General features: G+C 69.0%; 36 protein-coding genes and 1 pseudogene. 15 read left to right on the top strand and 22 right to left on the bottom strand.

Translation table 11 applies throughout. The annotated features are described in order from the left end of the window. Positions 1-215 precede the first annotated feature (215 nt). Together BW39_RS22295 and BW39_RS22290 are read right to left on the bottom strand one after the other, a co-directional pair. On the bottom strand, positions 216-1,079 hold the full coding sequence (locus tag BW39_RS22295) for a creatininase family protein (protein WP_043824341.1): 864 nt from the start codon (positions 1,077-1,079) through the stop codon (positions 216-218). 41 nt (positions 1,080-1,120) lie between these two features. Next, a complete protein-coding gene (locus BW39_RS22290) occupies positions 1,121-2,098 on the bottom strand; it encodes a Bug family tripartite tricarboxylate transporter substrate binding protein (protein ID WP_034398003.1) in 978 nt (325 codons plus the stop codon). A gap of 214 nt (positions 2,099-2,312) precedes the next feature. On the opposite strand from BW39_RS22290, the gene BW39_RS22285 reads away from it, so the two are divergent. The 4 genes from BW39_RS22285 to BW39_RS22270 all read left to right on the top strand — a co-directional run bounded on the left by BW39_RS22285 (position 2,313) and on the right by BW39_RS22270 (position 7,322). After that, entirely contained in the window at positions 2,313-4,592 is a 2,280-nt protein-coding gene (locus BW39_RS22285) for a protein-disulfide reductase DsbD family protein (RefSeq protein WP_043824340.1), read from the top strand. 193 nt (positions 4,593-4,785) lie between these two features. Then, positions 4,786-5,319 carry a hypothetical protein gene (locus BW39_RS22280; RefSeq protein ID WP_043824338.1) on the top strand — a complete coding sequence of 178 codons (534 nt, stop codon included), beginning with the start codon at positions 4,786-4,788 and terminating at the stop codon, positions 5,317-5,319. Between the two features lie 235 nt (positions 5,320-5,554). After that, positions 5,555-6,826, top strand: coding sequence for a Na+/H+ antiporter NhaA (nhaA, locus tag BW39_RS22275; RefSeq protein ID WP_043824337.1), 1,272 nt, complete (start codon positions 5,555-5,557; stop codon positions 6,824-6,826). A 28-nt stretch (positions 6,827-6,854) separates the two neighbouring features. Continuing rightward, positions 6,855-7,322, top strand: coding sequence for a CoA-binding protein (locus BW39_RS22270; protein ID WP_043824346.1), 468 nt, complete (start codon positions 6,855-6,857; stop codon positions 7,320-7,322). A gap of 255 nt (positions 7,323-7,577) precedes the next feature. Here the strand turns inward: BW39_RS22270 and BW39_RS22265 are convergent, their stop codons facing one another. After that, entirely contained in the window at positions 7,578-8,411 is an 834-nt protein-coding gene (locus BW39_RS22265; RefSeq protein WP_043824345.1) for a GNAT family N-acetyltransferase, read from the bottom strand. A gap of 307 nt (positions 8,412-8,718) precedes the next feature. Between BW39_RS22265 and BW39_RS22260 the strand changes: the two genes are divergently transcribed. Beyond that, positions 8,719-10,551: a methyl-accepting chemotaxis protein gene (locus BW39_RS22260; protein ID WP_034397996.1), complete on the top strand. Its 1,833-nt coding sequence runs from the start codon at positions 8,719-8,721 to the stop codon at positions 10,549-10,551. 19 nt (positions 10,552-10,570) lie between these two features. Here BW39_RS22260 and BW39_RS22255 read toward each other — a convergent pair whose 3' ends face one another. Beyond that, entirely contained in the window at positions 10,571-11,389 is an 819-nt protein-coding gene (locus BW39_RS22255) for an IclR family transcriptional regulator (protein WP_185070681.1), read from the bottom strand. A gap of 149 nt (positions 11,390-11,538) precedes the next feature. On the opposite strand from BW39_RS22255, the gene BW39_RS22250 reads away from it, so the two are divergent. The 4 genes from BW39_RS22250 (at position 11,539) to BW39_RS22235 (ending at position 15,702) form a co-directional block, all read left to right on the top strand. Beyond that, complete coding sequence (locus BW39_RS22250; RefSeq protein ID WP_013800328.1) at positions 11,539-12,504, top strand: MBL fold metallo-hydrolase; 966 nt, start codon at positions 11,539-11,541, stop codon at positions 12,502-12,504. A gap of 132 nt (positions 12,505-12,636) precedes the next feature. Further along, positions 12,637-14,328, top strand: coding sequence for an FAD-dependent oxidoreductase (locus BW39_RS22245; protein WP_043824333.1), 1,692 nt, complete (start codon positions 12,637-12,639; stop codon positions 14,326-14,328). A 31-nt stretch (positions 14,329-14,359) separates the two neighbouring features. Then, positions 14,360-14,626: a DUF2783 domain-containing protein gene (locus BW39_RS22240; protein WP_013800326.1), complete on the top strand. Its 267-nt coding sequence runs from the start codon at positions 14,360-14,362 to the stop codon at positions 14,624-14,626. Between the two features lie 104 nt (positions 14,627-14,730). Next, positions 14,731-15,702, top strand: coding sequence for a Bug family tripartite tricarboxylate transporter substrate binding protein (locus BW39_RS22235; protein WP_013800325.1), 972 nt, complete (start codon positions 14,731-14,733; stop codon positions 15,700-15,702). A gap of 69 nt (positions 15,703-15,771) precedes the next feature. On the opposite strand, the gene BW39_RS22230 is transcribed toward BW39_RS22235, so the two are convergent. The 9 genes from BW39_RS22230 to BW39_RS22190 form a co-directional block, all read right to left on the bottom strand. Next, positions 15,772-16,521, bottom strand: a complete 750-nt coding sequence (locus BW39_RS22230) for an ABC transporter ATP-binding protein (protein ID WP_043824332.1) — start codon at positions 16,519-16,521, stop codon at positions 15,772-15,774. Then, on the bottom strand, positions 16,518-18,410 hold the full coding sequence (locus BW39_RS22225) for a branched-chain amino acid ABC transporter ATP-binding protein/permease (RefSeq protein ID WP_043824331.1): 1,893 nt from the start codon (positions 18,408-18,410) through the stop codon (positions 16,518-16,520). The genes BW39_RS22230 and BW39_RS22225 overlap by 4 nt, the downstream gene beginning before the upstream one ends. Beyond that, the gene (locus tag BW39_RS22220) at positions 18,407-19,435 is read right to left on the bottom strand and encodes a branched-chain amino acid ABC transporter permease (protein WP_012202505.1); all 1,029 of its coding nucleotides are present in this window, start codon (positions 19,433-19,435) and stop codon (positions 18,407-18,409) included. Before BW39_RS22220 ends, BW39_RS22225 begins: the two co-directional genes overlap by 4 nt. Before the next feature lie 83 nt (positions 19,436-19,518). Further along, on the bottom strand, positions 19,519-20,670 hold the full coding sequence (locus BW39_RS22215; protein WP_013800322.1) for an ABC transporter substrate-binding protein: 1,152 nt from the start codon (positions 20,668-20,670) through the stop codon (positions 19,519-19,521). A 35-nt stretch (positions 20,671-20,705) separates the two neighbouring features. Next, positions 20,706-21,365, bottom strand: coding sequence for a TetR/AcrR family transcriptional regulator (locus BW39_RS22210; protein ID WP_043824329.1), 660 nt, complete (start codon positions 21,363-21,365; stop codon positions 20,706-20,708). A 17-nt stretch (positions 21,366-21,382) separates the two neighbouring features. After that, positions 21,383-22,687, bottom strand: coding sequence for a phenylacetate--CoA ligase PaaK (paaK, locus tag BW39_RS22205; RefSeq protein WP_043824327.1), 1,305 nt, complete (start codon positions 22,685-22,687; stop codon positions 21,383-21,385). Positions 22,688-22,698: 11 nt separating this feature from the next. Further along, positions 22,699-23,166, bottom strand: a complete 468-nt coding sequence (gene paaI / locus BW39_RS22200; protein WP_034397981.1) for a hydroxyphenylacetyl-CoA thioesterase PaaI — start codon at positions 23,164-23,166, stop codon at positions 22,699-22,701. An 11-nt stretch (positions 23,167-23,177) separates the two neighbouring features. After that, a complete protein-coding gene (locus BW39_RS22195; RefSeq protein ID WP_043824325.1) occupies positions 23,178-23,960 on the bottom strand; it encodes an enoyl-CoA hydratase-related protein in 783 nt (260 codons plus the stop codon). A gap of 231 nt (positions 23,961-24,191) precedes the next feature. After that, positions 24,192-25,181, bottom strand: coding sequence for a tripartite tricarboxylate transporter substrate-binding protein (locus tag BW39_RS22190; protein WP_043824324.1), 990 nt, complete (start codon positions 25,179-25,181; stop codon positions 24,192-24,194). A 177-nt stretch (positions 25,182-25,358) separates the two neighbouring features. Between BW39_RS22190 and hemE the strand changes: the two genes are divergently transcribed. The 3 genes from hemE (at position 25,359) to BW39_RS22175 (ending at position 30,569) form a co-directional block, all read left to right on the top strand. Beyond that, positions 25,359-26,471 carry a uroporphyrinogen decarboxylase gene (gene hemE, locus BW39_RS22185; protein WP_043824322.1) on the top strand — a complete coding sequence of 371 codons (1,113 nt, stop codon included), beginning with the start codon at positions 25,359-25,361 and terminating at the stop codon, positions 26,469-26,471. A 524-nt stretch (positions 26,472-26,995) separates the two neighbouring features. Next, positions 26,996-29,209: a replication restart helicase PriA gene (gene priA / locus BW39_RS22180; protein ID WP_043824321.1), complete on the top strand. Its 2,214-nt coding sequence runs from the start codon at positions 26,996-26,998 to the stop codon at positions 29,207-29,209. Positions 29,210-29,432: 223 nt separating this feature from the next. Beyond that, positions 29,433-30,569 carry an asparaginase gene (locus tag BW39_RS22175; RefSeq protein WP_043824343.1) on the top strand — a complete coding sequence of 379 codons (1,137 nt, stop codon included), beginning with the start codon at positions 29,433-29,435 and terminating at the stop codon, positions 30,567-30,569. A 184-nt stretch (positions 30,570-30,753) separates the two neighbouring features. On the opposite strand, the gene BW39_RS22170 is transcribed toward BW39_RS22175, so the two are convergent. From BW39_RS22170 to BW39_RS22130, 9 genes are all read right to left on the bottom strand, one after another. Then, positions 30,754-31,620 (bottom strand): ChbG/HpnK family deacetylase, encoded by an 867-nt coding sequence (locus BW39_RS22170; RefSeq protein ID WP_043824320.1) that lies wholly within the window; start codon positions 31,618-31,620, stop codon positions 30,754-30,756. Then, on the bottom strand, positions 31,617-32,039 hold the full coding sequence (locus tag BW39_RS22165; RefSeq protein ID WP_012202494.1) for a GtrA family protein: 423 nt from the start codon (positions 32,037-32,039) through the stop codon (positions 31,617-31,619). The genes BW39_RS22170 and BW39_RS22165 overlap by 4 nt, the downstream gene beginning before the upstream one ends. A gap of 2 nt (positions 32,040-32,041) precedes the next feature. Beyond that, positions 32,042-33,046, bottom strand: coding sequence for a glycosyltransferase family 2 protein (locus BW39_RS22160; RefSeq protein WP_012202493.1), 1,005 nt, complete (start codon positions 33,044-33,046; stop codon positions 32,042-32,044). After that, entirely contained in the window at positions 33,043-34,662 is a 1,620-nt protein-coding gene (locus tag BW39_RS22155; RefSeq protein WP_043824318.1) for a glycosyltransferase family 39 protein, read from the bottom strand. Before BW39_RS22155 ends, BW39_RS22160 begins: the two co-directional genes overlap by 4 nt. A gap of 101 nt (positions 34,663-34,763) precedes the next feature. Further along, positions 34,764-35,714: an AEC family transporter gene (locus BW39_RS22150; protein WP_043824316.1), complete on the bottom strand. Its 951-nt coding sequence runs from the start codon at positions 35,712-35,714 to the stop codon at positions 34,764-34,766. Between the two features lie 128 nt (positions 35,715-35,842). Next, entirely contained in the window at positions 35,843-36,202 is a 360-nt protein-coding gene (locus BW39_RS22145; protein ID WP_012202490.1) for a hypothetical protein, read from the bottom strand. Positions 36,203-36,300: 98 nt separating this feature from the next. Then, positions 36,301-36,702, bottom strand: a complete 402-nt coding sequence (locus BW39_RS22140) for a roadblock/LC7 domain-containing protein (protein ID WP_012202489.1) — start codon at positions 36,700-36,702, stop codon at positions 36,301-36,303. Next, positions 36,699-37,262 (bottom strand): GTP-binding protein, encoded by a 564-nt coding sequence (locus BW39_RS22135; RefSeq protein ID WP_043824315.1) that lies wholly within the window; start codon positions 37,260-37,262, stop codon positions 36,699-36,701. Before BW39_RS22135 ends, BW39_RS22140 begins: the two co-directional genes overlap by 4 nt. Then, positions 37,259-38,005, bottom strand: a complete 747-nt coding sequence (locus BW39_RS22130) for a hypothetical protein (RefSeq protein ID WP_043824313.1) — start codon at positions 38,003-38,005, stop codon at positions 37,259-37,261. The genes BW39_RS22135 and BW39_RS22130 overlap by 4 nt, the downstream gene beginning before the upstream one ends. Positions 38,006-38,286: 281 nt before the next feature. Between BW39_RS22130 and BW39_RS22125 the strand changes: the two genes are divergently transcribed. The 3 genes and pseudogenes from BW39_RS22125 to BW39_RS22115 all read left to right on the top strand — a co-directional run. Next, complete coding sequence (locus tag BW39_RS22125) at positions 38,287-40,356, top strand: ATP-dependent helicase (protein ID WP_043824311.1); 2,070 nt, start codon at positions 38,287-38,289, stop codon at positions 40,354-40,356. A 17-nt stretch (positions 40,357-40,373) separates the two neighbouring features. After that, positions 40,374-40,862: a hypothetical protein gene (locus BW39_RS22120; RefSeq protein WP_043824310.1), complete on the top strand. Its 489-nt coding sequence runs from the start codon at positions 40,374-40,376 to the stop codon at positions 40,860-40,862. A gap of 88 nt (positions 40,863-40,950) precedes the next feature. Continuing rightward, a pseudogene (locus tag BW39_RS22115) lies at positions 40,951-41,252 on the top strand (phospholipase A); the annotation flags it as partial.

The following is a 41,252-nucleotide window of genomic DNA, read 5'->3' as shown; positions in this document are numbered from 1 at the left end:
ACGTAGCGCGCAGCGCGAAGTGAGTTTCACGGCGAACCCCGCAACCGCCACGGCGCAGGTGGCCCCGCAGCGCAGCGAAGGGGTCGCGGACATTCGGGCGCATTTCTTTGCCTACTTTCTTGCTGCGCGGCAAGAAAGTAGGTCGGCCGCCGGGCCGACTCCCGGCCTCGAAAAACCACCACCCGGCAGGGTCCAAAAACGACCCCGCAACAAACCTACAGCGGCTCCGGCGCCCGCCCCACAGTATCCGCAGGCAGCGCAACCATCTCGGACAACAACCGCACCAGCCCCCGAGCCGAAGCCTCCACCATCAAAGCCCCCCGCTCAGCCGTGGCCCCCGCAGCATTCCCCACCGCCCCGCAAACGTTGTAGTCCTCGATGGCCCAGCCCATCTTGGCGCTTCGCCCATTGCCCAGCAAGGCATGCCGCTGCGCCCTATCCTCCGAAGTGGAATGAAAGTCCCGCGCATGCTCCATGCGCACGGTCTCCGGCGCCAGGTGCAGCATCATCGACGTCTCCACCTCGCCGCCATGGATGCCGAAGCGGTGCTCATGCGCGCTGAACTGCGCATTGGCCGCATCGTCCACCAGTCCGAACCAGCTGCTGCTGTAGACCAGCAGGCCATGGCGCATGCGCAGCTCGCGCGCCACGATGTCCATCACGCTGACCTGGCCGCCATGGCCGTTGAGCAGCAGCAGCCGGCGCACGCCGGCCCGCGCCACGCAGGCGCCCAGCTCGGTCCACAGCGCGATCACCGTGGCGGGCGACAGCGTCAGCGTGCCGGCAAAGGATTGGTGCTCCACGCTGAAGCCGATGTTCTGCGGGGGAAGGAACAGCGCGGGCAGCTCGGCCGGCAGCAGCGGCAGGGCCGCATCGATCACGCCCTGCAGCAGGCGGGCGTCGACGGACATCGGCAGGTGCGGGCCGTGCTGCTCCACGGCGGCCACGGGCAGCACCGCCACGGTGCGGGCGGCCAGGCCGCTGGCCTGGGCCTGCGCAAAGTCGCGTGCAGAGGCCTCGGCCCACCAGCGGGAAGGCCAGGCGCCGGGGGATATCTTTTCGGGCGGGGAGTCTTGCATGGCCCGATATTAGGGCCATCCATGGGCTGCCGGAGCCCTCCTCACTCGGCCTTGAAGTTGGATTCCTTGACGATGCGTTTCCAGCGCTCGTTGTCCGACTCGATCAGCCGCGCGAACTCCTCGGGCGTTCCCCGGCGCGGCACATAGCTGTAGCTGCGCAGCTTGGCCAGCACGTCGGGCATCTGCATGACCTTGTCCATCTGCTGCGCGAGCTGGGCCACGATGTCGCGGGGCGTGCCCTTGGGCGCCAGCAGGCCCGACCAGGAGCTGAAGCCCATGCCGTCCACGCCGGCCTCCTTGATGGTGGGCACCTGGGGGAAGACTTCGGCGCGCTGGGGCAGCAGCACGGCCAGGGCCTTGACCTTGCCCGTGCGGATCATCTCCACCGAGGTGAAGGAGTCGAACGAGAAATCCACCTCGCCCGCCACCACGGCCTGCATCTGCGGCGCCGTGCCCTTGTACTGGGCGTTGACGATGCCCGGCGCGCCAATCACCTTCTTGAACTGCTCGGTGATCAGCGAAATCATGCTGCTGCCCGAGGACACGCTCAACGGCTTGCCCTGTTTGGCCATGGCGACCAGCTCCTGCAGGCTGTTCACGGGCAGGTCCTTGCGTGCGATGAGGACGAAGCCCACGTCGCACAGATGGCTGATGGGCTCGAAGCTGGACAGCGCCTCGTAGCTGGTCTTGTAGAGCACGGGGCTCAGGGTCTGCGCGCCGGCCGTGTTCATCAGCAGGGTGTAGCCGTCAGGCGTGGCGCGCGCGGCCAGTTCCGTGCCGATGACGCCGTTGGCGCCGCCCTTGTTGTCCACCACGAAGGACTGGCCGGTCAGCTCCCCGAGCTTTTGCATGGCCAGCCGCGCCACCACGTCGGTGGTGCCACCGGCGGGAAAGGGCACGATCACGCGCACGGACTTGTCGGGATAGGCGGCTGCCGCGCGCGCGTGCTGCGGCAGTCCCCAGGCTGCGGCCGCTGCCGCGCCAGCGGCCAGGAAGTGGCGGCGAGATGTCTCCTGCATGGCTTGTCTCCTTGTGTTGCTCTATCCCGGATGGGTGGCCGGTCCATGATGGGCAACGGACATATCGCCTGTCCAATACCAAGCGCCTATGCAACGATATCTTTTGCCAATCGTCCTGCGGCCGGCCACAGGCGATCTCTCTGGACAGCCCGCTACCATCGCAGCCTGCAGCCGGGGGAACCAAAGACCATGCCCCTGGCTCCCACAGTCCGCCATGCCGCACCAACCACCTCTTCGCCACACTGCCCCCCAGCACCTCGCCTTCTGGCTCCTCGCCTTTTTCCTTGCCGCCGCCAGCCTGCTTGCCACCCCTGCCGGCGCGCAGCTGCGCCTGAAGACCGGCAGCGGGGCGGCCGCGGCCGTGGACACGCCACGCGTGCGGGCCGAGCTCGTGGCCCAGGCACCCGAAGGCGTTCAACCCGGCAAGACGCTGTGGCTGGGCCTGCTGATCACCCACCAGCCCGAATGGCATACCTATTGGAAGAACGCCGGTGATTCCGGCTTGGCCACCGAGCTGAACTGGCAGCTGCCTGCAGGCCTGACGGCGGGCGAGATCCAGTGGCCCGTGCCCGAGGCGCTGCGCGTGGGCCCGCTGCTCAACTACGGCTATGAGGGCCAGGTGCTGCTGCCCGTGCCCGTGCAGGTGGCCGCCGACTTCAAGCCGCCCGCGTCCGGCATGCTGGACCTGCGCCTGCATGCGAATTGGCTGGTCTGCCGCGTGGAGTGCATTCCCGAGGAAGGCGATTTCCAGCTGCAGCTGCCCGTGCAGGGCAGCACGGCAGGCCAGGGTCAGGCCTTCACCCAGGCCTGGGCGCTCAAGCCCCAGGCACTGTCTGCGCCAGCCCAGGCCAAGGTGGTGCCGGCCAGCCAGCCTGCCGCACAAGGCAGGACGCCCGACGAGCGCGTGCAACTGCGCATCGAGGGCCTGCCGGAATCCCTGCAGGGCCGCACGCTGGACTTCTATCCCGAATCTTCCGACACCTTCCACCACGCGGCAGAACTGGGCAAGGACTGGCAGCAGCATTGGGACGGCGCGGCCTGGGTGGCCGAGCTGCCCCTGTCCGACATGCGTGGCGACACTCCGGCCAAGCTGCCCGTGGTTCTGGCCCTGCCACCTGCCGAGCGCGCCGCAGCGCTGGAGCAGGGCCAGCCCGTGGCCTGGCGCGCCGAGGCTCCGGTCGAGGGCCGCTGGACGGCCGCCGCCATGGCCAGCGTTTCCCCCGCACTGGCCGCCGCCCTGGCGGCCAACCAGGCCGCTGCGCCTGCTGCCAGCGCCACCAGCGCCACCAGCCTGTGGATGGCCTTGCTCGGTGGCCTGGTGGGTGGACTGATCCTCAACCTCATGCCCTGCGTCTTCCCGGTGCTGGCCATCAAGATCCTGGGCTTTGCACGCCATGGACAGGACCGCCGCGCCCAGCGCCTGGGCGGGCTGGCCTATACGGCGGGCGTGGTGCTGTCCTTCCTGGCCCTGGGTGGCCTGTTGCTGGCGCTGCGCGCGGCGGGCGAGCAGCTGGGCTGGGGCTTTCAGCTGCAGTCCCCGGCCATCGTGGCCCTGCTGGCAGCCCTGTTCACGCTGCTGGGGCTGAACCTGGCAGGCCTGTTCGAGTTCGGCTCCATGCTCCCCGGCCGCTGGGCTGCGGCCCATGCGCGCCATCCGGTGGCCGATGCCTTTCTGTCCGGCGTGCTGGCTGTGGCCATTGCCTCGCCCTGCACGGCGCCGTTCATGGGCGCCTCGCTGGGCTTTGCCATCGACATGCCGGCCCTGCAGGCGCTGACGGTGTTCGCCGCCCTGGGCCTGGGCATGGCCCTGCCCTATCTGCTGGCCAGCTTCGTCCCCGCCGTGGTGCGCTGGCTACCGCGCCCGGGCGCTTGGATGGATACCTTCCGCCGCGCCATGGCCTTCCCCATGTTCGCCACCGTGGTCTGGCTGGTCTGGGTGCTGGGGCACCAAAGCGGCATCGACGCCGCCACCGCGCTGCTGGCCCTGCTGCTGGCCTTCAGCGCCCTGGTCTGGACGCTGACGCTCAAGGGCCGCACACGGGCCGTGCTGGCCACACTGGCCGTGGTGCTGGCAGGCGCGCTGCTGGCCACCACCGCGCCCCTGATCACCACGCCTGCCCAGGCGGAGGGCACGGGCACGGCGTCCGCTGCAGGCGAGCGCTGGCAGCCCTGGTCGGCCGCCCGCGTGGCCGAGCTGCAGGCGGCGGGCAAGCCCGTGTTCGTGGACTACACGGCCGCCTGGTGCGTGACCTGCCAGGTCAACAAGCGCACCACGCTCAACCATGAGGAGGTGCTGGCCGCCTTCGAACAGCACGGCGTCGCCCTGCTGCGCGCCGACTGGACGCGGCGCGACCCGGCCATCACCGCTGCGCTGCAGCAACTGGGCCGCAGCGGCGTGCCCGTCTATGTGCTGCATGCGCCGGGCAAGCCCCCGGTGGTGCTCAGCGAGCTGCTATCGAAGAACGAGGTACTGGGGGCGTTGGCCGCGCTTTGACGGCACGACCTCCTGGGACAAACCCCGATTTTGGGTAGGTCCCAGGCCTACATTTGTTGCAGCGCACGCCGACCTAGACTGGATGCATCCGGGGAATACCGCAATCCGAACGCTAGGCGCCGCGGCTGCCGCCCGACTCCGGAGACCCGCCCGCGCGGCAACTGCTCGCCCTGCACGACACAGGAGGTGGGCCATGCATGCACTGATCACCCATTCGCACCCTTCGGGGGTGCAACATCGTTCACGCGGCAAGGGTTTGCTGCTGGCGCTGGGGCTTGCCAGCCTGGCCGTGGCGGGGATCGTCCTGCCCTTTGTCTGGGACCTGCTGGGCTTCATCAACGGATTGCCCAAGATGGGATGGCTGCAGTCCATCCTGGCGGTCTCGCCGGTGTTCAGCTGGCTGATGATGTTCGCTTGGGGCCTGGCCGTTCCCGTGGCGCTGATCTATGCGCTCTACCATCCGCAGACCCATCCCTGGGGCAATGCCGCCATGGTGGCGGGCGCCATGTTCATCGCCGTCACCTGGTACGTGCACATGCCCGCCGCATCGCAATGCACGGCGATGTATCCGCAGACCGGCATGGCCTGCTCGGTGCTGCAATGGGGCTTCAGCATGAGCCTGGGCGTGGCAACGGCGGCCTATGTGTTCCTGGTCTTCATGATTGCGCTGTCCTCGCTGGGGCTGCTGGCCGAATGCGTTGCGCGCAATGAGCCGCCCAGACCCTGAATCCGCAGGTCTTGGGCAAGGGTCCCGGCCGCCGATTTTTTGCCGCCGGGCCGCCCCAAGGCAAAAAACGGCCCCCTCGGGGGGCAGCGGACCTTGCGCAGCAAAGGGAGCGTGGGGGCTTCTTTTATAATGGCGGCTGGGTGTCCAGACCGCATGGGGCGGCAGGACAGGTGTTGATAGCGCAGGTCGGGCCGCCTGCGCACCGGGGCCGCAAGGCCCCTTTGCTGCTTTGCACATGAACACCTACACGACCCCGCGGCCGTCCGGCCCGCGCACGCCCCTTTTCCTGTCTTTCGCCGATCGCGTCGGCGCCTTCCTGTCCCGCTGGTCCCATGCCGAGGCCGCGGGCGGCATCGTGCTGCTGCTGGCTGCGGCCGCCGCCCTGGTCTGGGCGAACTCCGGCTGGGCCGGCTCCTATGAGGCGCTGTGGCACACGCCGCTGAGCGTGGGCCTGGGCCCGTGGCAGCTGTCGCAATCCCTGCATTTCTGGGTCAACGATGCGCTGATGAGCGTGTTCTTTCTCGTGGTCGGCATGGAGATACGCCGCGAGATGCATTCCGGCGCACTGGCCCAGCCGCGCCAGGCGCTGCTGCCCGTGATGGCCGCGCTGGGCGGCGTGGTGGCGCCGGCCCTGATCTTCCTGGCCTTCAATGCCGCGCCGCCGCTGCGCAATGGCTGGGCCGTGCCCACGGCCACCGACATCGCCTTTGCCATGGGCGTGCTGGCCCTGCTGGGCCGGGGCCTGCCGCCCGCGCTGCGCGTGTTCCTGCTGGCGCTGGCCATCATCGACGACCTGGTGGCCGTGCTCATCATTGCGCTGTTCTATTCGGGCGGGCTGCAGTGGGACCAACTGCTGGTGGCCGCCGCCGGCCTGGCCGGCGTGTTCCTGCTGCAGTCGCTGGGTGTTCGCCGCGCCTGGGCCTATGTGCTGCCGGGCGCCGTGCTCTGGTGGGGCATCTGGCAGACCGGCGCCCATCCGACGCTGGCCGGCGTGGTGCTGGGCTTGGTGACGCCCGTGCACGCACTGGCAGGCCGCGAAAGCGCAGCGCCCGTGGAGCGCGTGCAGGCGGACCTGCATCCCTGGGTGGCCTTTGGCGTGATGCCGCTGTTTGCGCTGGCCAATGCCGGCGTGCCGCTGCAGGGCGCGGGCACCGCTGGCATTGATGTGGCGGGCACGTCGGCCGTGATGTGGGGCGTGGCCCTGGCCCTGGTACTGGGCAAGCCGCTGGGCGTGCTGCTCAGCTGCTGGCTGGCCGTGCGCCTGCGGATGTGCGCACTGCCGCCAGGCATGGGCTGGAGCGACACGCTGCTGGCCGGCCTGCTGGCAGGCATTGGCTTCACCATGGCCATCTTCATCGCCACGCTGGCCTTTGACAGCGAGGCCCTGCTCAATGCCGCCAAGCTGGGGGTGCTGATGGCCTCGGCCACGGCCGCCGTGCTGGGCCTGGCCTGGGGCCTGGTGCTGCGCCGCCGCCATGCTGCGGCCGCGACAGCGCAGCCGGCCTGATCCGCATGCGCTGCGTACACTGCGGCGCATGAGTGATACAGCCACAGACTCCCGCCTGCGTGACATCCTCGTGCAGTGCCGCACCCTGGCCGTGGTCGGCCTGTCGCCGCAGCCCGACCGGCCCAGCCACCAAGCCTCGCAGTACATGCAGCGCCACGGCTACCGCATCGTTCCCGTGAACCCCGTGGTGGCACGCGAAGGCGGACGCATCCTGGGCGAACCCGTCCATGCCAGCCTGGCCGACGCTGCGGCCGCGCTGGCCGCACAGGGCCTGCGCATCGACATGGTCGATTGCTTCCGAAAGAGCGAGGACATCCCGCCGCTGGCCGCCGAGGCCGTTGCCATCGGCGCGCGCTGCCTGTGGCTGCAATTGGGCGTGGTCAACGACAAAGCCCTGGAACTGGCCCGCGCTGCGGGCCAGTGGACCGTGCAGGACCGCTGCGTGAAGATCGAGCACCAGCGCCTTCTGGCCGATGCCCCGCCCACTGCCCGGTAGCTCAGGAATTGCCCATGAAAAAGGCCGCAGCCCCTGAAAGGCTGCGGCCTGCAATTGGCGTGGACCAAGGCCCGGTCAGTCCGGTGCAGGTTACCTGCCTCCGTCCGGGTGTCTGCTTCAGCCCACATCCAGCATCATGCACGGTCTTTGTGACAGCCCTGTGATGCACATCACGGTCCGGCTCACTGCACAAGAAGCCGGATCCGCCCTCTCTTTCCGAAAATCCCCCGATTCCCCCCAAGCGCCGGGACGGCCTCAGCCGCGCCGCGTGAACAGGCGCATGTAGCGCGAAGGCAGGTCCTGCATGCGCATCATGATGGGCAGGTCGGCCGTGTTGAAGTCGCTGTCCCAGGCCGGCGCGCCCAGCACCTTGGCGCCCGTGCGCAGATAGCCCTGGATCAGCGCGGGCGGCTCCACGCTCATGCCGCTGGTGCTGACCGAGGCCAACTCCTCGGGCAGGGCCACGCGGGGACGCACCTGCAGCTCGGGCTCGGCCAGATGGGTCTGGCGCAGTTGCTGCCAGACGCGCGCCGGGCCCTCGCCGTGGGCCAGGCCCGGGTACTGCATGGGAATGCTGGCGCAGCCGACCATGGCGTCCAGCCGGTTGCGCTGCATGAATTCGGCCAGGGCGCCCCACAGCGCCAGGATCACGCCGCCCTGGCGGTGCGATGCGTGCACGCAGCTGCGGCCCAGCTCCACCATGCGCGGGCGCCAGGCGTGCAGCGGGGCGAGGTCGAATTCCTGGTCGGAGTACAGGCCGCCCGCGCGCAGCGCCTGGGTGGGCGTGAGCAGGCGGTAGGTGCCGATGACCACGCCCCGGTCGGCATCGCAGACCATGAGGTGCTCGCAGAAGTCGTCGAAGGCATCGATGTCGTGCCCGGCCAGCGGCGTCTGCAGCACGGCGCCCATCTCGGCGGCGAACACCGCGTGGCGCAGGCGCTGCACCTGTCGCACTTCGTCAAGGTGCCGGGCCCAGCGCACGTCCAGCCGCAGCGGTTTGTCTGCGGCCTGGGGTGGCTGGAGAAGCGCGGAAAGCGGGGGCTTGGCGACGTCGATCGCCGCGTTGCGAAGGGTGTCAAGAACGTCCATATGCCCGCCTTCCTCGTCATGTTGGACGCAGTCGGTGACCTGCCTGTGCCACTCGGTTTGCCTGCGTGCCGCCATTGTGGAAAGCGGCCATGAAAGTCCCGCGACGGTTGCGTTACAGCAACATGTCACACCGCACTGCAATGGTGCGCTGCAGCAAATGCCTCTATGACAGGTGTTGCGCGCAAGTTGGTGCACGCCATCCCAGGGTTGGCATGTCGTCAAGAATGAAACAAATTGTGCGTTAATGACAGGGCCGCATGCCCGGCCATCGCGGCTTGCGGAGTCCTCAGTCTTCCCTTGCCGCGCCATGCTCCAGACCCTTCGCTCCAAGATCCTTGCCATCAGCACAGCCACCGTGGTCGGCGCCCTTGCCATCACGGGGGCCGCCACGTACCACATCGTCCGCGGCAGCACGTTCCAGACCATCGAACAGGATCTGGATGCCATCACCGCAGGCAACACCATGGCCATCGACCAGTGGGTGGCCTCCAAGGCACGCGCCGTCAGCGCCGCCGCCGCCGTGATCGAGCATGGCGACCCGCAGGGCTTTGCCGCCCACATGGGCCAGGCCAGCGGCTTTCCCATCACCACGGTGGGCTGGCAGGACAAGACCTTCAAGTCCACCACCAGCACCCCGCCCGACTACGACCCCACGGCCCGCCCCTGGTACAAGAGCGCTGTGCAGGCCGGCAAGCTGACGCTGACCAAGCCCTATGGCGACTCCACCACGGGCGTGCCCTATGTGGCCTTCGTGGCGCCCATGCTGCGCGGCGGCGCGCTGCAGGGCGTGATCAGCGGCGCCGTGCCGCTGGAGGGCGTGCGCGAGGTGGTCTCCGCCATCCGCCCCACGCCCGGCAGCCTGGGCTTTGTGGTCAGCCGTGACGGCCAGGTGCTGGCGCATGCCGATGCCAAGCTGCTGCTCAAGCCCACCTCCGACCTCTCCGAGCTGCTGACGCCTGCCGCGCTGACTGCGCTGGCCAGCGCCACGGCGCCGCTGGAAGTGAACCTGGGCGGCAGCGCCAAGCTGCTCAAGGCCCGCCCCGTGCAGGGCACGGACTGGCTGCTGGTGGTGGCATTGGACAAGGCCGAGGCCACGACCGGACTGCAAAGCGTGCTCAAGACGCTGGCCATTGCCATCGTGCTGCTGGCCTGCCTGGCCACGGCCGTGGCGGCGGCGCTGACGGCCCAGTCCTTCCGGCGCCTGTCGCAGGTGCGCGACGCCATGGACAAGATCGGCTCGGGCGGCGGCGACCTGACGCAGCGCCTGCCGGTGTCGGGCAATGACGAAGTGGCGCAGATCGCCTCGTCCTTCAACGGCTTCGTCGAGCAGATCGGCACCGTGCTCAAGGATGTGCGCAACGGCGTGGAGTCCATGAAGACCGCCACCGACGAGATCAAGCTGGGCAACCTGGACCTGTCCAACCGCACCGAGTCCTCGGCCAGCAGCCTGCAGGAGACCTCGGCCTCGCTGTCGCAGCTGACGGCCAATGTGCGCCAGTCGGCCGAGGCGGCCGCCATGGCCACGCGCCTGGCCCAATCGGCCAGCAGCTCGGCCACCAAGGGCGGCGACGTGGTGGGCAGCGCCGTGAGCACCATGGACGACATCTCCAAGGCCTCGTCCAAGATCGGCGAGATCATCGGCGTCATCGACGCCATCGCCTTCCAGACCAACATCCTGGCGCTCAATGCCGCCGTCGAGGCAGCCCGCGCGGGTGAGCAGGGCCGGGGCTTTGCCGTGGTGGCGGCAGAAGTGCGCAGCCTGGCCCACCGCAGCGCGGCGGCCGCCAAGGAGATCAAGACCCTGATCGACGCCTCCGGCGCCAGCGTGGCCATGGGCACGGACCGCGTGCGCGCGGCCGGCCAGACCATGGGCGAGATCGTGGAGGGCATCCAGCGCGTCTCCCAGATCATTGTCGAGATCAACGGCGCCATGACCGAGCAGAGCGTGGGCATCGGCCAGATCAACCAGGCCGTGGCCGACATGGACCGCGCCACGCAGCAGAACGCCGCGCTGGTGGAGGAGTCCACCGCCGCATCGTCCGTGCTCAACGAGCAGGCCCACCACCTGTCGCGCACGGTGGCCGGCTTCACGCTGGAAGGGCGTGCGCCTGCCCGGGATCAGCTGCTGCTGACCAACTGAGCCGCAGCAAGCGACGGGCTCAGGCCTGGGCCGGCGCTCCCAGGCGCTGGGACAGGCTGCGCGCCTGGGCCTGCAGCAGCAGGGCCGGCCGGCCTTGCAGGTCCAGGTCCAGCGTGGCCGAAGGGCCGATGGCGGCAATGGCCAGCACCAGCTGGCCAAAGCCGTCGAACACCGGCACGGCCAGCGCGCTCACGCCTGACAGCAGCTGGTTCTCGACCCGGCTCAGGCGGCTGGCGCGGATGGCGGCCAGCTCCTGAGCGAAGGCCGGCTCCTCCAGGCTGTGGCCTTCCGCGTCCAGCAGGGGCGCAATGCGCCCGGGCTCGCCAAAGGCCGCAAAGATCTTGCCCGTGGCCGTGTGGCGCAGCGATGCCGGCGTGCCGTGGCGCATGGCCACATAGACATGGGTGGGCCCCTCTTCCACGCGGATGATGGTCGGCCCCTGGCCGCTCCACATGGCAATCGACACCGTGCTGCCCACCTCCTGCGCCAGCGCGGGCAGCTCGGCAATCGCCAGGCGCACGGGATCGGCCTGCTGCAGGCTGATCAGCCCCATCTGTATGGCCAGCGGCCCCAGGCCGTAGTGGCCGCTGGCGCGGTCCTGCTCCATCAGGCCCAGCTTGCAGAAGCTCACCAGGTAGGGATGGGCCTTGGCCGCCGTCATGCCGGCCTCGCGCGCCAGATCCTTCAGCGCCATGCGCCGGCCGGTGCGCGCCAGCGCCTTGAGCAGCTGGCCGCCGACCTCCACGCTCTGGATGCCACGCGGGCCGCGCGCGGGCTCGTCATCGGCGCTGTCGGAGGGGAAGACGGGGTCGTTCGGGGAGGAGGCGGCATCGGACATGGCAGGCATTGTGAAGGCTGGAACCCGAGGTTTGCGGCTCCGAGGGTTTTTCACTATGTCAAATGAATTGTTCAATGTTGAATTTTTCCCTAGCATTCAGACATTCGATAAAAACAAATGCATTTGTCCATCTCAAAAGCAGGATGCCCATGACCACCAAGACCTTTGCCTCCGCCGCCGACCTCGAAATCAAGCAGGTCAGCTTCGACAAGCTCTCCGAGCACGCCTATGCCTACACGGCCGAAGGCGACCCCAACACCGGCATCATCATTGGCGACGACGCGGTGATGGTGATCGACACCCAGGCCACGCCCGTCATGGCCCAGGACGTGATCCGCCGCATCCGCGAGGTCACCGACAAGCCCATCAAGTACGTCACGCTGTCGCACTACCACGCGGTGCGCGTGCTGGGCGCCTCGGCCTTCTTCGCGGAAGGCGCCGAGCACATCATTGCCAGCCAGGACACCTACGACCTCATCGTGGAGCGCGGCGAGCAGGACAAGGCCAGCGAGATCGGCCGCTTCCCGCGCCTGTTCCAGAACGTGGAAAGCGTGCCCGACGGCATGACCTGGCCCACCCTGACCTTCACCGGCAAGATGACGCTGTGGCTGGGCAAGCTCGAGGTGCAGATCCTGCAGCTGGGCCGCGGCCACACCAAGGGCGACACCGTGGTCTGGCTGCCCCAGGACAAGGTGCTGTTCAGCGGCGACCTGGTGGAATTCGGCGCCACGCCCTATGCGGGCGATGCCTACTTCCAGGACTGGCCGCACACGCTGGACGCCATCGCCGCCCTGCAGCCCGAAAAGCTCGTGCCCGGCCGGGGCGCCGCGCTGCAGACGCCGGCCGAGGTGCAGGCCGGCCTGGCCGGCACGCGCGACTTCATCAGCGACCTGTGGACCGAGGTCAAGGCCGGCGCCGACGCCCAGCAGGACCTGCGCAAGGTCTACGAGGCCGCCTTCGCCAAGCTGCAGCCCAAGTACGGCCAGTGGGTGATCTTCAACCACTGCATGCCCTTCGATGTGACCCGCGCCTATGACGAGGCATCGGGCCACGCCGACCCGCGCATCTGGACCGCCGAGCGCGACCGCCAGATGTGGCTGGCGCTCGAAGGCTGATGCACGGCGGCGTCCGGGCCTGAACACCGGCACGCCCGCCCATCGCACCCGTCCGTGAACCGGCGCCCTGGCGCGCCGGCGGGGATGGCTGCGCCCTTTTTTCCACACTGCCCACGCCAGAGGACGAACACCATGTCCCACCCCGCCATCTCCCTGCAAGCGCTGCGCGGCAGCGGCGCAGACATACAGTCCATCCATATTCCCTACGAGCGCCATGCCGACCAGGACGCCGGTGCGGACACGCCCGCCCGGCATCCCGTGGTCATCGTCGGCGCCGGCCCCGTGGGCCTGTCGCTGGCCATCGACCTGGCCCAGCGCGGCCAGCGCGTGGTGCTGCTGGACAACGACTGCCGGCTGTCCACGGGCTCGCGCGCCATCTGCTTTTCCAAGCGCACGCTGGAGATCTGGGACCGCCTGGGCGTGGGCCAGCCCATGGTGGACAAGGGCGTGTCCTGGAACCTGGGCAAGGTCTTCTTCAAGGACCAGCCGCTGTACCGCTTCGACCTGCTGCCCGAGGACGGCCATGAGCGCCCGGCCTTCATCAACCTGCAGCAGTACTACGCCGAGGCCTATCTGGTCGAGCGCGCACTGCAGCTGCCGCTGATCGACCTGCGCTGGCACAGCAAGGTCACGGCACTGGAGCCGCAGGCCGAGGGCGCCCTGCTGACCGTGGAGACGCCCGATGGCAGCTACCGCATCGATGCGCAATGGGTCCTGGCCTGCGACGGCTCGCGCTCGCCGCTGCGCGGCCTGCTGGGCCAGGAAAGCCATGGCCGCATCTTCCGCGACCGCTTCCTGATCGCCGACGTGAAGATGCATGCCGAATTCCCCACCGAGCGCTGGTTCTGGTTCGACCCGCCCTTCCACCCGGGCCAGAGCGTGCTGCTGCACCGCCAGCCCGACGATGTCTGGCGCATCGACTTCCAGCTGGGCTGGGACGCGGACCCCGAGGAAGAGAAAAAGCCCGAGAACATCGTGCCGCGCATCCGCGCCCTGCTGGGCAAGGACGCGCCCTTCGAGCTGGAATGGGCCAGCGTCTACACCTTCGCCTGCCTGCGCATGGACCGCTTCGTCCATGGCCGCGTGGTCTTCGCGGGCGACAGCGCCCACGGCGTCTCGCCGTTTGGCGCACGCGGCGCCAACAGCGGCGTGCAGGATGCCGAGAACCTGGCCTGGAAGCTGGACCGCGTGCTGCGCGGCCAGGCCGATGCCTCGCTGATCGCCACCTACGGCGCCGAGCGCGAATACGCGGCCGACGAGAACATCCGCAACTCCACGCGCGCCACCGACTTCATCACGCCCAAGAGCGAGATCAGCCGCCTGTTCCGCGACGCCGTGCTGGACCTGGCGCGCGACCATGAATTCGCGCGCCGCATCGTCAACAGCGGGCGGCTGTCCGTGCCGGCCACGCTGCACGGCTCCGTGCTCAACACGCCTGACACCGACACCTTCGACGGAACGCAGATGCCCGGCGCCGTGCTGGCCGATGCGCCCATGCGCCGGCCCGGCGCAGACGGCACGGCCTGGCTGCTGCGCGCACTGGGACCGGACTTCACGCTGCTGCACTTCGGCCCCACGCCCGCCTGGGCACAGGCGCTGCCCGGCGTGCTCAACCTGTCCATTGCGGCCGAGGGCGAGGCCCATGCGCCAGACGCCGACCTCATCGATGCGCGCGGCCTGGCGGCCAAACGCCTGGATGCACGCCCCGGCACCAGCTACCTGCTGCGGCCTGACCAGCATGTCTGCGCGCGCTGGCGCCGCCCCGACGAGGCCGGCGTGCGCGCCGCTCTCCAAAGAGCCTGCGGCGCCGCCGCCACGGCCTGAACCTCTTACGCCCCATCCACAGGAGACCGCCATGCTGCTGTCCACCCACCCCAACCTGCAGGCCTGCGACGATTTCTACGAAGCCCTGATCGCCACCCACCAGGGGCTCGATACCGCGCAAAGCCATGCCCTCAATGCCCGCCTCGTGCTGCTGCTGGCCAATCACATCGGCCACCAGGGCACCTTGCTGCATGCGCTCGAACTGGCCCGCGCCAGCGCAGGACTTGCCCCTGCCGGCGCGGACCCGGCCGAGCGCGGCGCCGTGACGCCGGTCGCCCCGGTGCACGCGGCCGCCTGAAGCCGCGCGCCGCCGCCCGTGCGGCGGCCTGCCATCCCCACAAAGGCGCCCGCCTCACAACTCGGACATCTCACAAGGGCGCCGCATACAACATGGAGACAAGGATGCAACGCAAGCAGTTTCTAGCCGCACTGGCCTGCTCGGGCCTGGCCCTGGCCGCAGGGCCTGCCGCCCTGGCACAGGACAAGCCCCTGGAATGGGTCGTGGGCTATGCGGCCGGCGGCGGCTCGGACGTGGTCGCCCGCGTCATCGCCGAAGCCATGGGCCGCAACATGGAGCGGGTCATCGTCATCAACAACAAGCCCGGCGCGGGCACCAACATCGCGGCCGAGTACAGCGCCCGCTCGCGCGACTACGGCAACCTCATGTTCACGGCCGACTTCGCCACGCTGGCGGCCAACCCCTTCCTGTTCAGCAAGCTCAACTACAACGCCGAGCGCGACTTCAAGCCCGTGGGCATGCTGGTGCGCTTTCCCATGCTGCTGGTGGTCAACAACGAGGTGCCCGCCACCAACCTCGCCGAATTCCTGGCCTGGGCCAAACAGCAAAAGACCGGCGTGAGCTGGGGCTCAGCCGGCCTGGGCAGCCCCCACCACCTGGTGGGCGAACTGTTCCGCGAACAGGCGGGCATCAGCAACATGACCCATGTGCCCTACCGTGGCGCCGCTCCGGCCGTGCAGGACGTGGTCGGCGGCCAGATCCCTGCCATGTGGGCCGACAGCGCCACCATCATTCCCTTCCTGAGCGAGAAAAAGCTCAAGGCCATCGGCGTGGCCAGCCCCGCGCGCGTGGACGTCCTGCCCCAGGTCGCCACGCTGCAGGAGCAGGGCCTCAAGGGTTTCGAGGGCTATGCCTGGCAGGGCATCGTCGTGCCCACGGGCAGCTCGGCCGAGGTGGTCAAGAAGTTCAGCCAGTCGCTGCAGCAGGCCCTGGCCGACACCCGCACCAAGGCACGCCTGGCCGCCATGGGCGTGGAGCCCATGCCCGGCAGCGCCGACCAGATGGGCCAGTTCGTGCGCGCCGAGCGCAGCAAGTGGGGGCGGGTGATCTCGGCCAACAATATCAAGCTGGATTGAGCGCCCCGCTGCAGATGCAAAAAGGCTGCCGGTCCGGCAGCCTTTTTCGTTGTGGCGGGAGGTTGCGTCTCAGGCCACCGCCACCGCCTCCGCACTGCGCCCCATCCCCAGATAGGTATCGATGATGCGCCGGTCATGCAGCAGCTCCCTGGCCGCGCCGCTGAGGGCCACGGCGCCCATCTCCAGCACGTAGGCACGGTCGGCCACCTTGAGGGCGGCGCGCGCGTTCTGCTCGACCAGCAGCACCGAGACGCCGTGGTCGCGCAGGCCGGCCACGACCTGCAGCACCTCGCGCACGATCAGCGGCGCCAGGCCCAGCGAGGGCTCGTCCAGCAGCAGCAGGCGCGGGCGTGCCATCAGCGCGCGGCCGATGGCCAGCATCTGGCGCTCGCCGCCCGACAGGGTGGAGGCCATCTGCGGGCGCCGCTCCCTCAGGCGCGGGAAGATGGCAAAGACCTCGTCCATGCGCTGCGCCTGGTCGCGCAGGCCCCGGCGCCAGCGCGAGAAGCCGCCCAGCAGCAGGTTGTCCTCCACCGACATCTCGCCGAACAGCTCGCGCTTTTCGGGCACCAGGGCCACGCCGTTGGCCACCATGACCTCGACGCCGGGGCGTGCGATGCGCTTGCCGTCCAGATGGATCTCGCCGCGCGAGGGCAGCAGGCCCATGGCGGCCGACAGCAGCGTGGTCTTGCCCGCGCCGTTGGGGCCGATGACGGTGACGATCTCGCCGCTGCGCACATCCAGATCCACCTGGTGCACGGCCTCCACGGGACCGTAGGACACGCTAAGGCCCTTGAGCTGCAAAAGGGTGTCGCTCATGCCGTCTCTCCGGTTGCCTCGTCGTCGTCGCCGCCGCCCAGGTAGGCATCCAGCACGCGCTGGTTGACCTGGATCTGGGCCGGCGTGCCTTCGGCGATCACGGTGCCGAACTCCAGCACCGTGATGCGGTCCGCAAGATTCATGACGAACTCCATGTCGTGCTCCACGACGAGAATGCCCAGCCCCTCGGCGCGCAGCTGGCGCAGCAGGTCGGCCAGGGCCTGTTTTTCCAAGTGGCGCAGGCCGGCGGCCGGCTCGTCCAGCAGCAGGGCCGCAGGCTGGCCGGCCAGGGCGCGTGCGATCTCCACGATGCGCTGCTGGCCCAAGGCGAGCGAGGCGGCCGGCACGTCGGCGAAGGCGCCCAGGCCGCAGCGCTCGATCTGGCGGCGCGCCTCGGCCAGCACCGAGGCCTCCTCGGCCCGGTCCAGGCGCAGCATGGAGGCCAGCCAGCCCCGGTGCGCACGCCGGTGCGCGCCCACGGCCACGTTCTCCAGCACGCTGCGCTGGCCCAGCAGGCGCACATGCTGGAAGGTGCGGCCCAGGCCCAGGGCGGCAAAGCGGCGCGAGGGCGCATCGTTCATGGCCTGGTCCATGAAGCGCACCTGGCCCTCGGTGGGCGAGTCCACGCCCGAGATCATGTTGAAGAAAGTGCTCTTGCCCGCGCCGTTGGGGCCGATCAGCGCATGCACCTCGCCGGCCTTGAGCGTCATGGCCACATCGTTGTTGGCCACCAGGCCGCCGAAGCGCTTGGTCACATGCTCGGCCGCCAGCAGCACCTGGCCCGTAGCGGGCAGCGCGCGCTGCGCCAGCGGCGCCGCGTCCGCCAGCTTCAGATCGGAAACGGGCCGGCGCACCCAGCGTGCCGTGAGCGCCTGCAGCGTGGGCCACAGGCCTTCTGCAAAGCGCTGCAGCACCAGCACCATCAGCAGGCCGAAGACGATGACCTCGAAGTTGCCGCTGGTGCCCAGCAGGGCCGGCAATATGTCCTGCAGCTTTTGCTTGACCAGGGTGATCAGCGTGGCGCCCAGCACCGCGCCCCACAGGTGGCCGGCGCCGCCCACCACGGCCATGAACAGGTACTCGATGCCCACGTTGAGGTTGAAGGGCGCCGGGCTCACGAAGCGCTGCATGTGGGCGTAGAGCCAGCCCGACAGCGTGGCCAGCAGGGCCGCCAGCACGAAGAGCTTGACGCGGTAGTGCGCCGTGTCGATGCCCATGGATTCGGCCATGACGCGGCCGCCGCGCAGCGCGCGGATGGCCCGGCCCTCGCGCGAGTCCAGCAGGTTGTGCAGCAGCCACAGCGCCACCAGCAGCACGGCCCAGATCACCACGCCCATGGCGCGCGGCGAGGCCAGCGAGACGCCGCCGATCACCAGCGGCGCAATGCCCGTGATGCCGGTCTGCCCGCCCAGGAACTCCATGTTGCCGAACAGGTAGTACAGGCTCAGCCCCCAGGCGATGGTGCACAGCGGCAGGTAGTGGCCCTGCAGCTTGACCGTGACCGCGCCCAGCAGCCAGGCCACGACGAAGGTGATGAGCAGGCCCAGCGCCAGGCCCACCCAGGGCAGGCCCGCCGCGCCCACCAGCCCGCCCAGCGCGGCCACCGAGGCAGGCGCCGTGCAGACCCAGGCCGTGGCATAGGCGCCGATGCCCACGAAGGCCGCCTGGCCGAACGAGGTCATGCCGCCCACGCCGGTCAGCATCACCAGGCCTGCGGCCACCATGGCGAACAGGCCGATGTAGCTGAGGATGACGACGGTGAAATCAGGCAGAAAGCCCCAGGACGCGGCCAGCAGCGCAATGGCGGCCACCGTGAGCACGCGCGTGCTGATGCCGCCCGAGGCGGCCTTGGCAGGCGCCGTGGCCTGCGAGGAAACGGGGGCGCTCATTCTTCTTCCTCCACATGGTGGCTATTGCGCGATCGCCACCACAGCACCGGGATGATCAGCGTGAACACCAGCACCTCCTTGTAGGCACTGGCCCAGAACGACGAGAAGGCCTCCAGCAGCCCGACCAGCAGCGCGCCGGCCAGGGCCAGCGGGTAGCTGGCCAGCCCGCCCACGATGGCGGCCACGAAGCCCTTGAGGCCGATCAGAAAGCCGGTGTCGTAGTACACCGTGGTCAGCGGCGCGATCAGCAGGCCGGAGATGGCGCCGATCAGCGCGGCCAGCGCAAAGCTCACGTCGCCGGCCATGGCCGTGGGAATGCCCATGAGGCGTGCACCCACGCGGTTGATGGCCGTGGCGCGCAGCGCCTTGCCGATCATGGAGCGCTCGAAGAACACGAACAGCAGGGCCACCAGCACCAGGGTCACGCCCACCACCACCAGGGACTGGCCCGAGATCGTGATGTCGCCCAGGCGCAGCTGCGCCTCGGAAAACGCGGGGGTGCGCGAGCCTTCGGCACCGAAGAACAGCAGCCCCAGGCCGACCAGCACGCCGTGCATGGCCACCGAGACGATAAGCAGCATCAGCACCGAGGCATGGGCCAGCGGCCGGTAGGCCAGGCGGTACAGCAGCGGCCCCATGGGCGTGATCAGCACCAGGGTGGCCAGCGCCTGCAGCATCAGCGAGGACGGGCGCAGCCCCCAGGCCAGGGCCACGGCAATGGCCGGCAGCGCCAGGCACCACAGGAAGGTGGCAGGCCAGCTCACCTGGCTGCCCGCACGCCAGCGCAGCAGGTCCACCACCAGCACGGCGGCGGCCAGGGCCAGCAGCAGCCACAGCGTGGTGGGCACGCGGCCGGCCTGCATCATGGCCAGGGTGAGCGCGCCGAAGGCGACGAACTCGCCCTGCGGAATGAAGATGATGCGGGTGACCGAGAACACCAGCACCAGGGCCAGCGCCATCAGGCCGTAGACGGCGCCGTTGACGATGCCGTCCTGCCCCAGCAGCAGGGCGATTTGCAGATCCATGATCGACTTTCGAGCAGGCGCGGCCGAGCGCCACAGCGGCCGCCGCCAGGTGCGGCAGCCGCTGCGGCCTCAGGCCCGCAGGTTCAGGGCTGGTACTTCCAGGTGCCGTTCTCGATCTTGACCATGACGGCCGCGCGCTGGTCCAGGCCCAGGTGGTCGGTGGGCGTCATGTTGAAGATGCCGTGGGCGCCGGCCACGTCCTTGGTCTGCTCCAGCGCATCGCGCAGGGCGGCGCGGAACTCGGCCGTGCCGGGCTGGGCCTTCTTGAGCGCGGCAGGAATCGCTGCTTCGAGCACGCGGCCCGCATCCCAGGAATGCGCGCCAAAGGTCGATGCCGTGCCCTTGCCGTTGGCGGCCTCGTAGGCTTCCACATAGGAGACGGCAGACTTCTTGACCGGGTTGCTGTCGGGCAGCTGGTGGGCCACCAGCACGGGGCCGGCGGGCAGCAGCGTGCCTTCCACATCCTTGCCGCCCACGCGCAGGAAGTCGGCATTGGCCACGCCGTGGGTCTGGTAGATCTTGCCCTGGTAGCCGCGCTCCTTGAGCGATTTCTGCGGCAGCGCGGCCGGCGTGCCCGAGCCTGCGATCAGCACCGCATCGGGCTTGGCGGACATGAGCTTGAGCGTCTGGCCCGTGACCGAGGTATCGCTGCGCGAATAGGCCTCGGTGGCGGTGAGCTTGATGCCCTTGGCCTCGGCCACCTTGCGGAACTCCTGCAGCCAGCTTTCACCGTAGGCGTCGTTGAAGCCGATGTAGCCCACGGTCTTGATGCCGGCCTTGGCCATGTGCTCGCCGATGGCGGCGGCCATCATGGCGTCGTGCTGGGGCGTCTTGAAGACCCAGAACTTCTTGGCATCCATGGGCTCGACGATCTTGGCCGAGGCGGCCAGCGTGATCATGGGCGTCTTGGCCTCGGAGACCACGTCCACCATGGCCAGCGAGTTGGGCGTGATGCTGGAGCCCAGGATGACATCGACCTTGCTCTCACTGATCAGCTTGCGCGTGTTGGCCACGGCCGCCGTGGTGTCGGAGGCGTCGTCCAGGATGATGTAGTTGACCTTCTGGCCCGCCACCGTGCGCGGCATCAGCGCCACGGTGTTCTTTTCGGGAATGCCCAGGGAGGCCGCCGGTCCGGTGGCCGAGACCACCACGCCCACATTGATGTCGGCCAGGGCCGAGCCCCAGACCGTGGCCAGGGTCGCGGCCAGCAGGCCCAGTTTCGTCAAACGCTTCATGTCTGTCTCCTTGTGTTGGATGGGGCGTGGCACCTTCAGGCGCCACAATTTACCGTGGTAACTATTTTTTTGCCAGCGGTTTGATGCCCGGGTTTGCCTGGGGTCTGCACGGCCGGCAGGCCTCCGAGGAACAGGTCGGCCACCACGGGGGCCATGGCCTCGTGGTCCAGCGAGCCGTCGGGCCGCAGCCAGGTGAACATCCAGTTCATCATCCCGAACAGCAGCATGGCCAGCGCCTTGGACAGGCCCGCGCCATCGGCGTCCGGCCGCAGCTGGGCCACCGCCTGGGCAAAGGTTTCGACCACGGCGCGCTCCTTGCCCAGCACGCGCTGGCGGTCGTTGTCCTGCAGGAAGCGCACGTCCTCGGTCAGCACGCGGTGGGCATGGCGGGCATGGGCGTACTCCTGCACGAAGCGCTCGATCAGCATGCGCAGCCGCGGCTCGGGCGGCAGGCCCATGGCCTGTACTTCGTCCACCAGGGACTGCAGCCGCGTCATGTGGCCGTCGGTGATGTCCACCAGCAGCGCGTACTTGTCGCGGAAGTAGTGGTAGATGGTGGGCTTGGACAGGCCGCAGGCCTGGGCCACCTCGTTCATCGAAGTGCCGGGGTAGCCGCTGCGCGCGAACAGCGCGGCGGCATGGCCCAGGATCAGTTCGCGCTGGTCGTCGTATCCGGAAGATCGGCCTCGGGCCATGGGACTCCTGTGCGCGCTCAGCGGCTGCGGTGGTCGATCACGCGGCGGGCCTTGCCCACCAGGGTGCGCTCTATGGAATCGGGTCGCAGCACCTCGACCTCGGCGCTCACGCCGACCAGGGTCTTGATGCGCTGCTGCACCCACAGTGCCAGCGCCTCGGTGTCGCCCTGCGTGCCCGGCTGCATCTCGCAGCGCACGGCCAGCCGGTCCAGGTTGCCGTCGCGCGTGACCACCAGCTGGTACTGGCCCGACAGCTGGGCGTTCTGCAGCACGATCTCCTCGATCTGCGTGGGAAACAGGTTCACGCCGCGAATGATGAGCATGTCGTCGCTGCGCCCAACGATCTTGCCCATGCGCCGGAAGCTGCGCGAGGTCGGCGCCAGCAGCCGTGTCAGGTCCCGCGTGCGGTAGCGCACGATGGGCATGGCCTCCTTGGACAGCGACGTGAAGACCAGCTCGCCCTCGCTTCCGTCGGGCAGCACCTCGCCCGTGTCGGGGTCGATGATCTCGGGGTAGAAATGGTCTTCCCAGATCACCGGCCCGTCCTTGCTCTCCACGCATTCGCTGGCCACGCCCGGGCCCATGACTTCGGACAGGCCGTAGATGTCCACGGCATCCAGCCCCGCCTTGCCCTCGATCTCGCGGCGCATGGCCTCGGTCCAGGGCTCGGCGCCGAAGATGCCGATCTTGAGCGAGCTCTCGCGCGGGTCCAGGCCCTGGCGCTGCATCTCCTCCACGATCACCTGCATGTAGCTGGGCGTGACCATGATGATGTCGGGCCGAAAGTCCTGGATCAGCTGCACCTGCTTTTCGGTCTGCCCGCCCGACATGGGCACCACGGTGCAGCCCGCGCGCTCGGCTCCGTAGTGCGCGCCCAGGCCGCCCGTGAACAGGCCATAGCCGTAGGCCACATGCACCATGTCGCCAGGCCGCCCGCCCGCCGCGCGGATGGAGCGCGCCACCAGATTCGCCCAGTTGTCGATGTCATTCAACGTGTAGCCCACGACCGTGGGCTTGCCCGTGGTGCCCGAGGAGGCATGCACGCGCGCCACCTTCTGGCGCGGCACGGCGAACATGCCGAACGGGTAGTTCTCGCGCAGGTCCTTCTTGGTGGTGAAGGGAAAGCGGGCCAGGTCGGACAGCGTGCGCAGGTCGGACGGATGCACGCCCTTCTCATCGAACGCGCGGCGGTAGTGCGGCACGTCGTCGTAGGCATGCTGCAGCGACCAGCGCAGGCGCAGCAGCTGCAGCGAGGCGATCTCGTCGCGGCTGGCGGTTTCGATGGGGTCGAGGTCGCCGGGGGCGGGGCGCTGCAGGGACATGGCGGACCTCTTCAGGCGGGCTCTGTCAGGCCGGGCACGGTGGGCCGGCCCTTGAAGCTGTGCGAGCGGCCACGGAACAGCGCGATCACTTCCTGGCGCTGGTTGGTGACCTGCACGTCATAGACGCCGGTGCGGCCTGCGCGCGAGACTTCGCGGGCCTGGGCCGTGAGCACGTCGCCGGGCCGGCCGGGCGCGACGAAGTCCACGCTCAGGCCCGAGGCCACCGTCATCTCGTTGCGCGCATTGCAGGCATAGGCAAAGGCCGTGTCGGCCAGCGCCGTGATGAAGCCGCCGTGGCAGATGTCGAAGCCGTTGAGCATGTCGTCGCGCACAGCCATCTCCATGCGCGCCGCGCCGGGGGCGATGTCCGTGATGCGCAGGCCCAGGCCTTGCGCGGCGCGGTCGCGCGCCAGCATGCCGTCGCGCACCTGTTCGGCCAGGCGCTGTGCGGCTTCGTCCGGGGTGTGGGTGTCTTGCATGGCGCCGCTCCTCAACGGTCCGAGAACACGGCAGCCCGCTTGCCCAGGAAGGCGGCCACGCCCTCCTGGTAGTCGTGGGCCGCGCCCAGCTGGCCCTGCTGGCGCGCCTCGCGCGTGAGCGCATGCTCGTAGTCCAGCAGTTGGGCCGAGTCCATGGCCTCCCGCGTGCGCGCCAGGGCCCGCACGGGCATGGAGGCCAGGCGCTGGGCCAGGGCCTGGGCTTCGTTGCGCAAATCGGCATCTTCCACGCAGCGCCAGATCAGGCCGATGCGTTCGGCCTCGGCCGCAGGCAGCTTGTCGCCCAGCAGCGCAAGGCCCAGGGCGCGCGCACGGCCCACCAGGCGCGGCAGCAGCCAGGTGCCGCCGCAGTCGGGCACCAGGCCGATCTTGGCAAAGGCCTGGATGAAGCTGGCCGAGCGCGCGGCCAGCACCAGGTCGCAGGCCAGCGCGATATTGGCGCCCGCGCCTGCGGCCACGCCGTTGACGGCGGCCACCACGGGCACGGGCATGGACTTGAGCCGCAGGCACAGCGGCTGGTAGCGGCGCTCGATCAGGTCGCCCAGGTTCTGGTCGGGCGCCGCCTCGGGGTCGGACAGGTCCTGGCCCGCGCAAAAGCCGCGCCCCGCGCCCGTGAGCACCACGCAGCGCACCGTGGCATCGCCGGCGGCCTGCTCCAGGGCCGAAAGCAGCTGCTCGTGCAGTTGCGCATTGAAGCTGTTGAGCGCGTCGGGGCGATTGAGCACCAGGGTGCGGACGGCGTCTTGCTGCTCAACCAGAACCAGCGATGGGGGCATGGAAGTCTCCGTGGCCTGTCTGCCGTCTTTATGCGGCAGATCAAACATAATTTACCGAATGGTCGGTAAATGTTAGTCGCCAGACCCTTTCCACCACAAGCGCCCAGGCACCGAGGAAACCCCTAGACCCCATGAAAAATGACCCCCACGCTGCCCCCCGAGGGGGCGTTTTTCATCTTGGGGCGGCCCGGCGATGAAAAAAGGCCCGCACGGGCCATTTTTCTTGAAGGTTCAGGGCTTGAAGCCCGAGCGCTGTACCACCGGCGTCCACTGCGCGCGGTAGGCCTTGAGCATCTCGGCCGTCTGCGCGCTGCTGCTGGAGACCGGGGTCAGCCGGCTGGCCTCGAATTTCTGGCGCGTGTCGGGCTCCTTCATGATCTCCTGCACCATGCGCGACAGGCGCTCGGCAATGTCGGGCGCCATGCTCTGCGGCGCGAACAAGGTGTTCCAGCCCATGCCCGATAGGTTCAGGCCCGATTCCTTGAGCGTGGGAATGTCCGGCGCCATGGTGCTGCGGCGCTCGCCCGACACGGCCAGCACGCGGATCTTGCCGGCCTCGTGCTGGGGCAGCAGCACGTCGAAGGTGTCGATGGCCAGCGGCACCTGGCCGCCCACCAGGTCGGTCAGCAGCGGGGCCGAGCCCTTGTAGCCCACGGTTTCGGTCCGGACCTTGGCGGCCTCGCCCAGCATCAGCGAGAAGAAGTGCGGCAGGCTGCCCGTGGCCGGCACGCCCACGTTGGCCTGCTGCGGATTGGCACGCAGCCAGGCCAGCAGGTGCGACAGCTGCCTGACGGGCACGGCACTGGCCACGGCCACGCCGAATTCGTAGCGATTGACCTCGCTGACCGGGCGGAAGTCCTTGTCGGGGTCGTAGCCCGAGTCGGGGAACACCAGGGGCGCCACCAGCATCACGGCCGGGTTGGCCAGCAGCAGCGCGGGCTGGGAGGCCGGCGCGTTCTTCACATACTGGGCCGACAGGCGGCCGCCCGCGCCGGGCTTGTTCTCCACCACCACGGGCGAGCCCACGCGCGCCTGCAGCTTGTCGGCAACGATGCGCGCCACGCGGTCGGTGGCGCCACCGGGCGGGTAGCCCACGACGATGCGCAGCGGCGCCTTTCCCGGAAACAGCGGCTCGGCCGCCGTGGCACTTCCAGCCAGCCAGTTGGCGGCCGAAACAGCCGGGGCCAGGGCCAGGATCTGGGTCAGGGTTCTTCGCTGCATCGCAAACTCTCTCCTTGCATGGACGGATTCCCGTGCGGAACGCACGCCGCACAATGTAGCGGCCTCAAAAAGCCCGTTGCCGCCGATATTGACCAGGGTTAACCCGAGGCAAGACGCCCTGCGCTGCTCGGGCATCGCGACAGCCTGGCGAAGCCGACTCGGCGACAATCGCCCACCATGAGCTTCGCCCCCCTGACCAACGACACCTTCCTGCGCGCCTGCCGGCGCCAGGCCACCGACTACACGCCGCTGTGGCTGATGCGCCAGGCGGGCCGCTATCTCCCCGAATACAAGGCCACGCGCGCCCGGGCCGGCAGCTTCATGGGCCTGGCCACCAACGTGGACTACGCCACCGAGGTCACGCTGCAGCCTCTGGAGCGCTTCCCGCTGGACGCGGCCATCCTGTTCTCCGACATCCTGACCGTGCCCGACGCCATGGGCCTGGGCCTGTCCTTTGCCGAAGGCGAAGGCCCGCGCTTTGCCAAGGTGGTGCGCGACGAGGCCGCCGTGGCCGAGCTGGCCGTGCCCGACATGGACAAGCTGCGCTATGTGTTCGACGCCGTGACCAGCATCCGCCGCGCGCTCGATGGCCGCGTGCCGCTGATCGGCTTCTCGGGCAGCCCCTGGACCCTGGCCTGCTACATGGTCGAGGGCAAGGGCAGCGACGACTACCGCCTGGTCAAGAGCCTGATGTATGCGCGCCCCGACCTGATGCACCGCATCCTGGCCATCAACGCCGACAGCGTGGCCGCCTACCTCAACGCCCAGATCGATGCGGGCGCCCAAGCCGTGATGGTGTTCGACAGCTGGGGCGGCGTGCTGGCCGACGGCGCCTTCCAGGAATTCAGCCTGGCCTATACCAAGCGCGTGCTGGCCGGACTCAAGCGCACGGGCGTCGATGGGCAGGACGTGCCGCGCATCGTCTTCACCAAGGGCGGCGGCATCTGGCTGCCCGACATGAAGGACCTGGACTGCGAGGTGCTGGGCCTGGACTGGACGGCCAACCTGGCCCGCGCCCGCGCCATCGTCGGCGGCGAGGTGGGCGGCCCCGGCAAGGCGCTGCAGGGCAACATCGACCCCAATGTGCTGTTCGCACCGCCCGAGCGCGTGGCCGAGCAGGCGCGCGCCGTGCTCGACAGCTTCGGCGCCCCGCACACCGACAGGACCACCACGGGCCCCACGCACATCTTCAACCTGGGCCACGGCATCAGCCAGTTCACGCCGCCCGAGCATGTGGCGGCGCTGGTGGAGACCGTGCACAGCCATTCGCGCGCCCTGCGCCAGCGCTGAGCGAGCCGCCTCCCCGCCCCCGCTTCTCCCGAACCCCAGGGCCGGACGCCAGCGCAGCGCCGGCCCCTGCCGGGGCCGCCAACGGCCCGGCAAGGCCCCGCTGTCCACAAGCCGGGTACCCGACAGCCGCTTGCTGCACAAGATGGCCACAGACCATCTTATGCACAGAAAAATCCGAGCGAGGCCCTAGGAGTTGCAGTTGTCACCCGCGCCTGCACGCCGGCGACATATCGATATAAGCCATTGTTTTTGAATAATTTTTTTGATAGCAACATTTTCAGCATGCACCGATTGGCAAGGCCGGATAAGCAGGTGCATGCCCATAGATCCGAATAATCCCCACAAAGTTATCCACAGAAATTGACGATATACCCAGAAACCCGCAGTCACCGGCCGGGGCGTCTGGTGTAGAACGCCGCACCCAGGCTCCGGGCAGCGCCAAAGGCTTATGCTTGGCGGCTTGGTTGCCGCAGGCCCTGCCGTGCGGCGCCCGCGTTTTCAGGCCCCGCTTTCCCCGCATTCGCATGTCCCTCCCCGCCCACACCGTCCATGTCGCCGTCCAGACGCCGGCGCACAGCGCCGTGGGCGAACTGCTGAGCTACACCTGCGACCAGCCCCTGGAGGCGGGCACCCTGGTGCGCGTGCCCCTGGGTCGCCGGGACCTGCTGGGCGTGGTCTGGGACGCCCCGCCCCGCCCCGCCGCCATGCCCGAAGGCGTGGAGCTGCGCCCCGTCGCCGCCGTGCTGCAGGGCATTGCGCCGCTGCCGGCCGCCTGGCGCCGGCTGGTGGCCTTCGCCGCCTACTACTACCAGCGCAGCGTGGGCGAAATCGCCGTGACGGCCCTGCCCCCGCAACTGCGCGAGATGACGGCCGAGCAATTGGCGCGCCGGCTCAGGCCGACCAAGGCCGCGGCGAAGAGAGCGGCCAAGGCTGCAAAAGAGGAGCAGGCGGAACAGGCGCCTGGCACTGCGCCTGCATCAGCACCTGCATCAGCGCTCGCACCGGCCCCGGCCGCCGCAGACATTCCCCCCATCGTCCTCAGTGCCGAGCAGGCCGACGTCTTCACGCAGATCGCCGCCCATCCCGGCCCCTTTCTGCTCTTCGGCAGCACGGGCAGCGGCAAGACCGAGGTCTATCTGAGAGCCACCCAGGCCGCACTGGACGCCGACCCCGGCGCCCAGGTGCTGGTGATGGTGCCCGAGATCAACCTCACGCCCCAGCTGGAGCAGCGCTTCACGGAGCGCTTCGCGCCGCAGTACGGCGCCGACTGCGTGGTCAGCATGCACAGCGCAATGACCAACCCCCAGCGGCTCAAGAGCTGGCTGGCCGCGCACACCGGCGTGGCGCGCATCGTGCTGGGCACGCGCATGTCGGTCTTCGCCAGCCTGCCGGGCCTGTCGCTGATCGTGGTGGACGAGGAGCACGACGCCAGCTACAAGCAGCAGGAAGGCGCACGCTACTCGGCGCGCGACCTGGCCATCTGGCGTGCGCGCGATACCGGCGCCAAGGTCATCCTGGGCAGTGCCACGCCGTCGCTGGAGAGCTGGCACGCCAGCCGCCCGCCCAATGCCGACGAGCCGCAGGGCGGCCGCTACCTGCGCCTGCACATGCCCAGCCGCATCGGCGCGGCCGCCCTGCCGCGCGTGCGCCTGGTGGACATGGGCCAGCAGCCGCGCAAGGCCGTGTTCTCGCCGCCGCTGATCGATGCCATCACCGAGCGCGTGCAGCGCGGCGAGCAAAGCCTGGTGCTGCTCAACCGCCGCGGCTTCGCGCCCGTGCTGTTCTGCGCCGACTGCGGCTGGAAAAGCGACTGCCCGCACTGCAGCGCCCACCAGGTCTTCCACAAGGCCGACCGCACGCTGCGCTGCCACCACTGCGGCTACACCCAGCGCGTACCCATGGCCTGCCCCGGCTGCGGCAATCCCGACATCCTGCCGCTGGGCAAGGGCACGGAGCAGCTGGAGGAAGAACTGGCCCGCCTGCTGCGCAATGTGCAGCGCCCCGACCGCGAGCCCGCCCGCGTGGCGCGCATCGACGCCGACACCACGCGCGCCAAGGGCGCGCTGGAGGAGCAACTGGCCCAGGTGCATGCGGGCGACATCGACGTGCTGGTGGGCACCCAGATGGTGGCCAAGGGCCATGACTTCCGGCGCATCACCCTGGTGGCGGCCGTGCAGCCCGACAGCGCTCTTTTCTCCAGCGACTACCGAGCGCCCGAGCGCCTGTTCAGCCTGCTGATGCAGGCCGCCGGCCGCGCAGGGCGCGACGCGCACTACGTGGCCGCCCAGGGCAGCCACCCGGAGATGTGGATACAGACGCACGACCCGTCCCACCCCGTCTACACCGCGCTGCGCTCGCACGACTACCCGGCCTTCGCCGCGCGCCAGTTGCGCGAGCGGCGCGATGCGGGCATGCCGCCCTTCGCCTTCCAGGCCATCGTGCGGGCCGATGCGCGCACGCAGGAAGCCGCCCAGGCCTTCCTGGCCGCTGCGGCCGAGGCCGCCCGCCAGGCCGGCCTGCCCCATGTGGACGATGTCTTTCTCTACCCGCCCATTCCCATGTCCGTGCAGCGCGTGGCCAATGTGGAGCGCGCGCAGATGCTGATCGAGTCGGCCCAGCGGCCCGCCCTGCTGCGCTTTCTCTGGGCCTGGCAGGCGCACCTGCACTGGATCAGGGCACAGCCCGGGCACCGCGCCCTGGTGCGCTGGCTGGTGGACGTGGACCCGCTGGCCATCTGAGCGTGGTACGGCCTCTGGAACGGCCTCAAAAAACCTCAAGCCTTTCAGGCCTTGGGCGCAATCCCGCAAAGCGTTCACCGCTCCTTTTTCGGAAGCGCTTTTAGCGCATTCGCCGCGCCGCTCCCATCGGGATTTGCGCTGATGCAGGCGGGGCATGTTTATTGCATCGTGCCGCATTCAGCCCACAAGGCTGGATCATTCAATGCCTTTCCAGGAGCGATACATGCCGTTCACCCCCTTCCGTATGACCTTGATGGCCGTCGCGCTTGCGCTGGCAGGCTGCGCGTCCCAGCCCGGCGCCAGCCAGGCCCCCGCAGCCGCAGCGCCCGCCACGGCGACCGCCCCTGCACCCGCTCCCACCGCACAGGCCGGCAAGCCCAACGTGGTCGTCCTGGCCACGGGCGGCACCATTGCCGGTGCGGGCGCCAGCGCCGTCAACAGCGCCACCTACACGGCCGCCAAGGTGCCCGTGGACAAGCTGCTGGCCGGCCTGCCCGAGCTGAGCAACATCGCCAACGTGTCCGGCGAGCAGGTCTTCCAGATCGCCTCCGAGAGCTTCACCAACAAGGAACTGCTGACGCTGGCCCGCCGCGTCAATGAGCTGGCCAAGCAGCCCGGCGTGGACGGCATCGTCGTCACCCACGGCACGGACACGCTGGAGGAAACCGGCTACTTCCTGAACCTGGTGGTGCCCACCGACAAGCCCATCGTCATGGTCGGCTCCATGCGCCCCGGCACGGCCATCTCGGCCGACGGCGCGCTGAACCTGCTGGGCGCCGTGGCCACGGCTGCGTCCAAGGACTCGGCGGGCAAGGGCGTGCTGGTCAGCATGAACGACAACATCGACTCCGCGCGTGATGTCGCCAAGCTCACCAACATCAAGACCAATGCCTTCGCCAGCCAGTGGGGCCCGCTGGGCATGGTGGTCGAGGGCAAGACCTACTGGTTCCGCGCCCCCGTCAAGCGCCACACCAGGGGCAGCGAGTTCAACATCGAGCAGATCACCGACCTGCCCGCCGTGGACATCGTCTATGGCTACGGCAACGTGCCCGCCACGGCCATCGACGCGCTGGGCAAGGCCGGCGTCAAGGCCATCGTGCATGCAGGCACGGGCAATGGCTCGGTGGCCGACCGCATCGTGCCCAAGCTCAATGAACTGCGCCAAAAGGGCGTGATCGTGGTGCGCAGCTCGCGCGTGCCGGCCGGCTTCGTGCTGCGCAATGCCGAGCAGCCCGATGACAAGTACGACTGGGTCGTCGCCCATGACCTGAACCCGCAGAAGGCGCGCCTGCTGGCCGCCGTGGCCCTGACCAAGACGCAGGACACGAAGCAGTTGCAGCGCATCTTCTGGGAGTACTGATAAAGCACCCCCTGAGGCGCTGGCGCGCCTTCCCCCTCTCTACCCGCTTCGCGGGGGAGGGGGACGACAGCCTCGCTGCGGGGCGGCCCTTGCTTGCTGTCCCTTGCTTTGGGCCTCGTCGGTTTTTTGCGTTGCGCCCTGAAAGCCCGGTCATTTTTGGCCGGGCTTTTTCTATTGCCGCTTCTTAGTTCGATGTGAACAGCGGGGTCAGGGGGCCTTGGGCGATGTGGCAGTGCGCTTGTTCCAGGGCCTGGGCGAAGGCGTCGGAGCGCAGGTAGGCGTATTCGACGGCGCGCTGGGCGCCTATGGCGTCGCCCTGGACGGGGGCGGTGGCGGGGTGGCACATCATGAGGCTGCCGGGCTGCAGCTGGGCCAGCCATTGGGCCATGTGGCGGCCATAGCCTTCGGGCGTGGGCTGGTCGAAGGCGTAGACGCCGCCGAAGCCGTGGTTGAGCGGCACGCCCTGGCGGCGCAGGCGGCGGGTGGTGGTCCAGCCGCCCAGCAGGGCGATGATGGCGGCCTTGGGGTCGCGCCAGAGCTGGCCGGCCGGGGTGGTGGAGCGGACCCAGGGCAGGTCGTCGGCGTTGTCGCCATAGCGCTGGCGCAATTCCTGCACCAGCGCGGCACGCACTCCGGGGAGCTGGTGCACGTGCTGGTGGCCGTCGATGAAGTCGGGGGCCATGCCCAGCGCGTCCTCGAAGGCGTCGAGCTGGCGGCGCCAGGCGTCACGCATGGCGGCGCCGCCGAGTGCGCCGGCATAGGCGCGCGCGATCACGGCACCGATGCCGGCGGCGGGCTGCAGGCCGTGGCCTTCGGTCAGGTTGAAGTGCAGGCCCAGCGACAGGCGCGGGCGCAGCGCGGGCAGGCGCCTGGCGGCCTGCCTCCAGTGCGGCGAGGTGGTCATGCAGCTGGTGGCCGACAGCCGGCCCTGCAGCGTGAGCTGCTCCACGGCTTCATCGACCAGGGGGTGCAGCGCATAGTCGTCGGCGCACAGGACGACGGTTCTGGCCGAGGCCTTCTCCCCGTTGTTTCTGGCAGGTACGGTGTTCATGAGGATTCCTTGCGGCCGGGGGCCGCAAAGGCCCAGAACTTGGCGAAGACGAAGGTGCCCACCGCCACCAGCACCAGCACCAGGGCCAGGCTCCAGAAATAGTGCCAGTGCAGCCAGTGCAGGGCCACCCAGTACAGCAGCTCGTTGGCCACGAAGGAGGCACAGGCCACGGCGAAGTACTTGCCGGCCACGGCCCAGCCTTGCGCCCCGGCCTGCACGAAGGTGAACAGCGCATGGCCGTTGTAGCTGACCACGAAGGCCACGAGAAAGGCCAGCACGTTGGCATGCAGCGGCGCCATGCCCACCCGTTGCACCAGCAGGGCGACCACGGCCAGGTGCGTGGCGGCCGCGCAGCCCCCTACCAGCACGAACTGCAGCGCCTGCGGCAGGCGGCGCAGTTGTGCGATCACGTCGTGCATGGCTAGTCCCGTGGCGCCAGCGGGCTGCGGTCTTCGTCGCGCGCCAGCAGGTAGGTGGGACGGCGCTTGACCTCGTCGTAGATGCGGCCGATGTACTCGCCCAGGATGCCGATGGACATCAGCTGCACGCCCGAGAACAGCATGATGCTGGCCGCCAGCGTGGGCCAGCCGTCCAGCGGGTTGCCGAAGATCAGCGTCTCCATGGTGATCCACAGCCCGTAGAGCAGGGCCGCCAGCGAGATGATCCCGCCCACCACGCTCCACACGCGCAGCGGCAAGGTGGTGAACGAGGTCAGCCCCAGCAGGGCCAGCGAGCCCAGGCGCCGGAAATTGAAGCTGGACGCTCCGGCCGTGCGGTCGGCCGGCACGAACGGCAGGGCCGCGGCCTTGAAGCCCACCCAGGCGTACAGGCCCTTCATGAAGCGGTGGCTCTCCGGCAGGGCCTTGAGCGCGTCGGCCACGCAGCGGTCCAGCCAGCGGAAGTCGCCGGCATTGGGCGGGATCTTCACCAGGTTGCCGGCATTCATGAGCCGGTAGAACAGATTGGTGCCCACGCGCTTGGCGCCGCTTTCGGCGCCCCGGTCGGCGATCACGCCATAGACCATGTCGTAGCCGGACTGCCACAGCTCGCACATCTGGGGCAGCATCTCCAGCGGATGCTGGAAGTCGGCGTCGATCAGCACCACGGCGTTGCCGCGCGCATGGTCTATGCCGGCCGACAGCGCCGCCTCCTTGCCGAAGTTGCGCGACAGCGCCAGATAGCGCACGGGCAGTTCCTGGGCCATGCGCAGCGCGATCTCGTGCGTGGCGTCACGGCTGCCGTCGTTGACGACGATCAGCTCGTAGTCGGGCGTCAGCGTGCGCACCGTCGCGTCCAGGGCGCGCAGGAACGCCTCCAGGTTGCCCTCTTCATTGTGGGCTGGCACCACGCAGCTCAGCCGCAGCGGGGGGCGCGGCAGCATCCCCTTGGGAGCGGCCGGAGCAATGTCAGCATGCAATTCGGTCATAGGCCAGCATTGTCAGCGGGCTGGCTGCCCGCGCGCGGCAACACGTCAAAAACCGCATAGGCATAGGGACTGGGCCGAGGAAAACGCCAGCCCGAGCGTTGCACCGTGAGCACACGCGCCTCCTGTGGCAGGCCCAGCTTCGCCAGCCAGGCCTGCGCCTGCTGCTCGCAATCGCGCGATTTCGCGGTCGGGCCGGGCTCGCTGGCCACCGGGCCGCGCGGGCACAGCAGCAGCCCGGGCTGCTGGCGCCAGTCCGGCAGCGCCAGCACGCGCGCATATTCGCTGTCGGGCAGGCCGGGAATGGTGCGCAGATGCGGCTGGGCATAGAAAGACAGCATGGCGTTTTCCGCCCAGTCGCCGCCCACCCACTGCAGCGGCTGCTGCGGGTGGCGCTGGTTCCAGGACAGCACGATGGCCTGCGCCGCATCGGCCGCGGGGCGGTAGTAGTCGGAGCTGCTCTTGCGCGCATTGCCCCAACCCGCGGCCACGCCAATCACCAGCACCACGGCCATGCTCGGCCACCAGGCGCGGCGCAGCGCGGCCAGGGCGGCCTGCGTCACGGCGGGCGCCTCGGCGTCCAGGTTGCGCAGCCACAGCAGCACGAAGGCATAGCCGATGGGAATGGCCCAGGGCGTGGACAGCTCCACCACGCCGGTGGCGCCAAAGCCCAGCGTCGCAAGCCAGGGCATGAGGGCCAGCCAGAACAGCGTGTCGCCGCGCCCCTGCCAGCACCAGCTGCGGCGCAGGAAACGCGCACTCCAGCGCAGCCAGCCGCCGCCTTGCTGGCGGGCCTGCATGAAGCCATACACCAGGCACACGGCCAGCCAGGCCGGCAGCCAGTAGAAGATGGGCGCCAGCGCAAAGCGCAGCACATAGCCCCACACCACCTGCCCGCCGCCCTGGTCCATGGCATAGCCCAGCGTCACCCACTGGTGGTGGGCAATCCAGGCCACATGCGGCGCCAGCGCCAGGCCAAAGGCTGCCAGCGCCACGTAGGGCCGGGGTGTGAGCAGCCACTGGCGCCCTTCACGCACCAGGAAGATGGGCAGCAGGAAACCGGCCAGGAACACGCCGCTGTAGTACTTGCTGAGCATGCAGGCGGCCGAGACCACGCCCAGCGCCACGCTGAAGGCCAGGCCGCGCGCGCCCTTTTCCTGCCAGCTGGCCAGCAGCAGGGCCGCCGCCCAGGGCCACAGGGACAGCAGCTGGCTGTTGGCGTTGAACTTGCCGGCCAGCGTCGTATACGGAAAGCACCACAGCAACAGGGCCGCGCCCAGCGGCGCCAGGCGCGCCAGCCCCAGGCGCCTGCCCAGCACGTAGACGCCCCAGATGCCCACGCCCACATTGGCATAGGACAGCAGGCGATAGAAGCCGTCGTTCTGCGGGAACACCATGAACCACAGGCCGACCACCCAGGCGAAGAACGGCGGATGCTTGTGCGTGCCCAGCTGCAGCGGCTGGGCCCAGGCATAGTTCTCCAGCATGTCGTGGTAGCCGTCCAGATTGCCATTGGCCAGCCAGGACACCAGGGCCCAGAGCAGGCAGGCCAGCGTCACCATCCAGAGCAGGGCCGCGCCCGCGGGAACGCCTGCCGGGGCAGAGGGGGAGGATTTCATGCGATCCCGTCGAGGTGGTGAAAAAACATGGGCGGGATTGTAGTGAGCGCCAGCATGCCCGTGCGCCCCGGGCCTGCCGCTCAGGTGTGCCCGGGGCCTGCTCAGGTCATCAGCGCCACGGCGCCCGAGAAGCTCAGGAAGGCCAGCACCGTGGACACCAGGATGATGCGGGCCACGCGCCCGCCGTGCGCCCCGAAGCGCTCGGTCAGCAGCGATACATTGCTGGCGCTGGGCAGCGCGGCCAGCAGCACCAGCGCCACAAAGGCCTCTTCGCCGAGCGGCAGGCCCAGCGCCATGGCCGCACGGGCCACGGCCCAGACCAGCAGCGGGTGGACCAGCAGCTTGGCCAGCGCAATGGGCACGTAGTCGCGCGCGGCCACGCGCTCGTGGCTGTTCATCTGCGAGCGCGCCAGCACGGCGCCAATGGTGAACAGCGCCACGGGCGAGGCCGCGCCCGCCAGCATGGCCACGGTGCGGTCGATGGGGCCGGGCAGCGTCCAGCCTGCCGCCGAGGCCACGCCACCCAGCACGATGGCCCAGGGCATGGGATTGGCGGCCATGCCGGCAAACGCCCTGCGCAGCGCCACGGACACACCATGCCCGCCCGGCAGCCCCAGGCGCGACAGCGCAATGCACAGCGAAGTGGTCACCACCATGTCGATGGCCATGGTGACGATGACCGGGCCTGCCGCACGCTCGCCCAGCAGCGCCACCAGCATGGGCACTCCCATGAAGCCGGTGTTGGGAAAGGCCGCCACCAGCGCGCCAAAGGCCGCATCGTTCCAGCCCACGCGCCGCACGGTCAGCGCCACGGTGGCGCCCACCATCAGCAGCGCGCACAGCAGGTAGACCACGGAGACGCCCACATCCAGCAGCTGGGCAATCGGCGTCTGCGCGCCAAAGCGGAACAGCATGCAGGGCAGCGCGAAATACAGCACGAAGGCGTTGAGCCCCGGTATCGCCGCCTGCGGCAGCACGCCACGCCAGGTGGCCACAAAGCCGCAGGCCACAAGCGCGAAGAAGGGAAAGGTGATCAGCAGGACGGACAGCACGCGGCGATTCTGGCAGCAAGCCGGTGCCGCTGCCGCGCGCCCGTGTCACCGCGCGGACGCCGGACGAAAAAAAACCTGCCGGAATCCGCATCCGGCAGGTCGGGCGTAAGCGCAACAAGCGCGTGCGCTTACAGCGCCAGGTCCTTCTCGACGTCCTGCACCTTGCGGCGGGCCAGCGCCAGATTGGAGCGGCTCTTGTCCAGCACTAGGTAGAAGAACACACCTTCATGGGCGGCCACGGGCCGGATGATGTGGTACTGGTGCGTCAGGGTGATCAGGATGTCGTCGATGGCGTCATCGAGCTTGAGCATGCGCATGGTCTTGAGCTTGGCGCGCACCACCTCCGTGTTGCCGGCAGCGGCCAGCTCCATGTCGAGGCCGGAGCCTACGCTGCCCATGAGCATGCCGCTGGTGCTGTCCACCAGGGCCGCGCACAGGGCGCCATCGATGCCCAGCAGGCCGTTCAGAGAATCATGTATCGAAGCCATATGCCACCTTTTCAAATAGCAAGGGCAGGCTGTGCGATGGACCACCGCGCCCGCTCCTCGGGGGAAGAAAACCAAACTTCTGCAGCGGATGCCGCGGATCAGGAACGGGACAGTTCGGAGGCCACTTCGCCCGCCGCCCACAGCGCGCGGCCCAGCAGGGCGCTTTGATCGACCACCATGCACAGGATGGCCGGCTGGTTGCCGGCCACGGCCTGGAAGAGGACGGTGCCCAGCTCGGTCTCGAAGGTCAGCCGCCGGCAGGACTTGTGGCCTATCTCGGTGGCCACGGCCCTGGCCATGGCCATGAGCGAGCCCGCCATGGCCGACAGGCGCTCCGTCGGCAGTTCGCTCCTGACCCGCAGGGAGGTGATCTCGAAGCCGTCAGGCGTGCACAGCAAGGCGATGTGCACGCCCTCCAGGGGCGCCACCACGCGGTGGAGCACATCGCTGCCAGCTTCGATCAGAGAGGGAGGAATCCGGGGAAGCGTTGGTGTCTTCATACCTGACTTTGCAAGGAAAGCAAGGAAACGAGCACCCCCAGCGCATCCAGCAACTGCTGCCGGTCACGGGGGTCCGCCTGGATGACAGGCACTATACCGTGACCTCTGTCCGCCAAGGCGCTGCTGAATGCTTCCTGCTGTTGCTCGCTGGCATCACGGCAACTGACCACCACCACCAGGGGCCCGGATTCCAGAGAGGCGATCTCGGCCAGGCACTGCGCCGCGTAGTCCGGTGCGCTGGCGTCGCAGACATCCACCATCAGCAGCACGCCCACCGAGGCATTGAGCACCCAGCGGCGCACGAAGTCGAAGCGTTCCTGCCCCGGGCTGCCCACCAGCTGCAGCCGCTCTCCACCGCCCAGGTCGATCTCGCCGAACTCGGCACCCACCGTGGTGAATTCCTTGGAATGGGAGGCCCGGTCCAGATTGGGCACATCCGCCGCCGCCATCAACGCGCCGCACAGGCTGCGCAGGGCCGTGGTCTTGCCTATGCCCATGGGGCCCACCAGGCTCACCCGTACCAACCCGGCAGCAGGCTGCGCGTTCATCCACAGGCTCATGCCACTCCTCCGCGCCGGATCCAGCCGGCCAGCTTCTGCACCCACTGGCGCGGCAGGCCGGCCACCGCGGCAGGCGCCTGTGCGCGGCTGCCGCGCAGCGGCGGGAGATCGTTTTCGCGCGCGGGCCGCAGGCTGCACTCCAGCAGGCTGCGCAGCCGGGGATGGCGCAGCAGTTCGGCCACGGCGCGGGCCTGCATGCCGCTGTGCTCGCACAACAGGGCCACCTCCATGGGGCCACGGCACAGCATGGCCAGGGCACGCAGGCATTCGGAGTTGTTCCACGGCGCGGGCAGCGCCACCCAGGCCTTGAGCTGGAAGCGGTAGCGGCAGTCCACGCCCTGCTGCTGCAGATCGTCCAGCGCCCGCGCCAGCGTATGCGACGTCGCCACCTGCTGGCGCACCGTCCAGTCCATGAGGAAGACGGCCGCCCGGTCCAGCATGTCGATCAGGTCGGACAGCGTGAAATTCATGTCCAGATAGGTGGCCAGTCGCTGCTGCGTGCGCTCCAGGTGCTGTCCCTGGGGCACTCCACCCACGTAGACCACGCAGGGCATCCACCCTGCAGCCTCGGGCGCGGGCATGTTGCCATCCACGACCAGCACCTGGGCGCTGACCAGGGGCACCTGCCGCCAGCCGCGCAGCGACTTGCGGGACGCCACGGCGAACAATGCCTCGAAACGCTGCTTGAGCAGAGGAGACCACAGCTCGGCAGCCAGGCCGATCTCGTCTGTAGTGCGAGCCATCTTTGACACCTCACCGGATAGGAACTGAAATGGACAAACCAGATTCGCCCGTGACAGAACATCGGCGAAGACTGATATTTTGGATAGTTTTTACACATTACTCACTTGATTTAATGTGAACTTTTCTATTTAGACCAACGCCGCCACAGTGCGGACCAGAGTGGCCGCGAGATTTGTCGCCGAATTCCAAGGGTGCTTACACATGGCCTGATGGCCTCGATCCCCGAAGCGGTATGCTCCCGCTTCCCTCACTTTCACGCCTTTCCCCGCGCAACGCACCCATGTCCGCAGGACTCAATCTGGCCCAGCTCCAGGCCGTCCACTACACCGAAGGCCCCTGCCTGGTCCTGGCCGGCGCGGGCTCGGGCAAGACACGCGTGATCACGCACAAGATCGGGCGCCTGATCGAGATGGGCATGGCGCCGCGCCGCATCGCGGCCATCACCTTCACCAACAAGGCCGCAGCCGAAATGCGCGAACGCGCGGCCGGCCTCATCGGCCGCCAGGCCAAGGACGTGCTGGTGTGCACCTTCCACGCCCTGGGCGTGCGCATGGTGCGCGAGGACGGCCATGTGCTGGGCCTCAAGCCCCAGTTCAGCATCCTGGATGCCGACGACGTGACGGGCATCCTCAAGGACTGCTCGGGCGGCACCACCGACCTGGCGACGGCGCGCCAGTGGCAGTGGACCATCAGCAACTGGAAGAACGCCGGCTGGGACAGCCGCAAGGCCCTGGCCATGGCCCAGGACGACAACGAGCGCAGCACGGCGCTGATCATGCAGCGCTACGAAGAGCGCCTGACCGCCTACCAGAGCGTGGATTTCGACGACCTGATCGGCATGCCCATGCGCCTGCTCAAGAACCACATCGAGGTGCGCGAGAAATGGCAGCGCCTGCTGGGCCATGTGCTGGTGGACGAATACCAGGACACCAACGCCACGCAGTACGAGCTGCTCAAGATGCTGGTGGGCAGCCGCGCCCACTTCACCGCCGTGGGCGACGACGACCAGAGCATCTACGGCTGGCGCGGCGCCACGCTGGACAACCTCAAGAAGCTGCCGGTGGAGTTCCCGCAGCTCAAGGTGATCAAGCTGGAGCAGAACTACCGCTCCACCTCGGCCATCCTGCGCGCGGCCAACAACGTCATCCAGCCCAACCCCAAGCTCTATCCGAAGACGCTGTTCTCGGAGCTGGGCGAGGGCGAGCCCGTGCGCATCGTGGACTGCGACACCGAGGAGCACGAGGCCGAGCGCGCCGTCGCCCGTATCCAGAGCCTGCGCGCGGCCAGCAACCCGCCGCCGGACTGGAAGGATTTCGCCATCCTCTACCGCGCCAACCACCAGGCCAAGCCCTTCGAGAAGGCCTTGCGCAAGGCCAGCATTCCCTACAAGGTCTCGGGCGGCACCAGCTTCTTCGACCGCGCCGAGATCAAGGACCTGTGCGCCTGGTTCCGGCTGTGGATCAACAACGACGACGACCCCGCCTTCCTGCGCGCCATCGGCACTCCCAGGCGCGGCATAGGCCACACCACGCTGGGCAAGCTGGGCGAGTTTTCCTCGCAGCACAAGCTCAGCATGTTCGGCGCCCTGTTCGCGCACATGCTGGAAGCGGCCCTGCCCAAGAAGGCGCATGACAGCCTGCTGGAGTTCGGCCGCTACATCAACGACCTCGAATACCGCGCCCGCCACACGCTGGGCGCCGAGCAGTCGCGCGGCTTCATGCTCGACTGGCTCAAGGAGATCGGCTACGAGCAGTACCTCTACGACAGCGAGGACAGCGAATCGGTCGCCGCCGCGCGCTGGAGCAACGTGCTGGAGTTCTGCGACTGGATGTCCCAGCGCGCCGGCGGCCAGATCGAGGATGCGGCGGGCACGACCACGCACACCGAGGTCAAGAGCCTGCTGGAGGTGGCGCGCAACATCGCCCTGCTGTCCACCATCAGCGAGCGCGAGAAGGAGCAGGACATGGTCATCCTGTCCACCCTGCACGCCTCCAAGGGCCTGGAATGGCCGCATGTGATGCTGGTGGGCGTGACCGAGGGCATGCTGCCCTTCAAGCTCGACGACGACAACGGCCGCCAGCAGAAGGTCAGCGACGAAACCGCCCAGCGCCTGCAGGAAGAGCGCCGCCTCATGTACGTGGGCATCACGCGCGCCCGGCGCTCGCTGGCCGTGAGCTGGACCAAGCGCCGCAAGAAGGGGCGCGAGATGGTCTCCACCCTGCCCAGCCGCTTCATCAAGGAAATGGGCCTGGACGCCGCCACCTCGCGCGAGGACCCGCGCGAGAAGCTGCGCCAGCTGCGCGCCGAGTTCGCCCTCAAGGCGCAGCAGTCCACGCCCACCGACTCCTGATTCCAGAAAGACACCGCATGCGTTTTTACCGCCCCGTTCTCAGCCTGGCGCTGGTGGCCGTGACCACCGCCTGCTCCAGCACGGACCTGCAGACCACCACCCGGCCCGCCCTCCAGGCCGCGCCCAAGGCCGCCCGCGCTGCCACCGCCCTGCCACACGCCCCATGTCCCGGCGACGAGGAGATGAAGGACAGCCAGCTGCAGGGCGAATGGACGGGAACCGTCGAAGGCCAGTCCCAGCCCGTGCGCCTGCAGCTGGGGCCGCACCCCCAGTGGAAGGGCAACGTCAAGGGCACGATCGCGCGCGGCGCAGACACCCGCCCCATGGTCGGCGACGTGGCCGATGACCACATCACGCTGGAAGAAAGCGCCGACGGCAAGCGCATCACCGCCACCTGGCTGGGCGATGTCGTCGAAGGCAGCTGCGCCCGCGAGATCCGCGGCAACTTCATCGAAGGCGACGATGCGGCGCCCCGGCCCTTCGTGCTGCGCAAGCTCGCGCCGTGACCGGCCCCCGAGCCTGCACACGAGCCCCCTGCTCCCTCTTCACTCATTACCCCTTACTCTTCGCTCCTTCCATCACCGGACCCAAGCCATGACGACTCCTACACACCTGGATCGCCGCAAGCGCCCAAGCCGCACGCCGACACCCCTGCAGTGGGCCCTGGCCATGGGACTGGGCGCCACGCCCTGGCTCGGCGCCCAGGCGCAGACCGCGCCCCGCCCCCTGGCCGAGGACGCCTGGCGCCAGTGCGCCGCCACCACGGACAACCAGTCTCGCCTGGCCTGCTTCGACACCTGGGCCCAGCAGCAGCAGCCGCTGACCGCGCCGCCGGCCACCGGCTGGAGTGCTCCGGCCGCCAGCGCCGCAGCCGATCCTGGCGCCCTGCCCACGCC

The sequence above is a fragment of the Delftia sp. RIT313 genome, assembly GCF_000632165.1.
GTDB classification, from domain to species: domain Bacteria; phylum Pseudomonadota; class Gammaproteobacteria; order Burkholderiales; family Burkholderiaceae_C; genus Comamonas; species Comamonas acidovorans.
Note: the sequence above shows the minus strand (reverse complement) of the source record. Positions and strands in the feature narration are given on the sequence as shown.

Excerpts from the sequence above, each read along its gene's own strand:
- BW39_RS22295 (WP_043824341.1), bottom strand. The coding sequence starts at position 1,079 with ATGCAAGACTCCCCGCCCGAAAAGATATCCCCCGGCGCCTGGCCTTCC.
- BW39_RS22290 (WP_034398003.1), bottom strand. The coding sequence starts at position 2,098 with ATGCAGGAGACATCTCGCCGCCACTTCCTGGCCGCTGGCGCGGCAGCG.
- BW39_RS22285 (WP_043824340.1), top strand. The coding sequence starts at position 2,313 with ATGCCGCACCAACCACCTCTTCGCCACACTGCCCCCCAGCACCTCGCC.
- BW39_RS22280 (WP_043824338.1), top strand. The coding sequence starts at position 4,786 with ATGCATGCACTGATCACCCATTCGCACCCTTCGGGGGTGCAACATCGT.
- nhaA (WP_043824337.1), top strand. The coding sequence starts at position 5,555 with ATGAACACCTACACGACCCCGCGGCCGTCCGGCCCGCGCACGCCCCTT.
- BW39_RS22270 (WP_043824346.1), top strand. The coding sequence starts at position 6,855 with ATGAGTGATACAGCCACAGACTCCCGCCTGCGTGACATCCTCGTGCAG.
- BW39_RS22265 (WP_043824345.1), bottom strand. The coding sequence starts at position 8,411 with ATGGACGTTCTTGACACCCTTCGCAACGCGGCGATCGACGTCGCCAAG.
- BW39_RS22260 (WP_034397996.1), top strand. The coding sequence starts at position 8,719 with ATGCTCCAGACCCTTCGCTCCAAGATCCTTGCCATCAGCACAGCCACC.
- BW39_RS22255 (WP_185070681.1), bottom strand. The coding sequence starts at position 11,389 with ATGTCCGATGCCGCCTCCTCCCCGAACGACCCCGTCTTCCCCTCCGAC.
- BW39_RS22250 (WP_013800328.1), top strand. The coding sequence starts at position 11,539 with ATGACCACCAAGACCTTTGCCTCCGCCGCCGACCTCGAAATCAAGCAG.
- BW39_RS22245 (WP_043824333.1), top strand. The coding sequence starts at position 12,637 with ATGTCCCACCCCGCCATCTCCCTGCAAGCGCTGCGCGGCAGCGGCGCA.
- BW39_RS22240 (WP_013800326.1), top strand. The coding sequence starts at position 14,360 with ATGCTGCTGTCCACCCACCCCAACCTGCAGGCCTGCGACGATTTCTAC.
- BW39_RS22235 (WP_013800325.1), top strand. The coding sequence starts at position 14,731 with ATGCAACGCAAGCAGTTTCTAGCCGCACTGGCCTGCTCGGGCCTGGCC.
- BW39_RS22230 (WP_043824332.1), bottom strand. The coding sequence starts at position 16,521 with ATGAGCGACACCCTTTTGCAGCTCAAGGGCCTTAGCGTGTCCTACGGT.
- BW39_RS22225 (WP_043824331.1), bottom strand. The coding sequence starts at position 18,410 with ATGAGCGCCCCCGTTTCCTCGCAGGCCACGGCGCCTGCCAAGGCCGCC.
- BW39_RS22220 (WP_012202505.1), bottom strand. The coding sequence starts at position 19,435 with ATGGATCTGCAAATCGCCCTGCTGCTGGGGCAGGACGGCATCGTCAAC.
- BW39_RS22215 (WP_013800322.1), bottom strand. The coding sequence starts at position 20,670 with ATGAAGCGTTTGACGAAACTGGGCCTGCTGGCCGCGACCCTGGCCACG.
- BW39_RS22210 (WP_043824329.1), bottom strand. The coding sequence starts at position 21,365 with ATGGCCCGAGGCCGATCTTCCGGATACGACGACCAGCGCGAACTGATC.
- paaK (WP_043824327.1), bottom strand. The coding sequence starts at position 22,687 with ATGTCCCTGCAGCGCCCCGCCCCCGGCGACCTCGACCCCATCGAAACC.
- paaI (WP_034397981.1), bottom strand. The coding sequence starts at position 23,166 with ATGCAAGACACCCACACCCCGGACGAAGCCGCACAGCGCCTGGCCGAA.
- BW39_RS22195 (WP_043824325.1), bottom strand. The coding sequence starts at position 23,960 with ATGCCCCCATCGCTGGTTCTGGTTGAGCAGCAAGACGCCGTCCGCACC.
- BW39_RS22190 (WP_043824324.1), bottom strand. The coding sequence starts at position 25,181 with ATGCAGCGAAGAACCCTGACCCAGATCCTGGCCCTGGCCCCGGCTGTT.
- hemE (WP_043824322.1), top strand. The coding sequence starts at position 25,359 with ATGAGCTTCGCCCCCCTGACCAACGACACCTTCCTGCGCGCCTGCCGG.
- priA (WP_043824321.1), top strand. The coding sequence starts at position 26,996 with ATGTCCCTCCCCGCCCACACCGTCCATGTCGCCGTCCAGACGCCGGCG.
- BW39_RS22175 (WP_043824343.1), top strand. The coding sequence starts at position 29,433 with ATGCCGTTCACCCCCTTCCGTATGACCTTGATGGCCGTCGCGCTTGCG.
- BW39_RS22170 (WP_043824320.1), bottom strand. The coding sequence starts at position 31,620 with ATGAACACCGTACCTGCCAGAAACAACGGGGAGAAGGCCTCGGCCAGA.
- BW39_RS22165 (WP_012202494.1), bottom strand. The coding sequence starts at position 32,039 with ATGCACGACGTGATCGCACAACTGCGCCGCCTGCCGCAGGCGCTGCAG.
- BW39_RS22160 (WP_012202493.1), bottom strand. The coding sequence starts at position 33,046 with ATGACCGAATTGCATGCTGACATTGCTCCGGCCGCTCCCAAGGGGATG.
- BW39_RS22155 (WP_043824318.1), bottom strand. The coding sequence starts at position 34,662 with ATGAAATCCTCCCCCTCTGCCCCGGCAGGCGTTCCCGCGGGCGCGGCC.
- BW39_RS22145 (WP_012202490.1), bottom strand. The coding sequence starts at position 36,202 with ATGGCTTCGATACATGATTCTCTGAACGGCCTGCTGGGCATCGATGGC.
- BW39_RS22140 (WP_012202489.1), bottom strand. The coding sequence starts at position 36,702 with ATGAAGACACCAACGCTTCCCCGGATTCCTCCCTCTCTGATCGAAGCT.
- BW39_RS22135 (WP_043824315.1), bottom strand. The coding sequence starts at position 37,262 with ATGAGCCTGTGGATGAACGCGCAGCCTGCTGCCGGGTTGGTACGGGTG.
- BW39_RS22130 (WP_043824313.1), bottom strand. The coding sequence starts at position 38,005 with ATGGCTCGCACTACAGACGAGATCGGCCTGGCTGCCGAGCTGTGGTCT.
- BW39_RS22125 (WP_043824311.1), top strand. The coding sequence starts at position 38,287 with ATGTCCGCAGGACTCAATCTGGCCCAGCTCCAGGCCGTCCACTACACC.
- BW39_RS22120 (WP_043824310.1), top strand. The coding sequence starts at position 40,374 with ATGCGTTTTTACCGCCCCGTTCTCAGCCTGGCGCTGGTGGCCGTGACC.